The organism is Anaerosporobacter faecicola (genome assembly GCF_012070565.1).
GTDB lineage: Bacteria > Bacillota > Clostridia > Lachnospirales > Lachnospiraceae > Anaerosporobacter > Anaerosporobacter faecicola.
On the sequence record NZ_JAAQRO010000002.1, the window covers coordinates 57,672 to 115,342 of the forward strand.

Consider the following 57,671-nt stretch of genomic DNA (forward strand, 5'->3'; position numbering starts at 1 on the left):
ATTGGTAAGTAATGTCATTCAGAAGTGTTATTCAGGAAACAGGTATGTAATGATTCTTGCATGATACAACGTCAGTAGAAGTGTAAAAGGGAGGATAATAAGTATGAAAAAATGGTATGAGGAAGAGTATGAATGGGAAATTGAGGTGACAGGGTTCCTTCGCAGCGATCACACAGAACGCTATTGTCGAAATGGTGAAGAAATTGGAGACAAATATACCTGTACATATGGCTGCCCGGTTAATGCATCTGGACAAGGCATCTGCTCCAAAACCATGATGATGATGTATCCAATTATGGAAGCAGTAAGAAGCGGTGGGGATTTAGAAAACATCGGAGGCAATAGCAAATATAGCAAAGAGATCGTGTGTCCTGATGGTTGCGTTCAATTCCGATTGACGGCGAAGAAGCTTGGAAATGAAAATTTTTATAAAGGAAAGTTTTTTGATTGATATAAACAGGTACTGTTTATAGGCTGCTTTCAATATAAACTATATGAAACAAATTTACATAATGAAGCATTTACATAAAGGAATATTTACATAAAGAAACATTTACACAAAATGTACAAAGGATAGGAGATAAAAATGCATATAGAGATTATTGACGAAAAAGACTTACAGGATATTGCTGTTGCTTATATGGAATACTTTAATGACGAAGGAGACAGTTGGAGCCAGGAAGGAGCGTATAAGCGCTTACACCAAATGTGGAGTATTGACGATTCCATTTGCCTAAAAGCCATGAAGGAAAACGAATTAATGGGTATAGGAATGGGGTATTTGGAATGGTTCGATGATGGACCATATTTTCATATATTTGAAATCTTAATTCTGAAAAAATATCAAAATTTCGGAATTGGTACGTTATTGCTGAAAGAAGCGGAACGGATAGCAAAAGAAAAAGGGGCAAAAGTAGCTACATTAGAAGCTCTAAACGATGAGCAACATGAACATTTTTATGGAAAACTTGGGTATTCTACGAATCAAAACCTAGTATTTAAGATGAAGAAACTCCAATAAAGGACAATGTCCTGTTCTTAGCTGTTTCCTCCGTTGTACATTTATGCAATACAGAGGGGAAAACACACGAAAATCATAGACAATAGGGAGTTCAACGATCTATAGAAATATGGAGAGATACATATGGCAGAATTATGTGATGTATATGATATAAATCGACAAAAGACTGGTCGGCTGAAAGAAAGAGGAACCTTGTCACCGGATGAATATTTTTTAGGTGTTGAGATCTGTATATTCAACCATCAAGAAGAGATGTTAATTCAACAGAGGCAACCATGGAAAGAACCCTGGGCTGGTTTGTGGGATTTATCTGTTGGTGGATGTGCCATGAGTGGGGAAACAAGTCAACAGGCAGCTACGAGGGAACTACAGGAGGAGATTGGGGTTCGCTATGATTTTTCGATAGGGAATGCCTGTCCTTTTTTCTCATTAACCAGCGAGAATGGATTTTATGATTTTTATATACTACAGAAAGAGATTGCTTTCGAGCAATTAACAGTAAGTTACGAAGAAGTACAGGCTGTTAAATGGGCAAAAAAAGAGGAGATTTTATCCCTCATTGATCAAGGGTTGTTCTTACCGTATAGCAAAGGAATGATTGAGCTGTGTTTTGATCAAATGAATAAATGACGGAATTAGAGGAATAGAAGAGAAAGAAGAAAAAAGAAGGAGGAATTTACATTGAGAGAAAAACGTTTGCTTAAGCTCCATGCGATTCTGTAGGCAAATACGTGTGGAGCGTTAATTTCTGTTTGCCAAATCATTCGTTTGAAGTACAGAATCCGCATTCGAAAGAATAGTAGAATAAGGAGCAGGTACAGAATGAAATATAAGAATGCAAGAACGGTAATTCCGGAGAAGTTACTACTTGAAATACGTCAGTACATCCCAGAGGGACTTCTATATATACCGGGAACAAAGGAACGGAAGAAATGGGGAAGTCAATCAGAACTACAGCTTGAATTAGCAGATAGGAACCGACGAATTTTGATGGACTATCAAAAAGGAAAAACCGTAATTGAATTAGCAAGAAGATATTATTTATCAGAGAGTTCAATCTATCGAATTATTAAGGATACAAAGGCTGAATTAAAAATGAGCAATTTAACCGAATAAAGATATAGGTGAAGTAATTTGAAATAAATAATACGAAAAGAAATCCAATAAAGTAACACAAAATAAGACTTATAAAATCATGGTATTCATACAAGATGTAGTAAGTCTTATTTTATTGCATTTGTATTAAACAATTCTTAGGAACACAAGGACGAAGGTTTATGGTAAACTATAGATACATTTCGATTACAAAAAATGTTATGAATGAGAAGGGAAAAAACGATACATAGGGAGGTCAATTATGGATTTTAGAGGGTATGATACACTTCCACAGGCTGTAAAGGAACAGATTGAACGATTGAAGAAAATCTGGATGAAGCATTTGGGTGATTCGTTGGTGGGAATTTACATACATGGTTCGATAGCACTGGACTGCTTCATAGAAGAAAACAGTGATGTGGATTTATTGATTATAAGTGATCGTAGGATTGAACGAGAGGAACGGTTAGCAATCGCAAAAGATATATTGGAGAACGATCGGAAACCATCGCCACTGGAGATGTCTGCGATTCGGCTAGAGGACATGCACCCATGGAAATACCCAACACCTTGTCAATTTCATTACAGTGATTATTGGACCAAACATTATAAAGAGTTACTGAACGGGACAATACAGGAGAGTTTTATTGTGGATGAAGATTTTGGTGATGAGGATATTGCTTGTCATGTGAAGCTTACGAATCAGAGCGGTATCTGTATCTATGGTAAACCAATAGCGGAGGTCTTTCCCGTTGTACCAGAGGAAGATTTTTGGAAGTCCATTAGTAATGATATAGAGGACTATGATTTTCATGCGTATGATGCCAGATATTTTGCAAGTAATATACTGATCCTTGGACGTATCCTTTCTTATAAAGTGGAAAAGCGGATTCTTTCAAAATATGAAGGTGGCGTATGGATGAGGGAGCATGTAGCAGAGCAATATCGGTATATTGTTGATCATGCATTACGAGAATGGTATAGGGGGGAAAAGGGACTGGAATATAACCAAGAGGATATGGAAGAATTACGAAAAGTATTAATTAAAGAGATTCAAGAATAAATGAAAACACCCATCACGAACAAAGTATCATCGTGTTCGTGATGGGTGTTTAATGTTAAAACTGAAAATGCTTAATGATTGCTTGTTTTGTTTCTTCAATGGAAACACTACCGTCAATAATACGTACGGGGTAATTTTCTTGTTCGCATTGTAAAATGACATCCTTGGCAAATGCAATATCTCGGTTCATCCAATTTGCAAATGCCTTCTCTTGATCCGAGCAATCCTTTAAAACATAAGGAACCCATTCTCTTTGCTTATAATGAAAAATCTGAAAATCTGCTGTTGGTACCAGTGCAATATAATGCGAAAGTGATACCTTGGCTGTTTTCATTAAGTGCGGTAAGAAAGAAGCGCCTTCTGTTATGACCGGCTTATCGTCATTGAATTGTAATAAATCTTCTTGGATAAATGGAAAGATTTCTTTATAAAAAGCGAGTTCCTCCTTCGATTGAGTTGATACATCACGCCTCCAGATTTCTTCTGGAGACAGGGTTTGTTGCTTTAGACAGATGGGCAAATGCTGCTTGGCACCTAACATCGTGTAGCGTTCCAAATGATCATCTACCTTAAAATATGTCATATTATATTCTATAGCGAGTTGCTCTGCTATTGTGCTTTTACCACTACATGGTGAACCACCGATATAGTAAACATTGTTCATGGATTAATCCTCCCTTGAATTATGATTATCTATTGTTGGCGTTTGTCCAAATTTCCATAGGAAACCTCCTGATCGTATATTTTGAAAAGGCTGTCTTAAATTAGTTCCTTCTCATATGTAAAGGGGTATCATGTGATATTTATCCTACTATATGAGGAACTTGACACTTAATCCCTGTATTCATTATAGTACAGAATGAAGAAAAAAGCAGTATAAAAAAGGCATGAAAATTTAGCAACAGAATCGATTGATAGTTGCGGGATATTGACGGAATTAGTCGTAAAAGATATAATGAACACAAAATTAACAAAGGGGAGAAGGCGCTTATATGGAGAAGAAAGAAGTACTACAGTACATCGCACCATGTTCCTTATGCTGTTTTACATGTCCAGCGATGAAAGAAGGTGCAATCGCACAGTGTGCACGGAAACTGTGTACATTATTTGAGGGGTATTACGATTTTAATGATGCGAATATAGCGAAAGAAAATCGTTCTTGGCTAAGTGATTTTGCTGATTTTTATAAGAAGCTGGAACAGTATACACAACCAGGTTGTCCAGGGTGTAGAAACAACCCAACACCAGGTAAAGGGTGTATTGAAGGTTGTATAATACCAAGTTGTGTGAAAGAACATGGTGTGGATGTATGTGCAGAATGTATAGAATTCCCTTGTAAAAAAGCAAAAGAATTCTTCCAAGGGATTAATCAGGTAATTGGCTATGATTGGGAGAAGGGCAATAAGCGAATTCAAGAAATAGGGATACAGGCATATTTTGAAGAAAAGAAGGAAGTATCCCACTATGTTAGTTATAAAAAATCTAGATAGATATATCGGAAGACGGAATTGATAAAAGGGGGAGAATGTTATTAAACAATGTATCAAAAAGATAGGCAAGATTGTTGGAATTTTATTGCTTGTAGCACTCGTGGTAGGTCTTTTCTTTCCTACATGGACTCCTAAAATAAAGAAAGAAAATAGTATAAGTGAATTGAAAAAAGTGAAAGTGAATCATACGTCATTATCTGTAATGATCCGAGGAAATGATAAAGATAATCCAGTTGTTATATTCGTGCATGGTGGACCTTGTAATTCTGAGATTCCATACATTCGTAAGTATCAAGACCTTCTGGAAGAAAAATTTACAATTGTTCATTATGACCAACGTGGCAGTGGTAAGTCATATCAATTTGGCAGAGATTACTCGAAGGTTTCTGCAAAGACCCATGTACAGGATTTAATTGCGTTAACGGAGTATGTAGAGGAATATCTTCATCAAGAGAAAGTAATCTTAATTGGACATTCCTATGGTACATATATAGCGACTATGGCTGCCAGTGAGAGACCCGATCTATATCAAGCTTATGTTGGAATTGGGCAGATGTCAGATACCATAAGTAGTGAGCTGGATAGTTTACATCGCTGCATAGAGGTAGCAAAAGAAAAAGGAGAAGAAAAAGATGCAACGTATCTTGCAAGTTTGGCTGAGGATATACAGAGTGGAGAGAAAATTGTACCACGTCAGTATTTGAGAAAATATGGGTTCGCGGCAAGAAAGATTGATGAGAATAAGGATTATGTAAAAGGCTTTCTTTTTGGAACCGAATATAATCTGCTTGATACAATACGATTTTATGTTGCTTCTATCCAATATCAAGATGGATTAATTAAGGAAGCACTTGAGAATCCTATAACAGAGATTGTACAAGACATTCCTATTCCCGTGTATTTTGTAATGGGAAAATACGATGGTATGACTTCACCTAAGGTTGCAGAAGAGTACCTTAATACCTTAGGCGGCGAGTCAATACGCCAATTTGTATTATTTGAAGAGTCGGCACATTATCCCCAATTAGAAGAGAAAAAGAAGTTTTTTAAATGGATGTGTGCCACATTTTTAGAAGAGTAGAAAGCATAATTGGAGAGAGGGGGATAGTTACTGAAAAAAGGCTGGCTATGGGCGAACAGTAACTAAAATGAAGCATGAGTAATAATGACAATAAGAGTATAGAGCAACAGATCAAAGAACTGGTTTTATCTCTAGGAGCAGACGTTTGTGGAATTAGTAATATTGATCGGTTTCAAGAGACACCTGTTGGATTCTCTCCAGTTGATCTATGGAAAAGTTGCAAATCAGTTATATCATTTGGCGTTGCTCTTCCCCGAGGAATTATGGAAGTAAATCCTCGATTAATCTATGGACATTTTAATAGTATAAGTTGTGTACAGGTAGATCAAATTGCATTTCAAACTGCAAAAGAACTGGAAGAACGATTTGGAAGTAAAGCAGTTCCCCTACCTTGTGATGCACCTAATGAATATTGGGATGCACCAAATCTTACTGCAAGAGGATTGCTTTCCATGAAACATACTGCTATATTATGTGGATTAGGTCAGTTTGGGAAGAGTACTTTGCTATTGAATCCAAAGTACGGAAATCAATTAACGATTGGAGCAGTACTTACTGATCTGGATCTTACATCAGATGATTTCAGCAAGAATATCTGCCTTGAGAAATGTACACGTTGTGTGGATGCATGTCCTGTACATGCAATCCAGGATGGAAGTGTGAAACAAAAACAATGTCGAATTAATACCTATGGAAAAACTGCTAGAGGCTTTGATACAGTGGATTGTAACCAATGTAGAATGGTTTGTCCAATGAAGTTTGGAGAAGGAAAGGAATAGTAGAATGATTGTTCAGGCAACAGAAAGAGAGATACCCGTAATCGAAGAGATATTAGGTGATGTCGTAGATTGGATGGAAAGAGAAGGAATACCAAATCTTTGGAATAGGACAAATATTCGCTGGGAAAAACTTTCAAAGAATTATTGTATCCAAGATTTCTATATCTTATATGAGGAGGAAGAACCAATCGCATGTATGGCAATTACTGATGTGGATCAGACGTATTGGCCAGATGTTTCCAAAGGGGAAGCCTTCTATCTACACAAATTAGCTGTCAAGCGTGCGTATGCCGGGAATGGAGTATCAAAAAAGATGGTTACCTATGCGAAAGAACTTGTACGCATGAAAAACAAAGAAACACTTCGATTGGATTGTAATGCAGATCGGTTAAAATTACGTGCGTTATATGAAAACTACGGCTTTCATCTGGTGAAAGAGATAAAAACGAAGGCTGGCTATCCAATTGCACTTTATAATTGTGATGTTTCCGTCGCATAAAATGCGAAGTTAGCATAACGATTCGAAAGGAATGTAAGAAAACGAAAAGAATATAGATTCGTAAAGAAATAGGCTCCGAACGAATAGCTTCGTTGATTTTACAGATACTACATGTCATATAAACTTTTGTGTGAGTTGTAGATCAAAACGCAAATATTTATGCATTTTGAGAATGTAAAATACGTTACTATTCGGAAGGAGCAATTTTTATGGATCGACATTTTGAAGAACGAATGCAGGAAAAATTAGATGAGCTTAAGAAAGCGGGTCAAGCAGAACCAATTCGTAGTGACGGAGCTGGTTCTTTAGATCTGGGGCCGAGAAATCTGGAGCGAGATGAGCAAAACCCGGACATTCTTGTTCCACCAGCTACAGATTTTGGATTGATGCCTAATTTGCGATTCTCCTTTGCAGATGCCCATATGATTTTGAAACCAGGTGGCTGGTCAAGAGAGATAACGAAACGGGAATTACCAATTGATGATACCTTGGCAATCGTTGATATGAATCTGTCTCCAGGTGTTCGCGAGATGCATACCCATCAGCAATCAGAATGGGGATATGTCTTACAAGGTGGTGCAAGAGTAACAGCAGTCGATGAACGAGGGCGTAATTTTGTGGCGGATTGTAAGCCTGGAGAAGGTTGGATCTTTCCTGCAAATATCCCACATTCCATACAAGGTTTGCAAGAAGGTTGCGAATTTTTAATGCTATTTGATAAAGGAAGTTATTCAGAGAATAATACATTTTCCATTTCAGAGATGTTTTCGCATTTTCCAATGGATGTGTTATCTGCTAATTTTGGTGTAGATGAGGAAGAATTTGAGGTTATACCGAAGAAGGAAGTGTACATTGTTGACGGAGGTGATCCAGGTCCATTAAAGTCACAAGAAGTACCTTCCCCTTATGGGAAAATGCCTTTGAGTTTAAAACATGAGTTAATCAACGTGAAACCAATTGTGTCAGAAGGCGGAAGTGTCCGTATCTTAGATCATGAAAACTTTCCTGCGTGTACTACGATAGCAGCAGCATTAGTTGAAATTGAACCAGGTGCTATGAGAGAAATCCATTGGCATTCTAATAATGATGAACTGCAATACTATATACAGGGAGAAGCGAGAATGACGGTATTCCAACCAGGACCTAAAGCGAGAACCTATAATTATCGAGCTGGGGATGTTGGGTATGTTCCAGTAGGGAATTTCCATTATGTACAGAACATTGGAAAAGAAAAAGTAGTATTTCTGGAAATCTTCAATAGTAAACATTTTGCAGATATATCGCTAGCACAATGGATAGCCATGACACCAAAGGAAGTCGTGAAGTCAGTATTAAATCTTTCTGATGAATTCTTGAAGAATGTGAAAAAAGAAAGGTGCCCAGTGGTGAAATACGAAGGGTATGAAATGCCTTCCCCTAAGAATACACCACAGAATGTTCGTTATTTTAAGAATTTTGATTATAAAGTAAAGAAGCCTTGTAATGCAGCGAAAGAGCATTAGCATCATATAGTATAGTAATCGTGTTTTAAGAATGGAGTTTGTTTGTGGATATAGCAATTGGAATTCTAATCCCATTCGCTGGGACGACACTAGGTGCATTAAGTGTGTTATTTTTAAGAAAAGAAATGCCCGTTGTTGTTAATCGTATTCTATTAGGGTTCGCATCTGGTGTGATGGTAGCGGCATCTGTCTGGTCGTTATTACTTCCAGCAATTACAATGTCAGAACATCTTGGGAAATTGGCATTTTTACCTGCGGTGATGGGATTTGCCGTAGGAATTTTACTACTGCTTGGAATTGACTGTCTGGTAAATCGAATCAGTGAAAAGAATGAGAAAAAGAAAATATCCAAAGGAACATTTATGTTGGTTCTTGCTGTAACGTTGCATAACATCCCTGAGGGGATGGCGGTTGGTGTAGCATTTGCAGGTGTACTGGCAAAGAATTCAGCAGTAACCATAGGAGCCGCAATGATCGTTTCCATGGGTATTGCAATTCAGAATATACCGGAGGGGGCAGTAATCTCCATGCCATTACGGGAAAAAGGGAAGGGAAAAGCTTTTTTCATAGGAACCTTATCCGGTATTGTGGAACCAATTGCATCGGGAATAACCTTACTTATGACCTGTTTGGTGTCCTCGATTTTACCGTATCTATTCGCATTTGCAGCAGGAGCTATGATCTTTGTAGTGATCAAAGAGCTACTTCCAGAAGCAACATCAAAAGAAAATTCTTATGCGGGTACCATTGGCTTTGCAGTGGGCTTTTTAATCATGATGACACTAGATGTGGCATTGTCGTAATACTGTAATCGTAAACCAACAGCAAAGGATTCGTAGAAAACTGTGAATTCTGCAAATAATGTTATAGGCATTATTTGCAGAACCACAGTTTTTTTCGTGAAAAATAGTTGTAAAGATGAAAATTATATATTATTATTAGAATGTTATATAGTAAAGTGATAAAGTGAGTCGAAAGTTTGTAATTGTTCCGAACAAAATTGTGCTTAACGAAATTATGCTTAACAAGAATAGTTCTGAATGTTATAGATCTTTAATATAAAGAAAGTAAGGTTATAAAGATGAGCCAAGACGTATATCAATGTAAAAAACAGAATAAGCCCATATCTGGTGTTGTTGAAGTACCAGGATCGAAGAGTATGACCAATCGTGCATTGCTATTGGCGGCGTTATCGAAAGAGGATTCCTGCTTAGAAGGCGTATTATTTAGTGATGATTCCAGACATTTCCTTCAATGTTTGCAGGAACTAGGATTCGAGTTGTTTATTGAAGAAGAGAATGCCAGAGTGACCATGAAGGGGACAGGAGGTCAGATTCCCAAGAAGTCTGGGACCATTCATGTAGGGAGTGCAGGTACAGCAGCTCGTTTTCTAACAGCGTTATTAGCTCTTTCTGATGGAACCTATACCATTAACTGTTCTGACCAAATGAAGAAGCGTCCTATGAAGCCTCTTTTTGATGCGTTGACGGAGATGGGAGCAGAATTTACTTATATAGAAGAAGAGGGGTTCTTGCCTGCTAAGGTAAAAGGAAATGGAGGAATCTGCAAAGATGTTACAATGGATATTAGTAAGAGTACACAATTCCTTAGTGCGTTACTTATGGTTGCCCCATTAACGAAGAATGGATTGAAGATCACCATTACTAGTGAAAAGAAGGAAGGTTCGTATATTCGAATTACAACGAAGATGATGGAACAATTCGGTGTACATGTGGAATTTGATGGGGCAGTTTACCGGGTAGCAGGAAACCAGAAGCTTACCGTTGGAAATTACTACATTGAGCCAGATGTTTCTGCAGCGTGTTATTTTTATGGAATCGCAGTACTTACAGGTGGTACGATTACCGTGAAGAATGTATTTCGTACATCTATGCAAGGGGATATGAAATTCTTAGATGTATTACAGCAACTTGGGTGTTTGATTACGGAAACAAAATACGGAATACAAGTTACAGGACCAAAAGAAGGACAATATACTGGAATTGATGTGAATATGAATGATTTTTCCGATCAAACAATGACAATGGCAGTTTTGGCAGCCTATGGAACTACACCAACCATCATTCGTAACGTGGGACATATTCGTGTACAGGAATGTAATCGTATGGCAGCTATTGTTAATGAGTTGAATCGTGTTGGCATTCTATGTGAGGAAAAAGGGGATGATCTTTGGATCACTCCAGGAAGGTTAAAATCTGCAACCATTGAGACCTATGAAGACCATCGAATGGCTATGGCGTTTTCGTTGTTAGGAATAAGAACCGATGGAATTCAAATTGCAGATCCTGCTTGCTGCAAGAAGACATTTGAAGGATATTTTTCCGTGTTGGACAAATTATTAGAAGCAAACTAAGATAAGAAATCAAGTAACCTTAATAGAGAGGAAGGAGCCGCTTTATGAGTAAGGAGTATTATGGAAATGATAAAGTAAGCAATCTTGTTTTAGGAAAGGCATCAAAAGAACAATTACGACAGATTATACAAGATTATGGAGCACATGTATGTGGGTTTGCGGGAAGGGAACGTTTTCAGAATCTCCGTAAGGAATCCAATCCGTGTACTCTTTTTGAAGAGACAAAAAGTATCATTTCTTTTGGGATCTCCTTACCGAAGGGGGTGTATCGAATCGAAGATGCAGCAATATATGAGCATTATAACAAAAAGCTAGTGGATAAAGTGGAAGAGGTTACGTATAAGATTGCAATGCTTGTGGAGCAGGAATATGGTGGTATAGCAGTACCTCTTATATCTACAGGGAACTTGCAACTCCTTGCCGTTCAAGCTGGACTTGGAACAATAGAGCAGAATACATATTTCTTAAATTCCAAATATGGAGAGCGATTAATTTTAGGAGCTGTATTAACGAACATGGAGATTGAATCTGATTCTTATACAAGATCAATCTGCATGCCGGATTGCAAGCAATGTATGTCACAGGGAAACGAAGAAAAGAATGCAAAGGAGTTAAAACCTATAGAACAAGTATGTCCCGTACGTTTTGGTGAATTATAGGGTTAAAGAAGGATGGATCATTACAAATTTTTTCAAAATAAAGAATGTGAGTATTTTCCCTGTCATAAGACTGCGAATAAGGAACAGTTTAATTGTATGTTTTGCTACTGTCCCTTATATGCATTAAAAGATAAGTGTGGCGGGAATTTTCGTTACAATGAAAAGGGAATCAAGGACTGTTCAAATTGCCTTGCACCCCATGGTACGAATGGTTATGAACATATTATGGAACATATGAAAGAAGTATTGGAATTAGGGAAAAACAAATGATAGCTGCGCATCATGTCATGTAGAGATGAAAACTATATCTTGCAATATGAATAATTCAGATTTATAATTAGGAATAGGTAGTTTAAGAAAGGTATGGTGGTTGTATGGTTCCATTTGTTTTGTCTTGTTGTTCTACATCAGATATGACGGAGGAGTTTTTTAAAAGAAGAGAGATCGAATATGTATGTTTCCATTATTTGATGGGTGATGAGATCTATGCAGATGATTTAGGAAAATCCATGTCCTTCGAGGATTTCTATAAGAAGATTTCGGAGGGGGCGACTCCAACTACATCACAAGTAAATGTAGAGGAGTTTGTAGAATTCTTTGAACCATTTTTAAAAGCGGGAAAAGATATTTTACATGTAAGTTTATCTTCCGGATTATCAGGTGTATTCAATTCCGCGAATATCGCGAAGAATATGTTACTAGAGCAATATCCAGAGCGTAAGATTCTTATTGTAGATTCTTTAGGTGCATCTTCTGGTTATGGGCTGTTGATGGAGTATCTAGCACAACAAAGAGACAAAGGCTGTTCGATTGAAGAATGTTATGAATGGGCGCAACAGAACAAATTACATGTCCACCATTGGTTTTTCTCTACAGATCTGACAAGTTATTGGAGAGGTGGAAGAATATCAAAAACTTCGGCAGTTGTTGGACAGTTGCTTAGTATCTGTCCTTTAATGAATATGGATCACGAAGGACACTTAATTCCTAGGATTAAGATTCGCACTAAGAGAAAAGCCATTCTAGAAATCGTAAATCGCATGGAGGAACATGCAAAAGACGGATTATCCTATTCAGGGAAATGCTTTATCTCAGAGTCAGCTTGCTATGAGGATGCAAGAGCAGTTGCCGATCTTGTAGAAAAAAAATTCCCTCATTTAGATGGAAAAGTCGTGATCAATAGTATTGGTACGGTAATCGGTTCCCATACAGGTCCTGGTACCATTGCGCTTTTTTTCCTTGGTGATAAGAGAGAAAATTGATGATACTGCCTTTTGATGCTTACACAATACTATACTATAGTACATAGCGTACATAGAATACCTCATAAAATATGACAGTACATGTCAGCTTTTATGAGGTATATTGTTATTTAGATAGCCTGTGCATTTAATATTAGAATGTTTGTGAGGCTATTCATTATTGTTAAGTTATCAAATTGTATAGAAATGATAGAAAGGAACAACATGCACGAGAAAGAAGTGAAAACAATTCTGTCCCCAAGCAATGGTATGAATCTATACCGTGGATGTTTGCATGGGTGTATTTATTGTGATGCAAGAAGCAAATGTTATAATATGCAACATGATTTTGAAGATATTGAGATAAAGTCCAATGCAATATCGTTACTTGAACAGGCACTGATACATAAACGGAACCGTGGTATGATTGGAACGGGAGCTATGTCAGATCCTTATATTCCAATTGAGAAAAACCTCGAACATACAAGAAAATCCCTGGAACTGATTGAACGGTATGGTTATGGAGTGGCGATACAGACGAAATCCGATTTGATTTTACGTGATCTTGATCTCTTAGATCGAATTAACCGAAAGACAAAATGTGTCGTACAGATTACTATGACTACGTATGATGATGAATTGTGTAAGCGCATTGAGCCGAATGTATGCGTAACGAGTAGAAGAGCAGAGGTATTAAGAATTATGCGTGATCATGGAATCCCTACGATTGTTTGGATGACCCCAATTTTGCCTTTTATCAATGATACGGAAGAGAATATTCGTGGTTTGCTTTCCTATTGTGTGGAGGCAAGCGTATATGGAATTCTGCTTTGGAATATGGGGGTAACATTGCGGGAGGGAGACCGAGAATATTTTTACCAACAATTAGATAAACATTTTCCAGGATTGAAAGAACAATACATAAAAACGTATGGAAATCAATATGAGGTGGTCAGTAGCAAGAACCGAGATTTAATGCAAATTGTTCGAGAGACCTGCAAGAAACACCAGATTGTGAATAATGTAGATGCATTATTCCGTTATATGAAAGAATTTGAGGAGAAGGATAAGATGGAACAGATGAGTTTATTCGATTTGTTTCCCTTATAAAAAGTTATGTGCATGAATATAGCAAGACTGTGCTCATCGTGGAGAACAAAGTGTACTTTGAAGTTGTTATTAACGCGAGAGTGCACGAAGTACACCTTGTTCCAATATGTATTACCGTTTTCTTAGTAAGAATAATCGATTCATTCCTTCTTGCCATGGATATGGGAATTCTAGAAAACGTTCAACGGTGTATTCTTGTTCCAAAGCATGATACCAAGTTGGTGTGTCCAGTTCGCGAAGCCTTAGAACACCATCTTCTTCATATAGGTTATCACCAATTGGGGTTAATCCGTGATGTATCAATTCTTCTTTGGTTGCATAGGGATTGAGTTTAAGAAAGAGATAACCATTCTTTTGTAGGATTCGTGTTAATTCATAAAAGATAGAATGCGCCACTTCTTTTGGTGTTACGTCTAGAACATTAGAGAGAATGACACCATCAAAACTTTCATCGTCCATCTGTTTTAAGTCAGTGATATCACCTAATACAAAATCCAAATTCGTATAGTGATTTAATTTCGTCATTTTTTCTGCATACTGGATTCCAATTTCGGAACGATCCATTCCCATTCCATAGGTAAGGTAATGAAAATCAGCACATTGGAATAGAATATCTCCCGTTCCACAACCATAATCAAGAACCCGTTTGGTATTTTGTGCAAATATTTGTAGACAGGCATCGAAGGTTGGTTCGACTTCTAATTTTTCTCCAGTTAGATCAACGAGTTTACATTCAGAATATACTTCATTCCATAATTCTTTAGAAGCATCATATTGCTCCATAAAATCGCCAGCTTTCTCTAGTATAATGCGTTAAGATTACGTTTAATAAAACGAACATATTGATACAAGGTCTATGGCGTTATGGCCCTTGCAATATATAGGAGTTTTTTAAACATTTGTTAACGCTATTATCATAGCACAAAATAGATAAAAAGATTAATTTTTTCTTAAAAAAAATTGAGTTAAAGAAAGATTGTAGCTTTTTGGAAGGGAGGTTGTTATAATGGAAGGGTGCAAAATGGGTGAATACAAAATGAAATGGGAAGGGAGAAGTTTATGAGTAATATGGAAAAAGATTCAGAAGAATATACAGAGGATTACACAAATAGCGAAGCATCTTATTCAGAGTCTACTAGAGAAACGGAAACAAACACAGAGTTAGGGTCAGACCAGGGAGAAGTCGAGAAAGAAGTTGAGAATGACTCTGTTTCAACAAAAGACGAGAAGAAAACTAGTTTTTTTAAAGAACTGATCATATATATATGTATCTTTATGGTGTTATGGAAAGTGGTACCTGCTTATGTAATGCAAAAAACCATTGTAGATGGAACCTCTATGTTGAATACACTTCATGATGAGGAGCAACTGTTGGTAGAGAAGTTGACGTATCATTTTACCGATCCAAATCGGTTTGATATTGTGATTTTAACGCCATATGGAAAAGATGTAGATGAACATTTAGTAAAACGTGTTATCGGGCTTCCAGGAGAGACAATCCAGATTAAGGAAGGCGGAATCTTTATTAATGGAGAGAAATTAGAGGAGTCTTATGGTAGAGAACCAATTGCAGATGGTGGAATTGCTAGTCAACCACTTACGTTAGCGGAGGATGAGTATTTCGTCATGGGAGATAACCGTAATGGAAGTAGTGATAGTAGAGAGGACTATATTGGACCAATTAAGAGAGATCTTATTGAAGGAAAAGCAATATTACGGATATGGCCTTTGAATCGATTTGGTTTACTAGATTGAAAGTAGTAGTAACGAATGAGAAAATCGTGTAAAAAGCTATCTTTCACTGGCTGATTTGCGCCTATTACGAAATCGCCAGACGTATGAGGGGGACAAGATAATTAAGATGAATCGTATATTGATCGTAGAAGATGATAAGGCATTAAGTATGGGAATTGCATTAGCACTTAAGAGCGAAGAGATGACAATTGTTCAGGTGTACTCCATAAAAGAAGCTTGGAAGGCATATAGCGAAGAAACCTTCGCTTTAATTATATTAGATATTAATCTACCAGATGGGAATGGCTTTGATCTGTTACATAAGATCAGGGAACATTCCTTTGTTCCTATTATCCTATTAACTGCCAATGATTTGGAGACAGATATCGTTACAGGGTTGGAAATGGGTGCGGATGATTACATAACGAAACCATTTAGTTTGATGATTTTACGCGCAAGAGTGAATACACAATTGCGAAAGAAACAGGTTAGTCAAGGAGAAGTGGTGAAGATTGATGATTTCACTTTTGATTTTATGAATATGAAATTTGAAAAGCGAGGACAGGAGATTTCACTTAGTAAGACAGAACAGAAATTATTGAAAATTCTGGTTGAAAATAGAGGCAATACGATAAGCAGAGCGGTGTTAGTAGACCGCATCTGGACAGATGGAGCGGAGTATGTTGATGAGAATGCACTATCCGTTACCATTAAGCGTTTAAGGAGTAAGATTGAAGATGAACGAGATCCCATACCGTATATTCGTACGGTTTATGGCATTGGATATATGTGGGCGGTGGAAGTATGAGTTTTGTGGAGCGTATCTTAATTGGGTTGGTGATGCTTACGTTACTTGTTCTCTATATATGGGAACGCAGGAAGACACGAAAAGTCTTAAATCATGTTGGTGAGATGCTTATACAGGCGAAGAATGGAACCTTTACAGAATCCTGCTTTGATGAATCGAAGTTGTCTGCAGTAGAGGTCCAGATGAAGGAATGGATTGGAAGTACCATAGCGACTGCGACACAGCTAATGGAGGAGCGGGATATTATTAAGACAACAATTTCTGATATTTCGCATCAGACCAAAACACCAATTTCTAATATTTCAATCTATACAGAATTGTTAGCAGAGCAAGAACTTCCGAAAGATGCAAGAATATATGTAGAGCAATTAGAAGAGCAGTCACAAAAACTAAAGTTTCTAATTGACGCCCTAGTGAAATCGTCGAGACTAGAGACTAGAATTGTTACGGTGAAGCAGAAAGAACATCGTATCGAGGAGATTCTAGCAGTAGTATGTGAACAAGCGCGAATCGCTGCTGAGAAAAAGCAGATAATCATAGAGAGGAATGTTGAACCCGGCAATGTTTATATCGATAGTAAGTGGACAAAGGAAGCACTTTTTAACATCATCGATAATGCTGTCAAATACGGTGATCGGTCATCGACGGTTGCCATACATGGTGTGAAATATGCAATGTTTTATCGAATTGACATAACCAATCAAGGCATTGGCGTTCGACCAGAAGAAGTAAACGCGATCTTTTCGCGTTTTTATCGTTCGGAGAATGTAAGGGAAGAAGAAGGCGTTGGATTAGGACTGTACTTGGCAAGAGAGATTGTTCAACTACAGGGAGGGTATATAAAAGTAAAACCGGGAAATACTCCTACTTTTTCTGTTTTTTTACCATTCTTTCAAAACTGTTAGAATTGAGAAAGATTGTGGTAAGAAGAGAATGATATCCTGTATGTAGATACGAATATCATAGGAGGTTAAGTATGGATATATTACGAACAGAGAACTTGTACAAATATTATGGAAAAGGAGAAAATGAAGTTCATGCACTTGATGGGGTTACATTTTCTGTGAAGAAAGGGAGCTTTACAGCAGTTGTGGGAACTTCAGGAAGTGGGAAATCAACCCTCTTACATATGCTTGGTGGATTGGATCGCCCTACAAGTGGAGAAGTATTCGTTGACGGGAAATCCATCTTTTCATTAAAAGAGGAGGAACTGACAATTTTTCGCCGAAGAAAAATTGGTTTCATTTTTCAAAACTATAATCTAGTCCCAATTCTAAATGTTTATGAGAATATTGTGTTGCCAATCGAATTAGATGGCAATAAAGTGGATGAATCCTATGTACAGGAAATCCTAACAATTCTGGGACTAGAGAAAAAACTTAATAATCTACCTAATAATCTATCAGGGGGACAACAACAGCGTGTTGCAATTGCCAGGGCACTTGCATCAAAACCAGCAATCATATTAGCGGATGAACCAACAGGAAATCTTGACAGTAAGACAAGTATGGATGTTATGGGGTTGCTAAAAGTGACGTCTGAGAAATTCAAACAGACAATTGTCATGATCACCCATAATGAAGAAATCGCGCAAATGGCGGATCAGATCATTCGTATCGAAGATGGTAAGATTGTTGGAGGTGAGCGTGCATGTATACAGTAAGAAATCAAAAAGTAGTACGTCGTTTATCCTACCGATCTTTTCTTGCGAATCGAATGAGAAATCTTGTGGCAATACTGGCAATTATTCTAACGACGATTTTATTTACGACCTTATTTACGGTTGTGATTTCTTTTAATTACACGTCCCAACAACAGACGATGCGCATGGTGGGAGGCTATGCCCACGGAGGATTTAAGTATATTACAATGGAACAGGTTGAACAATTGGCAAACCATTCTTCCATTGATTCGTACGGATATAGTACGCTTCTAGCAATTCCAGAGGATGCTCCATTTAACAAAAGGCAAGTAGAACTTCGATATGGAACCAAGAAAGCAGCCAAGATGTATTTTTGCGAACCAACAACAGGTCGCATGCCTGAAAAAGTAGAGGAAATTGCAATGGATACGACGGTATTATCGTTGTTAGGAATTCCATGTAAATTGGGGGAGAAGGTAACATTATCCTATCAGCTAGGTGATAAAACCTACGAAGATTCCTTTACTTTAGTAGGATTTTGGGATTGTGATTCTGTAGCACAAGCTAGTGAGGTCTGGTTAGCAAAGGATTATGTACTTGAGAAACTGAACGGATATGAGATTGGGAAATATAGCAATCTATATGGAACATGGAATCTGGATATTCTGTTTTCCAATTCAAACAATATTGAGCAAAAACTTAGAAAAGTAGCAGAAGACAGTGGATATACCATTGATGATGAAAATGCAGATAATTATCTGTCATATGGGGTGAATTGGGCCTATACGTCTACTCATTATGAGAATGGGGAGAAGACAAAGCTGATACTTGGATTGGTTATTGGAATCGTATTCATAGCCTTTGCAGGATATCTAATAATCTATAATATATTTGGCATATCCGTTATGAATGATCTACATTTTTATGGGTTGCTCAAGACGATTGGTACAACAAAACGTCAGATCAAACGAATTATCCGTTATCAGGGAATTCTTCTTTCTGTGATTGGTATCCCTATTGGTTTGTTGTTAGGATTTCTTCTAGGCGGAGTGTTTGTTAAAATTATTGTAGAAAGCATTTCATCAAATACCGCCAGCATTACGTTCAATGCATGGATCTTCATAGGAGCTGCTGTATTTGCACTAATCACTGTGTTATTAAGCTGTAGTAAACCGGGACGATTGGCAGCAAAAGTATCGCCAATAGAAGCAGTACGTTATACAGAAGGAAACAAGGGAAATCGACTGAATAAAGGAATTAAAAAGGGAAGAAGAGGTGCAAGGATTTATCGAATGGCACTGGGAAATGTAGGTAGGAGTAAGGGGAAAACGACTCTTGTTATTCTTTCCATGACATTAAGTATTGTGTTATTCAATACTTTGTATTCTTTTACCCAAAGTTTTAGTATGGATCAATTTTTGAGTAAATTTACAATCAGTGATTATATGCTTGGGAGTGCAAACTATTTTCAGTCCTCATACCGTGGAAATGAGGACAATGTAAGTGAAACATTTATAGAAGCAGCAGAAGCACAGGGAATAACGGAGCAAAGTGGTAGAGTCTATACGTATAATGGAATCGTGGAAGCACCTGTTACGAAGGAACGGCTTAAAGCCTATATGATGCAATGGGAAGCGAATAATATGTTGGAAAGTATAGACGCTGCTTATCCAGACCAAGAAGAATTTACGTATGGAATCAATCTGTTTGGATTAGATGCGTATCCTCTAAGTAAGTTACAATTGATTGAAGGGAAAAAGCCAACAGAAGTGGATAAGAAGGAGCATCCAATCATACAGATTGTCAGCACGAATGATTATGGGCAACCAAACACGGATTCTATGCTTTACGATATAGGGGATAAAGTAAAACTGCATTATGTTGATGAATTTGCATGGGATGAAGAACTGGATGAGATGGAAGAACTGGAATCACATGATGTGGAATATATCGTCGTTGCAACAATGATGATGCCAAATGTTATGAGTACACGTTCTTTCGGCTATCCACAGTTTGCACTGTTAACAGATGCGTATCTTGAAGATACGAAACAAGAGGATACGATGTTGTATATGATGGATGTGACAGACGACCAGTTGGGGAAGATGGATCAGTTTGTAAAGGATTATACGAAAAGAATAGAGTCAAGTATGGATTATGAATCCAGAAAATTAATGGAAGAAGAGTTTTCGGGATTTAAGAATATGTTCTTATTGGTTGGTGGTGGTATTACCATTGTTATCGCTTTAATCGGAATACTGAATTTTATTAATACGATTGTAACCAGCATACAGGCAAGAAAACATGAGTTTGCAGTGCTACAAAGTATTGGTATGACAGGGAAGCAATTGAAAAAGATGGTCATTATGGAAGGATTGCTCTATATCTTGATTGCGGTGATCAGTGCGATTTTGGTTGGAAGTATCATCAACATAAGTATTTTACGGAGTTTGGAAAGTTTATTATGGTTTTATGATTATTCCTATAACATAACAGCGATCCTTATGTCAATGCCAGTACTTCTTTTCGTAGGAGCTGGGATTCCAATACTTGCATATAGAAAATTAGCGGTAAATAGTCTAGTGGAAAGAATGCGAACAGTAGAATAAACTGCGAAGATTGAGTAAATAAAAAAACAATGTTTAATCAGTTTCAAACAAAAGCAATGGATTAAGCTTTTATTTGATAGTTGATGAACATTGTTTTTTTGTTTGCTTACTTTTACGAGTGGTACTATTTTTTATATGCGTTCGTTGTCTTGTTATGATCTGTCTGATTTTTCGTCTGGCTTGCATCAGCGGTTGTTTTCTCGGTTACCATTCCTTTGCTTGGACTTTTTGGAATCTTTTGATCTTCCCGTAAACTATGATTTGGATTGATTGTCATTCCATCTACTCCTTTCTCTAGGGCGAAGTCGAAGTATTTTGACATAATGTAAATACTTGAGGCAAGTTCAAATTGACATCGTCCTATTTGTTTCACTTTTTAGTATGTATCAAATAAGAAAAAATATGTGTATTCGTTTCGATTGTTTTGTATTAGGAAAGCATGTGGTGCGTAGTATAAGTTGTACTCATTTGGGCTTTTTGCTATGTTTTATGGGACACAAGTTATTTTTTGAAGTAGGAATACATGGAGTTTATTCAATGAAAATTAAATATAATATATGAAGAAATTAGATAAATATCTAATTTTCTGTTTACATAGTAAAAATTCTATGATAGAATCAATTTATATTAGATGGACATCTAATTAAATGAAATATAAAATTAGAATATAATAAAATGAATTTATATTTCATTTAAAAAGAGGTTAGATACATATAAAATCATACACGCTTCGATATCAAAGAGAGGAGTCAACACATGAGTGAAATAATTGGTGAAAAAGAAGAGAAGATTGGATATCGTGATATTCTCAAGCAAAAAAACTATCGAAAGAATATGTTAGCAGCGTTAATCAATCGGTTTGGTGATTCGGTGGACAGCATTGCGCTTACGTGGTTGGTCTATCAAGTAACACAAAGTGCGGCTTGGTCCGCAATTATATTTGGAGTAAATCGTATTCCTACGATTTTTCTTCAACCGATCGCTGGTGCCATGATCGAGGGTAAGAATAAGAAACGGATCATGATTCTTACAGATTTGATTCGAGGTCTATGTGTTGCATGTATTGCAACAGCAATGATTATGGGGTTTGTTAATCGTTATCTTATATTAGCAATGACCGTTTTAATCTCATCAGCAGAGGCATTTCGTGGTCCTGCAGCAACAGCGCTCTTGCCGAAAATTCTTGATAAAAAGTATTATGATCATGGTTTGGCGCTCAACTCAAGTCTATGTAGCATTATGGAGTTAGTTGGTCTTGGTCTTGCGAGTATGATCATTGCACAATTTGGCATTTCAACAGCAATTTATACAGATGCTATTACCTTCTTCTTATCTGCATTAATCATTGCCACGATGCGTATACAGGAGGAGCCACAAGAAAAGAGAAAAGTGGAATTTTCAAGTTACATAAACGATTTAAAAGAGGGATTTGGCTATGTCAAACAGAAGAAAGCAATTATGTATTATGTGGTTTTGGCAGTTTTTCTCAATGCAATCCTAGTTCCTTTCAATAGTCTTCAAGCACCATTGATAAGTGAGATTTTGAAGACGTCAGAATATATGCTTTCCGTTCTAGGAATTACGTTAAGTCTTGGAATGATCTGTGGTTCCATTACATATCCAATGCTTTCTCAAAAACTAAGCAAACGAGCGATTGTCTGTTTGGGTGGATATTCCATTGCAATCTATTACATAATATTGGTACTCGCAGGGTATGTGAATGAATGGGTCGTTGGGATGTATGCCATTACATCACTTGGTTCCTTCTTAATGGGAGTTCTTGTAAGCTTGATGCTGACATTAGTTAATGTAGAGTTTATGAAAAAAGTAGAGGAAAGCTATCTAGCAAGAGTTGGTGCCTTGTTTAATTCAGTTTGTGTAGCTGCTATACCTATTGTATCCTTTTTTATAACAGTACTTGCAAAATTCTTATCAACTAAGGTATTATTTATAATAACAGGAGGAGCAGGTATTTTAGTATGCATCTTCCTTTGTACGAAGAAGAAAACAAACCAGTTATAGATAAAGGAGAGCGTAAAAGATGCTTACGATTACAGAACATGTGAACTTAGTCAACGAAATATTCAATATATTTTATTTTATGGTAAATCAAGATGACCTAGAGGACACCATAAAAAATCTCCAGTTAGAATATCAGGATTCTTTGGTGCAATACCAAACGAAGTGTAATGCAATTAGAAAGATTTATCAACATGTTCAAAATAATATGGTAAGTGAAAAAGAGGAGATTACGTATTTTTTCAAAAGTAGAGGAAAAGCATGGCTTACTTATGGATCATTGGCAATGTGCTGGAATCCAATTCATTTGGATTATGGTATGGAAGAGTATGCGGACTTGATCAAGAATCAATCAGAAAGAGATAAGTATAAAGCTTTTATGGATGTGATGGAACCAGAGGAAGAGAATTGCTTAGAAGAGGATGAAGTATATAATCTGGAATCGTTGGTCACCTATCTAGAGAATACTTCTTTGGATAGTGAAATCTGTTTTGAAATCCTTAAGATCTATAAGAATCGTGAATCGTATTTTGAACGTTTACGTCTTTTGATCGATAAAGGAATTCAATTAATGAAGGATTGTCAGCAAGAGATTTTTTATCTGGAGAAGGAATTTGTATCCTATTGGGCAGAAAAAGAAAAAGAGAAGAGCATCATTGCGCGTTTACAAGATGAATTGAATGTTCAGTGGATACATAGTGCCAAGGAAACCATTCTAACAATGACAATCATTAACCTATCCAGGGTTACCATAACGCTAGAGGATACACACGATATGGCAAAGGAAGTGATTACAATGGGTGCGGTTCTTAATACAAATCTAGCAACAACTTTGCCAGTCGTATCAAAGGACAAATTACTTAAGATTGGAAAAGTATTAGCAGATAAGAGTAAGTTAGAGATTCTCGAATTGGTTTCTAAGAAAGCATCTTTTGGGAAAGAAATTGCTGCTGATCTTAAGTTATCAACACCAACAATTTCTTATCATATGAATACACTTGTAGAAGTGGGATTTGTAAAAGTGGAAGTGCTTTCTGGAAGAATCTATTATAGTATGGATCTGAATAAGATCAAAGATAATCTGGATAAAATAAAAGCTTATTTTGAAGAATTAGCAAATAAAGCATAACGTTGTAGTAAATAAGTATTCACATAACCTGAGGTATAAGATGTTTGCTGCATTTATTCCTCAATCGTATTCATACGATAGATTTTTCGTTACAAGGGCCAAAAGGTCGTGAATTTCATGCTTGCATGAAAAGATCAATTTTTTGGCCCTTATATGATTTAATTCTCTTTATCAATAACAATGATCTTGCATTTTACTTTGGTTCCATCCTCTTTGACATAAACATAGGCTGTACCCTTTTTCTTTGCAGTAATCGTTCCATCGGAAGTAAGGTCAATGACGGTGTTGTTGCTACAGGACCAGGTTGGTGTATTACCAGAAGAGACAGTTGCATAGAGTGTTGTCGTTTGCCCGACTTGTAATGTGAGGGAATTTGAACTTAATGTAATCGTCGGGGATAGAACTGTCACTTCACAAGTTTTTGCAACACCGTCTAATGTGGCAGTTATTGTTGCATTACCATGCTTTTTTGCGGTTATCAGACCACTGTCGTCAACGATGGCAATACTTTTTCGATTGGTTTTCCATTTGGGTAAAAGATTAGATGAGATACTTGCTTTAAGTTGAAAGGTTTCTCCACGGTAAAGAGAGATTTTCGTTTCGTTTAACGTGATTTTGGGTTTCTTTACCCTTACTTTGCAAGTTACTTTGGTACCATCTGCAGAGATGGTGATGGTTGCCTCGCCAGGTTTCTTTGCAGTGATGAGCCCCGTTTCGTCAACTGCTGCAATACTTTTTCGATTGGTCTTATAGATAGGCATTGAACCAGTAGAAGTGCTAGTCTTGAGTTGAAATGTTTCTCCATGTTCAAGGGAAATCGTTGATTCATTCAGCGTAATCTTCGTTTTATCCACCGTTATTAAGCAGGTAGCTTCAGCTCCTTTGATCTTAACAGTTATGATAGCGGTACCTGCTTTTTTTGCTAAGATTTTCCCATATGTATTGACAGATGCAACTTTTCCATTACTACTCTTATAAGTGGGTGATTTTCCATTGGAGGTGAAGGCAACGAGATAGAAGGAATCGCCAATAGCAAGTGTCTTCTCATAATTTGTCAGCAAGACAAAAGGATAGGTAGTGAGTTTTCCAATTGAGGCTTTTGCCTCTAGTTGAAGTATGGGATTAAGGCCGATCATAAGAAATAATAAGATACCAACCATACAACGAGTAAAGAAATGCTTGTAGTGATTGGAAACAGTTTTGATATAAGATTTCATAGAACTCCTCCATTCTTTATAGAGGAATAAATGCTGCGTAGGATACGCATTGCAAACATGATTTTATATTACCACAATATGGTAAATAATTCAAGAAATCATCAAGGCATTTGTTGTGATAATCTTGATTATTATGAAAACCCTTATTATAATGATGTTGGGGGCAATGGATCGATTGCCCCTGATACTTAGTTTGGGTATTAAAGCCTATATTAAGTTTTTGGTTTTACTTTGTTAATGAATCAATCTTGAGAATGACTGCAGGGAAGCTAATGAATAAGAAACCAAGGGGTAGGAAGGAAGTACGGCAGGATGAAACGACAGTGGAGCAAACAGACGAAAAGGGGGATAAGTGGGTATACAAAAGCAATTGTCTACATAGGAATCGTTACCATGTTGGGGAACATCGTGATGGTTCCAGTAGCAGAAGCGAAAGAACATACGCAGGTTGTTGGTATTCAGGAAAATGAAAACCAGACAGTAGTTGGTGAAAACTATCTAGTAATAGAAGAAAACCAAACGGACGCAAGCGAAACAACTCCAGGAACAGGAGAAAACCAAACGGACGCAAGCGAAACAACTCCAGGAACAGGAGAAAACCAAACGGACGCAAACGAAACAACTCCAGAAACAGGAGAAAACCAAACGGATGCAAACGAAACAACTCCAGAATCAGGAGAAGACCAAAACAATCCAGATGTGAAAGAACCAGTCTATAAGAACGTGAAGGAGACTGTGTATGTAACAAAAAACTGCACAGTATATGAAGAACCGGATACCAATAGCAACAAGCTAGGAACAGCAATCCCATATAAAAAATACACGAGGATCGGACTTGGAGAAGAAGGATTTGATCAAATCACGTTTGAGGGAGAAACAGGATATATTAAATCAACTGAATTAACAACGAAGAAACCAAGCATTCCTACGGATGTAGTTAGTACAACAGATAAACTATATGATTATAGTAATATGAAAGCAGATTTAAAGCTATTAAGCAGATATTATCCTGATATTCTATCGGTAACAACAATAGGTACAACAAGTGATAAAAGAAATCTATACTGTGCTATATTAGGGAATCCCAACGCAGAGAAGCACATCTTGATTCAAGGCAGTATTCATGCACGAGAATATATTAATACACAGCTATTAATGGCACAATTGGAATATTTCCTTGTGCATTATGAAAAAGGTTCCTATGAGGGAACCACCTATAAAGAACTTTTTGATGAAGTAGCGATTCATATCATTCCAATGGCTAATCCAGATGGGGTGATCATAAGCCAGTATGGACTGAAGAAAATTCGCGATAAGAAACTAGTAATCGCATTACAGGGAATGCAGAAGTCAAGTAATTATACTAGATGGAAGGCGAATGCGAAGGGTGTCGATCTGAATAAGAATTTTTCTTTTGGTTGGACAAAGAAGACAGGTGTAAAAAAACCCGGAAGCATGAACTATCCTGGAACAAAAGCATTGTCTCAAAAAGAATCGAAAGCAATGGTTGCTTATACAGAAAGCATTAGTGGGCTGAAAACAGTACTAAGTTATCATTGCATGGGAAATATTATATATTGGAATTATGGACAAAAAGGAACTTTAATGAAGAAATGTAAGGAACTAGTTAATCTGGTGAAGAAATTGACGGGGTATAGTCTCGTCACACAGAGTTATAAAACAATATCCTATGGAGGTTTTAGTGATTGGGCTGTAAGGGATTTAGGTGTACCAGCAATTACGATTGAGACAGGAATGATCAGTGCGCCAGTTAGCCATTCTCAGTATAAGACTATTTGGAAGCAGACCAAAGATATTATTCCAGCAGTAGCAGCACAGGTACTGGGTAAATAAGAGGAGGAGTAGGCATGCGAAAGTAAATTTCACATGTTGACTCACATCTAGTAAAGGGTACCTGATTTATGAAAGGCAAGAAAGAAATATGAAAATACAATGTATGAAAAAAGAACAGGTAAAAGACCTGTATGAACAGCATATGATTGTAGATTTCCCACAAAGTGAGTTGAAGACACTTGATCAGATCATGTCTTATCTTGATCTGGGAATCTATACGATCTATGGGTTATATGAAAAAGAAGAACTCCTAGCTTATGCAATGTTTATGTTGCAAGAGAAGAAAGAATTTCAACTTTTGGATTACTATGCTTGTAATCGAAAGTATAGAGGAAGAGGATATGGTTCTTATCTATTACAAGAACTATCAAAAGTGGATCAAACATCAAAAGGATATCTGATTGAAGTGGAGTCGGTACGAACAGCTGCAAATGAAGAAGAACGGATGATTAGAGAACGTAGAATCCATTTTTATGAGAAGAATGGATTACGAAGAACTTCATTACGAACGAATGTATATGGTGTGGAATTCGACATTTTATATCTACCGATTCAATGGGATGGAGAGGATACGGTATTACAAGCAGCAATAGAAGAACTCTATCTTCAAATGTTTGGTGAAGTCAATTATGAGAAGTATACGACAATTGAGAAGATAGCAACTAACTACGCTGCTCAAACGGAGTAAGATAATCAGATCCAAGAAAAGAAATATTTAGCACTAAAAAGCAAAGCAAATAATCAAAACAGATCATCAAAAAAGCAGTAAGAATAAAGCAGTTTCCATATTAGAAAGTGTATGGTATAATAGCAAGGATGACGGCATCAATGGAAACATGAAAAGATCTGGCAGGAAATTATGCTGTTGTCCTTATGAATGACATATTGGAGGTGTTGGGATGGGTAAGTACAGAATTATCGTAAAAGGAATCGTAAAGAATCTAGATAAGTATCTGATTGTTGAAAAATGGTTTGATGATCGAATTCAAGATCCTTATCAATGGGGATTTGTTGATGGCGAAGTTAATTTTGGTGAAGCACCAGACCGTGCTGTTGTACGTGTTATAACAGAGAATACAGGCTTATGTACACAGATTGATCGGATCTTATATACCTGGTCCTTTATGGCTGGAGATACCTATACGATTGGTATCACATATCTATGCCTAACAGGAATGGAAGATGTGGTTCTGTCAGAGGAATTACATAACTATAAATGGATTACAAAAGAAGAATTTGCGGACTATATCAACAATCAGGATATCCTTAAAGATTTGGATAATGCAGATGTAGAATAAGCAATTCCGATTTTGATTGATACAAAGTAACATTGATACAAGGTAACATTGGTACAAAACCTAGGACAGTTTCATAGGAGAAAGGTGGTTTCTTTTGAAGCGAATGATCAAGAATGGGAATGTGATTGATCCCGCAACGAATAAAGAAGGTATATATGACATTCTGATTGAAGGAGATCGGATTGTAAAGGTGGCAAAGAATATTACAGAAGAGGTAGACCAGATTATCGATGCCACAAATTGTGATGTAATGCCCGGATTTATTGATCTACATGTACATCTAAGGGAGCCAGGTTTTACGTATAAAGAGACCATTCAATCGGGTTCTAGGGCTGCAGCACATGGAGGGTTTACGACAATCTGTCCTATGCCAAATACAAATCCAGTAATCGATAGTGGCAAGATGGTAGCTGATCTAATGAAAAAAGCTGAGACGGATTCGGTTGTTCATATCTTACCAGTTGGTGCAGTTACAAAAGGGCAGGAAGGGTTGGAACTTTCTGAGATTCATTCCATGGTAGAACAGGGAATCGTAGCAATCAGTGAAGATGGAAAATCTGTTATGAATACTGCAATCTATAAAAAAGGAATGGAAACTGCAAAGAAAGAAAATATCGTTGTCTTAGCCCATTGTGAAGATAAGAGTTTGGTACAAGGCGGCGTTATGAATGCAGGAACAAAAGCACAACAACTTGGGATGCCAGGAATCACCAACGCTGTAGAAGATGTGATCGCTGCAAGGGACATTCTGTTAGCAAAGGAAACAGGAGTGAAATTACATCTATGTCATTGTTCAACCAAAGATAGTGCGTGGATGGTGAAGGAAGCAAAGGCACAGCATTTACCAGTAACTGCAGAGGTTTGTCCACATCATTTTGCTATGTCAGAAGAAGATATCCTTCTAGACGATGGTAACTATAAGATGAATCCGCCGTTGCGAAGCAAAGAAGATGTACAAGCGTTAAAAGAAGCTTTACGAGACAATATAATCGATGTGATTGCTACGGATCATGCCCCTCATAGTGAAGAGGAAAAGAAAAAATCCATGAAGGAAGCACCATTTGGAATTGTTGGATTAGAAACAGCATATTCTCTTGCGATGACGGAACTTGTTAATGGAGGATATCTTACCAAGAAACAATTGGTGGAGAAGATGAGTAGGAATCCTGCTCATGTACTTGGAATTTCCAAAGGGACATTAGCAGAAGGTGCAGTAGCGGATATCGTAATCGCAGATCCGAAGGAAGAATATGTAATTGATAAGAATACATTTGTCTCAAAAGGAAAGAACACACCATTCCATGGGAAAAAAGTAACAGGCAGAATTCACTGTACCATCGTAGCAGGAGAAGTTGCTTATCAACTTTAGTTTACAATATATAAACAATCATCAGATAAGAATATGACAGATGGGAGAGTATACTCCGATTTGTCGAAACAATAAAGGGAGGAAGTTATGATTAACAAGCTTATTCGTAGAATTGAAACATTAGGAGCACCAATCGTTGTAGGACTTGACCCTATGCTTTCTTATATACCAGAAAGCGTAAAGAACAAAGCATTTGAAGAAAAGGGTGAGACATTAGAAGGTGCTGCGGAAGCAGTATGGCAATTCAACAAAGGGATCATTGATGCAACATATGATTTAATCCCTGCAGTAAAACCACAGATTGCTATGTATGAACAATTTGGCATCGAGGGACTTAAAGTTTTTAAGAAAACAGTTGAGTACTGTAAGGAAAAAGGGCTTGTAGTTATTGGAGATATTAAACGAGGAGACATTGGTTCTACTTCAGAAGCTTATGCAGTAGGACATATAGGGAAAGTTTCCGTTGGTCAGAATTCCTTCTATGGTTTTGATGAGGATTTTGTTACCGTAAATCCATACCTTGGATCAGACGGAGTTGAACCATTTATTAAGGTGTGTAAAGAAGAGAAAAAAGGAATCTTTGTGCTCGTTAAGACTTCTAATAAGTCAAGTGGCGAGTTCCAAGACCAATTAGTAAATGGAAGACCATTGTATGAATTAGTTGGTGAAAAAGTAGCAAGCTGGGGTGAAAACCATATGGGTGATTCCTATAGTTATGTAGGAGCAGTTGTAGGTGCAACATATCCTGAGATGGGGAAAGTTTTACGTAAGATCATGCCTAAGACATATATATTAGTACCAGGTTATGGTGCACAAGGAGGAAAAGCTTCCGATTTAGCACCTTACTTTAATAAAGATGGATTAGGAGCGATTGTAAATTCTTCTAGAGGAATCATTGCTGCTTATAAACAGGATAAATACGCAAAGTTCGGAGAAACAGCATTCGCAGATGCATCAAGACAGGCTGTAATTGATATGATAACAGATATTAAATCTGCACTGTAGATGTTTTTGTTTGTCTGGTCAACACGCATAGTATAGAAAGAGCAAAAAGAGGTTGTAGCACAATCAGGATATGGAATGAATCCGTTAGTGATTGTGCTACAACCTTTTCATTTAAATTATATAGAATGGATCAGGGATAAATAATTTAATCGACATTCTGATCATCTAATAGACTTTCTAATTGTTCTGGTGTCAAACTATCTGAGTCATCGAAAGCCGTATCCGATTCTTCAAGTTCTGGCATTGGCTGAACAGTTTCCCTAAGTATCTGAAAACGCTTCTCATCTTGTTTTATTATGTAAGGCTCTTTTTCACTTACACGGTACGATTTCAGTAAATTCCCACTTTCTAAACAAACCGTATTGGAATTGCATAAGTCATAATTGCTTTTATATGGCATTTTATCGTACATACTTAAATCATCCATTAAGGTATTATCAAATGGTTTGAGTTTCGTACTTTTTATTTGTTGTTCCAATCGTGTTGCCTCCTTAATCTGTTACAATCTCACATGACCAATAAGATACGAATCAAGTCATATTTTACTAACAGTATACAACCTTTATGACCTGAATTCAATGATTATTATTTACCCTTTTTTGAATCTCTACAATAAGAATTGGTACAAAGGAAAGAACACCAACACTTACCCATTGCTTTGCATTAAGAGGAAGGACTTTGAATATCATCGCAAGTGGCTCGAAGGTAATTACTGTTGTTAATAAAATGGTACATACAATAAAAGATAAAAGATGTTTTATATTGCTGAATATTCCAATTGTTAAGATCGATTTGTCGCTGCGCATGTTAAAGGAATGAAATAGTTGGGAGAGACTCAATACGGCAAATGCCATTGTTCTTCCTAACGTTAAGGAATCAGTTGAACCACCAATATTGTAACGGTAACCTAGTATAAATGCAGTTAAGGCAAGTGAACCAATTAAGAGACCTTCAAAGAGAATCTTAAATACCAGACCATTGGCGAACATTCCTGTGGAAGGTGGAATTGGTTTGTTTTTCATAATGTCTTTGTCAGCAGCTTCCACACCGAGGGAGATTGCTGGCAAAGAATCCGTAACGAGATTGACCCATAAGAGTTGCACAGCAAGGAGAGGGGAGGGTAAGCCAAGTAAAATTGCTGCAAAAATTGTTAGGATTTCACCAATGTTGCTGGAAAGAAGGAAATGAATTGCTTTGCGAATATTCTGATAGATTCCGCGACCTTCCTGAACCGCTGATACAATCGTTGCAAAATTATCGTCAGTAAGGATCATGTCAGACGCATTTTTTGCAACATCTGTTCCACTAAGTCCCATAGCACAACCAATATCTGCTGTCTTTAAAGCAGGTGCATCATTCACACCATCTCCAGTCATAGCAACGACATTGCCTTTTTTCTGGAATGCTTTGACGATTCGTACCTTATGTTCGGGTGTAACGCGGGCAAATACACGATAGGAATCAATCGTGTTATTCAAAGTCTCTTCTGACATAACAGATAGTTCCGTTCCTGTTAGAGATTTGTCGCCATCTTCTAGAATCCCCAATTCCTTTGCTATGGCGCATGCTGTTGTAATATGGTCTCCCGTGATCATAATAGGTGTGATTCCAGCTTGTTTGCAGATTCGTACTGCATCTTTCGCTTCTGGACGTGGTGGATCAATCATACCAATTAGTCCGGTGAATATAAGTGTACTTTCTGCTAATGCAGTTCCCTGTATAATCTTAGAGGTCTCTTTATAAGCAACTGCAAGTACGCGCAGTGCTCGTTTCGCCATATCTGTATTGTATTTTTGAATAATTGCCCGTTTGGCATTGGTTAACGGAGAAATCTTACCATTATCGTAATAGTGTGTACACCGAGAAAGAAGGACATCAGGCGCTCCTTTGGTGATGCATAGAAGCTGTTCATTTTCCATTTTATTAATGGTTGTCATTAATTTTCTGGAAGAATCAAATGGAATCTCTGAGACTCGCTTATTGCTCAGATCGAGTTTGGCTTTGTTAATTCCGACTTTACATGCTGCAAGAATGATTGCATTTTCAGTGGGTTCTCCTGTTGCAGTTATATCATTTTTTGTTACCTTAAGCGTCGAATCATTACATAGTGAGCCAAGAGTAAGTATGTGGCTGGCTTCTTTGGAATCAAAATTTACTTTCCCATGAATGGAATAGAGATCTGTTACGGTCATCTGGTTTTGCGTTAACGTTCCTGTCTTATCAGAGCAGATAACGGTAGCGCTACCTAAGGTTTCTACAGCAGGGAGTTTACGTATCACAGCATTTTTCTTTGCCATGCGAGATACCCCTAGGGACAACATGATTGTTACGATTGCGGGAAGACCTTCTGGGATTGCAGCTACAGCCAGAGAAACACTGGTCATGAACATATCAAATGGTGGACGTCCTTGAATGGTTCCAAGCAGGAAGATGAGCAAACAAATTAATAGTGCAGCAATTCCGAGAACTTTTCCTGTTACAGCTAATCTCTTTTGTAATGGGGTATCAGGGGTATCATCAGCCATAATCAATTTGGCTATATGACCCACTTCTGTATGCATTCCAGTGCTGGTTACAATAGCACAGCCACGACCATAGGATACAATACTGGTAGCGTAGACAAGATTCTTTCGATCTGCCAAAGGGGTGTTGATATCGTAGATCTTATCTGCATTTTTTTCAATGGGATGAGATTCACCAGTCAGGGCAGACTCATCGATTCGGAGGTTGATTGCAGTTAGCAATCGTGCATCAGCAGGTACATAGTGTCCGGTTTCTAGTTGTATAAGATCTCCAGGAACAAGTTCTTTGGAAGAAATAACACTATGGCAGCCATTACGAATTACGGTTGCAGTTGGAGCAGTCATATTCTTTAATGCTTCTAGGGAACGCTCTGCTTTTGTCTCCTGTAAAACACCTAATACAGCATTCAAGATGATAATAGCAAATATAATAATTGGATCCACAAAATCGGCATGCCCTTCAAGTACGGATATGGCAAAGGAGATAATGGCAGCGACGATGAGGATTGCAATCATAAAATCTTTGAATTGCGAAAAGAATTTACTTACAATACTTTTATTTTTTTTCGTTTCTAGAACATTCTCTCCATACTCATGGATACGCTTTGCTGCTTCCTTACTTGTCAGTCCTGATTCTGCATCAGAATGAAGAAGTTTGGCTGTATCCTGTGCGGATAGATTGTGATAATTCATGTAGAAACTCCTTGTAATCATAGTTACTCTAATATATGCATGGACACGGAAATTATAACAGATACAAGTAGCCATTCTTTTCACTTTGCATACTTTATTATAGAGAGGCGTGTCTTTTGAGATGTGAATCTTCCTCTCGAAAGGAGAAGAATGTATTGCTATTACAGATCATTGTGATATCAATCTCATTAAGTATAGATGCCTTGGGAATTGGAATTGCGTATCCTTTACGTGGGGTGGTGATTGGCACAATGGCAAAAGGAGTCATTGGATTAATATCTGGGGGTGTAATGTTCTTATCCATTGTAGTTGGAAAACAAATCACAAAGTATGTGCCACCCGATGTTATGATGCTACTTGGGACTGCAATCCTAGTGTTAATGGGGGTAATCTATATTCGAAATAGCCTGTTTAGTGATGAAGAGGCATATTATGACTTGGACCAATCAAAGAAGATTGAATGGTTTGAAGCAATTATCTTAGGAGTTGCATTATCAGCAGATTCAATCAGTGCTGGAATCGCTATTGTTGCAATTGGACTAGAGAGTACATTTGTACCAATCCTTGTAGGATTTACACAAGTGGGATTTTTATCAATAGGAAATTATCTGATTAAGAAATTTGCAAAAGTTAAGACGATTAATAGTAAGGTGTGCGGTGTGTTTTCTGGTGCACTTCTGATCTTCATTGCTATAATAAGGTGTTTATGATATAATGATTTAGCTTAAAATACGGAATAAGTAGGAGAAAAACATGAGAAATATACAATTGGTATTGGAATATGATGGATCACGTTACGATGGCTGGCAAAAACAACCGAAGTATCCCAATCGTGTTATGATTCAGGATAAGGTTGAAGCAGTATTAAGTCAGATGGAAGGGGAAGAGATTCAACTAGTTGGAGCGGCAAAAACGGAAGCTGGTGTGCATGCGTATGCACAAGTAGCCAATTTTCAGACGAATTCTACAATGAAGGTATATGAAATCAAACATTATCTGAATCGCTATCTTCCGAGAGATATAGCTGTAAAAGAAGCATTGGAAGTGCCGGAGCGTTTTCATAGTAGTTATAATGCCAAATCGTTTGTTTATGAATATAAGATCGGAATTGGGGAAGTTCCCAATGTCTTTGCAAGAAAATATAGTTATTACTGTTTTGACTCCTTAGATTTACTCAAGATGCGTCAAGCAGCAGAGTATCTGAAGGGAAAACATGATTTTAAAGCATTTTCGGATAATAAGAAACAGAAGAAATCTACAGAAAGAGAATTATTCGATATTGATATCTATGGAGACAAAGAAGAAGTGCTGATTACCTTACATGGGGATGACTTTTGGCCATTTATGGTGCGAATCATTGTTGCAACATTGCTTGAAGTTGGAACGGGAAAGATGGAACCTCAATATGTAGAACAGATTATTGAGAAGAAAGATCGAAATCTTGCTCCAGCGGCAGCAGATGCCAAAGGTCTTTTTCTTACAGATGTAAAATACTAATTCGAGTTTTTACTTGTCATAAAAATGTATTTGAGGTAAGATTATAGTATATTAATGTACAGCACAGACCTTTGCAAGGGGATTGTGATGATGTACAGAGGAAAAAAGAGAAGGGGGGGATTCCGTGGCTAATTTCTGCTCAAGATGTGGAAAACCACTAGAAAAAGATGGATTCTGCATGAATTGTATGGATTTCGCTAGAAAGAGTGAAACGGAACAAGGAGTGTCTGAAAAAGATTCGAATATGGTTCATACAGCACCTTATGCAGACCCATTTATTCAGCCATCAAACCAGATACCGAATGAGATACATGTGCAAGGTGAACAAAAACAAAAGACATCTGCCGGACAAATGTTACTTGCATTACTCTTGATCGTACTTGTTTGTGGAGCGGGTATCTTTGTGATTGCAAAGTTTTCTGATACAGAGAACACAAAGGATGAAGAAGCAACAGAAGTATCCTATGACGATCTTTTGCTAGATACAGATGATTCAAAAGAGGAAGATGTATTGTTAGAGGATTCAGACGAAAGTATAGTGGATGAGCAAGATGCTTATGCTTATGATGAATCTGACTTAAGAGACGATATGGCTGAAGTATACGAGGCGGATTACGATGAGATCATGGCAGCTGGAGAACCATCTAATGGGTATGCATTATTTGCTACCACAAAAGATGATATTATTCCTGTTATGGACCAGTATTTTTCAGACCAAGATATCGAGATGAATTATGAATCAAGTATGGATAATTCATATGAAATGGTTGATGATGAAAAGATTACGTATTATGAAACCTATTCGTTATGGTCGGAAGCAGATAATGCTTCCAATATGTACTTTGTTACATCGGATACGGTTACAGGTAAATTGCTTTATGTTGGTGTATATGAAGAAGACAATGAAAAAGCAATTGAATTAGTACGTAAGAGTTTGGAAATCATTGATCCAAGCATAGAAGAAGATACACTAGAGGAGACATGTGATGGTATAAGAGAAGCAAGTGGATATGTGGAGCTTACTTGTGGAGAATATGGAATATATGGAGAATTTTCGGAAGAAAGTAACCAATTCTACTATTACATTATGAGTTTAGAAGACCATTAAGATTGATCCAAAAAAGGAGCTATTGACCATTAAAATGGTAAAATAGCTCCCTTTGTGTCGTTATAGGGAATCTTTGTTTGTTTGCTTTCCTTTTCGATGGAATACTTTTTTGTACAACAGAAGGAAAAGAAGTAGTAGGATAACAGGGATTAAGATGTGTTTGTATTGATCATAATACGAGTATGCTTCTTTCCAATTGTCTTGTAAGAAATATCCGGTTCCAATTAGTAGGGTATTCCAAATTGTAATACCAATGAAAGATGATAAAAGAAAAACGGAATAATTTTGTTTCATTGTTCCGCTTATAAATGCAATATAGGTTCTACAAAGAGGAATTACCCGGGCAAAACACACCGCAGAGGCTCCGTACTTTTCAAAGTTCTGGTAGGAAGAATCAATTCCGTGCTGTGATTTGGGAAATTTTTTTACAAGTTTTTGAAGGATTGCAGAACCACCATATAAACCAATTACATAGCAAATCGTTGTTCCAATAAGACCAGCAATAACACTTGCCGTTAAGATTACGAAAAAGTGAATATGGGTTGCACAGGCAATCGCACCTGAGAAAGGAAGAACGATTTCACTAGATACAGGAAAACAAGCATATTCCAGTAATATGATGAGAAACATTGCTAATAAACCATATTCTGAAATGAGGTTTGTAAAAAAATCCATAATTAACTCCGAGCATTCTTTTTTCAAAGTATATTAGCACATAGAAAAAATAATGCATATTCACAGAAATAACGTCTAAGTTGGACAAGTAAAACATATAAATGATGGTAGAGTCAAAAAGTCATACACTGAATTTTGCCTCTGTACCATTTATATGAGTTGCTTGGCAAAAGTGAGAAAGGAACTAGACATTTGCCGGACCGCTCAAATATTTAGTTAATATCTTGTAATAGTATTGTTACATGATTGACACAAATATACCACAAAACACTTATACAGTATACGAGGAAAAGTATACCAAACGTAATAGTAAATGCTGGTAGCGATTCCAATCAAGGATAAGTGTAACAACAGCATGACACTTGGAGGTTGAGATGAAAGAGATAGTACAACAATTACAAAAGAGAAGCAAATATCTGCTGGCACTTTCTATTGTGTTATTCACACTTTGGGGCTTACATAATAATGCATCATCAGATGCAGCAAGTTCATATCCATATTTAATTAAAGTGAATAAACAACAGAATTGTGTTACCATCTATGAAAAAAACAAGAAAGGAAAGTATACGGTTCCAGTGAAGGCAATGATATGTTCCACAGGTGCAGACACACCAATAGGTACATTTAAAACGCCAGCACGTTATCGTTGGAAAGTATTATTAGATAATGTATGGGGACAATACTGTACAAGAATTAATGGGGGAATCCTGTTCCATTCTGTTTGGTATTACAAACAAGATCCATCAACTTTATCTGCTGTTCAATATAATAAACTTGGTACCATGTGTTCGCATGGTTGTATTCGATTGACAGTAGCGGATGCCAAATGGATCTATGATAATTGTCCAGTAGGAACAACGGTTACAATCTATAATAGCAAGGATCCAGGTCCACTTGGAAAACCAACTGCCATTAAGTTAAAACCGAATACAGGTTGGGATCCAACGGATATCTATTATAAGAATAATCCATTTAACAATAAGAAACCTTCGATAAGTGGAGCAAAAAACAAGACAATCAATGTTGGAGACAAGGTAAACTTATTAAAGGGAATCACGGCGAAGAATACAACTGGATTTAGTATCACTTCTAGGATTACTGTTTCTGGAAAAGTGAATACGAAGAAAGCTGGTAAATATAAGATTACATATAAAGTAACAGATGAAATCGGTAGGACAGCTAAGAAGACAATCACGTATACAGTTGTGGGTGAAGAAGTAGTAGAAGAAGTTGGAACGCCAAAGATCACTGGTGTGAAAGACCAAGTGGTGAAAGGTGGTACAGAAATTACAGAAGAACTTGTGTTAAAAGGTGTAACGGCAACCATTGGAGATAAGAAAGTTGATGCAAGCAATATTCAAGTAACGATCGTAGATAATAAAGATAAGACATATAGCGTTACGTATAAGTTAGTAGCATCCAATGGAGAAACGGAGAAAGTAGCAACAGAAAAGGCAACCTTTACCGTAGATGATGAAGCACCAGTAATCAAGGGCGCAGAAAATAAAGAAATCCCATGGGATACCAAAGTAGATGAGAAAACAGTATTAGAAGGCATTACGGTCTCAGACAATACGAGTAAATTAACAGTGGATGACATAAAAGTAACGATTAAGGAAAAAGAAGATCGTTATATCGTAATCTATACAGTGGAAGATTCCGTTGGCAACAAAACTACAAAAACGATCAATCTTATTAAGAAAGACTACCTTGTTTTAGAAGGGGTAACGGATCGTAAGGTTGAGAGCGATGTGATAGTTGATCGAGAATATCTATTAGAGGGTGTTACGGCATACTACAACGGTAAAGATGTTACGGATGACATTGAATTACGCATAGTAACTAAATACAATGAGGATAATCTAATTACTAGCTATATTGTAACTTATATCATCTATGATAATATGAATAATGATGTTCGAAAAGATGCAATTATTACAGTTTTAATTGATGAGTAAGTAAGCGAAAAAATTGCGAAAAATACCAACATGTAAAAAGTGTTGGTATTTTTTTGTTAAATTGTATGGTATGAATTCTTATCATTATAGTGTATAGTAATAATGGGATTACAAATTAGAAACGAAGGGGAATGTATATTCCTGTTTTTAAAACAATGTATATGTAAATGAATGGAGTTAAATGTTAAATAAATAGGAATAAAACCTAAGCGTATCAAATTATACGGTACATAGAGGATAAAGATTGAATGAAATGCAATTATGACGACAAGGAAAACACAAAAAATGATTTCCTGTATCAGATAGTATGAAATCATTAAATAGCAGAAAGTAGGTAATATGCATGAGTAAGGATAATATCAGTATTTATACGATTGCAAAAGAAGCGGGTGTATCGCCATCTACTGTATCAAGAGTAATGACGAATAGCACTAGAGTTAGTGAAGAAAAAACACAAAAGGTAAAAGAAATAATTGAAAAATATGATTTTCGCCCCAATGCGTTAGCTCGATCACTAAGTAATACAAAAACAAAGATGATCGGTGCATTAGTTGGCGATATTCGAAATCCATTCTTTGCTGCATTAGCAACAGAATGTGAAAAAGCTGCGACAAAAGAAGGGTATATGCTTCTATTAAGTAATTTTAATTTGGATGGAAAAAGCGACGAAGCTGACAAGTTATTCAAGTTATATGAACAACGGGTGGATGCAATAATTCAGATAGGTGGTGCGGTGGATGATGTCGTTTCAAATCCAGAATACGTGGATGCAATCAACCGAATTGCCAATGATATACCTGTAATCATCAGTGGTAAACTAGATGGAGCAGACTGCTGTCAGGTAAATCTAGATGAAGGTAAATCGTTAGAGGTCATGTTTGATTATCTAGTTAGCATTGGACACAAAGAAATTGCATTAATTGGTGGAGAGAGTACGGCTAAATCAACGTATGATAAGCGAACTAGATACAAACAATTGATCGCAAGATATGGTCTAACTTATCGAGAAGAATATATAGCCAATTGTTCTTATGACATTAACGGTGGATATCATGCCATGAAAAAATTCTTGAAAGAAGTTAAAAAATTGCCTTCGGCTATTATTGGAATCAATGATTTCGCTTCCATTGGAATAATGCAAGCATTACAGGAAACAGGGTACCGTATACCAGAAGATATATCGGTATGTGGATTTGATAATACCATTGGAACAGAAGCTTGTATGCCAAAGTTGACAACAGTTGGATATGATTATGAAGATTTTGCAAATAAATTAGTAATGGCAGCAATTAAGAGAATTCAGGGAGAAGATGTTCCACGATTACAAATGGTAAAATCAGAGTTAGTAATTAAGAATTCCTGTGAAAAAATATAAAAAAGAGAATAGAAGTAAGAATTAACTAGAGAAAATTGCCAAAAGTGGTTGACAAATTATGGCTAATGGATTTAAAATAGACTGTGAAATCGATTTCATAGTCTATTTTTTTGGTTAATTCTACATAGTACGACGATGGTTATCCCGATTAGCGATATGTATCGTTAGTAGAATTCATGCCTTGCTATTCTTGGCTTTGTACAAACTATAGTATGACTTAAAGGTAAAGTCGATTTCATGTATGTGGTATAACTTGATTCGGATGCCAAATCCCTTTCGAAAGAATCAAGCTTAACCAAGGTTTAACCACCCAAAGGAACTTCTATAGGTGTAAATACAAGGTACATCGTGTGATTAGGAGGTGGAAGAATGGATTCGAAAAGAGTAGTTACAATTTATGATGTAGCGAAAGAAGCGAATGTTTCTGTTGCTACCGTTTCAAGAGTGTTAACCCATAATGCCAGAGTAAGTGCAGAGAAAAAGAAGAGAGTAGAACAAGCAATTGACAAATACAACTATCATCCCAATGCCTTAGCGAGAGGGCTTAGTGAAACAAAAAGCAAAACCATTGGGATCATTATATCAGATGTTCGAAATCCCTTCTATGCATCTCTATTCGTGGAATGCGAAAGCAAAGCTTATGAAATGGGTTACATGCTATTACTGTGCAATTCTTTGGGAAATAATCAATTGGAAGATATGCATCTGGAGAAATTAGTGAGCCAGAGAGTGGATGCGATTATTCAGATTGGTGGTCGGGTGGATGAATTGGTTGCCTGTCCGGAATATGTGGATCATATAAATCGTATCGCCAATACTACACCAGTTGTGATAACAGGAAGACTAGAAGGTGCAGATTGCTATCAAGTTAATATTGATGAAGCCAGTGCAATGGAATGTATTATGGAATATTTGATTGAATTAGGCCATACAAAGATTGCTTTCCTTGGAGGAAGAATGGACGTAAAAGGTACAGTAGATAAACGATCAAAATATAGGCAGATGCTGATGCGTTATGGCTTACCATACCGAAGCGAATATGTCCTAGATTCAGAATTTTATGATAATGCGGACGGATATCTGTGTATGCAAAAGATCTTACAATTATCAGAAAGACCTACTGCAATCATCGCAATTAACGATTTTACAGCAAGCGGAATTATGAAATCGATTGCTGAAAATAACATGAATGTACCAGAGGATTTTTCTTTAGCCAGCTTCGATAATACATTTCTGACAGATGTGATGATTCCTCAACTTACCTCAGTTGGTTATGACTATCAAAAATTTGGTGATGAGATTATGAACGTAGCAATACAGGCAATTAATTCTGAACCTGTACCTCAAATTACAATTGTTAATCCAAAACTAGTGGTAAGGAATTCCTGTAGAAGAATAAAGTGAGCAACTTTTTATACAATACATAGTAGAATGTTACTATAAAAAATAAAATAACGAACAAAAAATAGATAAAATATATAAAAACATGTTGACATTATTCTACAGAGTGTTATAATGACAGTATGAAAAGGGTTTCATTAATACAAAAGTGTACAAATAGTACAAAACAAATTAAAAAATTATAAAAAATTACAATGTTTTGATCATGTAACAGTGGTAAGTAACTTGCATATTCAAATGGTACACCATTACTTTACTTAATTAAAGGCAAACAATGGATATATAGAGAAAAAATACCGTAGAAAACAAGAACAGATTTGACACCACAAAATGATGCATATTAAAAAATGCACAAAACATTTTTTTATCGTATTATGTGAAAACGGTTTCAAATATTATGAATGGGGGATGAAAGATGAGCAAAAATAAAAGTCATGTTGTCACAGCTAGACCAAGAAAAATGAGTTTTTTGCAAAAAGTAGTTAAGTACCGGGTTTTACTTCTAATGTGTCTTCCAGCGATTGTATTTTTCTTCGCTTTTAGTTATTTACCAATGCCGGGTGCTTATGTTGCATTTACTTCCTACAATTACAGGAAAGGAATATTTGGTAGTGAATTTGTAGGGTGGGATAATTTCAAATTCTTATTCGAGTCCGGAAAGATTTGGTTGTTAACAAAGAATACAATTCTTTACAATATTGCATTTATTCTATTGGGAAACTTGCTAGCAATCTTCATGGCAATTTTATTCAATGAGATAAAGAAGAAAATCTTTAAGAAGACAGCACAAACAATCATGTTCCTTCCATATTTTATTTCAGATGTTTTGGTTGGATTATTGATTTACAATTTATTGAATTCTGATTTTGGTTTCGTCAATAGCATTATTACTAGTTTAGGTGGCAAGAAGATCAGCTTCTACGATAACCCGAATATATGGCCGGGATTGATCGTTTTGATTAATTTGTGGAAGTCAACGGGATATAATACAGTAGTTTATTTTGCAGCAATTTGCGGAATTGATCAGGAAATTATTGAAGCAGCAAGAGTGGATGGAGCGAATGGATTCCAAAAGATTCGTCATATCATATTACCATCTTTGAAGCCAACATTTGTAATCTTATTATTGTTTGCTATGGGAGGTATCATTCGAGGTAACTTTGGATTGTTCTACAATATCATTGGATCAAACTCCATGTTATTCAAGACGACAGATATTATTGAAACATTCGTTTATCGAGCCACAGTCAATGACTTTAACTTCCAGACAGCCAGTGCAGTTGGTTTGTACCAGTCAGTATTTGGATTTATCTTGGTTGTAGTATGTAACAAGATTGTAAGTAAGATCGATCCGGACTATTCATTATTCTAAGGGGGGAAAACGATGGCAAATACTCAAAAAGCTGTAAAGAATAAGATTAAGCTAGATAAGTCAGACAAGATAATCCGCGGTTTTTCCTACGTATTTATATCAATATTTGCACTTGCCTGCTTGTTACCATTCCTTTTGATCATTGCAACATCATTTAGTACAGAAGGATTAATAAGAAAAACTGGTTTTACGATTATTCCAAAAGGATTTACAACATACGCTTACAACCTGATTTTTGAAAATCCAATGAACATGTTAGGTTCTTATGCAGTAACTGTTTCAATGGCAGTTGTCGGAACAGGAGTTGGACTATTCGTAATCGCTATGACTGGCTATGCACTACAAAGAAAGGATTTCCCTTTCCGAAATGCAATTTCATTTTACATATATTTTACGTCCTTATTCTCAGCAGGATTGGCACCTTTTTATCTGATTATGACAAAATTCTATCATTTAAAAGACAGCTATCTTGCCGTATTCTTACCATTATTAATGACTCCATGGCTGATCATATTGATGAAGAACTTCATCAAATCCATTCCACATGAAATTACAGAGTCAGGTAAGATCGATGGTGCAGGTGATATGAAGATCTTTACCGCTTTGATTCTTCCGATGGTGAAACCTGCATTGGCAACAATTGGGTTATTCCTTGCATTAGGATATTGGAATGAATGGTATTACTCCTCTCTATTCCTAAGTGCACAGGTTGACTATAAACCATTACAGTATAATTTATACGAAGTGGTTAACAAGATTCAAGCATTAAAGAATTCTGTAGCAGGTAGTTATGTATCATTTGATAACTTGCCACAGGAAACACTAAAGATGGCGACTGCAATCGTAGCTACCGGTCCAATTATTTTATTGTACCCATTTGTACAGAAATATTTTATTGGAGGTATTACAGTAGGAGCAGTTAAAGGTTAATTGTATGGGGTAACTAGTACGTATCCTGTTTGAATGAGGTGATCCCATGATTACAAGCAATTCAAATGAGATAAACCAATTAAAAGGAGGAAGTTTATGAGAAAAAAATTTTTGGCAGTACTTATGGTAGCATGTATGGTAGCAAGTATGACAGCTTGTGGTAAAAAAGAAAAAAACAACAATACGACAAATGCAGACACAAAAACTTCAGAAGAAACAACAAGTACCGATGCAAGCGGTGATACAAGCAGCGACGATACTGCAGAGACTCCAAGTATTGATACGTCAAAACATGTCGTAATCAATTACATGATCACAGGAGATAAACCAACCAATGGTAAGACAGAAGAAATGATGGAAAAGTTAAATGCAATTCTTACTGAAAAAGTTAATGCAGAACTTAACATTTACTGGATTGGCTGGACAGATTATTTAACAAATTATAACTTAACATTAGCTCAAAATGATGGTTCTGTTGACTTAGTTGGTACAGCTACTGACTGGTTGGATGCTTGGCCAAATGCGAAAAAAGGTGCATTCCTTGAACTTAGCGAAGATATGTTAAAGACTTATGCACCACAAACATATGCTTCTGTTTCAGCAGATCATTGGGAAATGTGTAAATTGAATGGAGAAATCTATTTAATCCCAGAAGATAACTATGCACAATGGACAAATCATGGATTTATGTATCGTGGTGATTGGGCAAAAGAAGCTGGATTAACAAATGGTGTACATAGCTGGGAAGATTTAGGAACTTACTTCCAATATATCAAAGATAATAAAACAGATGTTATTCCTTGGGATGCTTCTGGTAGTGGTACAACAATCATGAACTCATTATCAGGTGGTTGGATTTCATCTAAGACAGATGATATCTTCATTGAAGGTCTTGAAGTACCTCTATTCTATGGTGCAAGCAAAGATGATCTTTACACATTAACTTCTGCATTCTATGAAGGCAATGAATTAGTTGATTTCGCTAATACAATGAAACAATGGGCTGAAGCAGGATACTGGAGAAGCGATGTTTTAAATTATAATGGTGATACTCGTGAAGAACTTTATGCTGGACAGACAGGAGCAGATCAACATCATACACAAACTTGGTATACAACAGTTCGTCCAAAAATGGATGAGAAACAACCAGGATCTGATGTAGGATTCTTCTACTTTGGTGAAGAAACAAAGAACCTTACAGCATTATCAATCACTCATGGTGCAACTGCAATCTCTTCTGGATCTGCAAATCCTGAAAGAGCACTTATGGTTTATGATTTATTAAGAAATGACGAAGAATGTTATCGTTTATTCAACTATGGTATTGAAGGCAAACAATATACAGTTAATGCAGAAGGTCAATTAGAAAGACCAGACGGATATGACGATACAGCTGATGCAATCCAAACCAATTACTGGTGGGGTCGTAACGATGCTTTAGAATTACCTAACTCAACTTGGTATAACGAAGGAAAAGATCAAAAATTCCAAGAATATTCACAATTCGCTATCGACTATCCATATGGACAAATCGTATTCAATACAGATGATATCAAGTCACAAATGTCAAACTTATCCGATGTATTCAATACCTATATGCCAATCATTGCATTTGGTAAATCAGATAATCCAGAAGGTACTGTTAAAGAGTTCAGAAGTGCCTTGAAGTCAGCTGGTATAGAAGATGTAATGGCAGAATTACAAAAACAATTAGATTCACTTAAAAATTAATGAAAAAGTCTCTTAGGTAATGAAACGTTCCCATAGACTATAGACACCTGATTTTAGTGAACTGAGTGTGACAGATCGTAATTATTCAGTTTCAATCTGTTACACTCAGTTTTTTTATATACTAGGAAAGTCCTCCGACGTTCCTGGTATATAAACCCTCCGGGGGATGCGCACTCGCACATAAGGTAAATGTCAGCTGAAGCTGACTGTGCTCGGCGCAATATTACTGTGGATTGCTCCAATAGATACAAATGGAAAAGATAGAATATAGATTACCGTATTAGAAAGATCAGTATTACAGGTAAAGGTATATATGATTACAATCACTTGTAGCATGATTGAAAATATTGAGATTTATAATGGCAATGACAGTGTGGGTAGTATGTTCAATAGTTCAACAACGAGGAAAGTAATGAGATGGAAAACAGGAGTTTGAAGGCGTTTTCTGCATTTACAAAATAGATAATACAATAGGAGGAAGACAAGTGAGTGTATTTGAGATCAAAGATAATTTTTATTTAGACAATAAAAAAATACAGATCATATCTGGGGGAATACATTATTTCCGAATTGTTCCTGAATACTGGAGAGACCGTCTTGAGAAATTGAAGGCACTTGGCTGCAATACAGTGGAAACCTATATACCATGGAATTTGCATGAGCCAGTAAAAGGAGAATTCTGTTTTGAAGGTATATTAGATGTGGAGAGATTTATACAAATTGCGACGGAGTTAGGATTGTATATCATCTTACGTCCATCTCCCTACATTTGTGGAGAATGGGAATTTGGTGGCTTACCTGCATGGCTACTAAAAGAAGATGGTATGAGACTTCGATGCAGCGATCAGCCATATATTAATCATGTAAAAGATTATTATCAGGTGCTTATACCAAAACTTGCAAAATATCAAGTCACAAATGGTGGCAATGTAATCATGATGCAAGTTGAAAATGAATATGGCTACTATGGCGACGACAAAAAGTATTTGGAAACATTACGTGATCTATTGATTGCTTTTGGGGTGAATGTTCCACTTGTAACATCAGATGGACCGATGGATGAGGCTTTTGCTTGTGGTAAAGTGGAAGGCGTTTACCAAACGGGTAATTTTGGTTCTGATACAATAGGAAGATTTGAGTTTATGAAGAAAAAAGTTACAGGACCATTAATGTGTATGGAATTCTGGGTTGGCTGGTTTGATGATTGGGGTAGTGAAGGACATCATACCGCATCTGTAGAAAAAAATGCTTCTGATTTTGAAGATATGATCAAATACGGAAATGTGAATATCTATATGTTTGTTGGTGGAACAAATTTTGGCTTTATGAATGGCGCAAACTATTACGATTACTTAACACCCGATGTAACATCTTATGATTACGATGCATTGTTAACGGAAGATGGACAGATTACAGAAAAATACAAAGCATTTCAACATGTTCTAAGCAAATATATAGAGTTGCCAGAGGTTCCTTTTTCAACAAAGATTGAACGAAAAGCTTATGGTACATACAAACCAAGAAACAAAGTTGGATTATTTGAATCTTTGCCGTATATAGGAAGAAAGTCGGAATCTTTATATCCTGTTTCCATGGAAAAGCTAGATCAATCCTATGGTTATATTCTCTATCGAACGGTGCTATCAGCTCAAACAAAATTGAAACAATTACATTTGCTAGAAGCAAATGACCGAGCAAAAATATATTTGAACCAGAATGAGATTGCCACAATGTATGATCTGGAGTTACAGAAAGGATATACATGTAATCTAGAGGTTCAACCACAGGATTCGTTAGATATTCTTATGGAGAATATGGGACGAGTGAACTTTGGTGTACGAATGGAAAGACAAAGAAAGGGGATTAATGGTGCGGTTTTAATCAATGGTCATCAGCATTATAATTGGGAAATCTATAATTTACCAATGGATAATCTTGACCAATTGCAGTATAACGCTGGATACACAGAGAATCGACCTGCATTTTACCAATTTGAAGTGGATGTTGATGTAGTGGGAGATACATTTCTTGAATTAGAAGGTTGGGGAAAAGGTTTTGTTACAGTAAATGGATTTAACATTGGCAGGTTTTATGAAGTTGGTCCACAGAAAAATCTTTATATTCCAGGGCCTTTACTAAAGCAAGGAAAGAACGAACTAATCATTTTTGAGTCAGAAGGAAAGGCAGGAGAACAGATCAAGTTAGTTAATACGCCTGACTTAGGACCAGAATTACCTCCTGTTGTGTAGCGGTTCCTTTTTTATTATATTTACCTACTTCAAATGCAAGTCATGTTGTAAATGAAAGAGAAGGTATGATTATGAAGATGAATCGAATGAAGGAAAAACAAACAAAGGAAAAACAAACAAAGGAGAGGTATACAAAAGAAAAAAGAATAAAAATATTTGGAATTCGAGCCAAGTTAATGCTTGGCTTTATTATCCCAATATGTTTCATAATTGCTCTTGGAGGAATATCGTATTATATAGCTTCTAAGGCAATCATATCACTTTATGAGAATTCCGCAGTGAGTAATATTAATATGGCTGAAAAATATTTGACACAAGGTTTTTCACAAGCGGAGAGTACATCCTTTCAATACATTAATGATGATATGATCATGCGTAATTTTTCGAAGTATCAGGATGCAAAAGAAACGGAAATGGTAGTAAATGCAAAAACGATAAAGAAGAACATATTGGCAAAAATTAAAGCAGATGAATTCATTGAAGCAATCCATTTGATTGGAGAGGATTCCCTTGTTAGTACGATTGTTGGCAGTAAGAGTGGAATGCTCAGTCAGATTATTGATACGGAAACAGGAAAGAAACTGATTGAAGCAAAAGCAGGTTTCCTTTGGAGTACATCTGATGAGATTGATACCATATTAGACAATCTTTCGGAAAACTACTATATGAGAATCATTCGAAGAACAGAGGATAATAATGGATTGGTAATGATCGATATGAAGGAATCGACAATCTTAGATACCATTCAAGAAATTGATTATGGAAAAGATAGTTATGTTGCTGTTATTTCAGAAGATGGTAAAGAGCTATTGAATAAACCGGAGCTGAAAGATTCTGATCAACCAATGTTTTATAACCAGGATTTTTATGAGAAGGCAATAAATAGCGAGGAAGATGGAGCATCGTCGTATGTAGAATGCAAAGGCAAGAAGTATTTGTTCATATATAAGAAGATTGGAGATACTGGGGCAACTCTTTGTGCAATGATTGACAAAGAGCATATTGTTTCACAACCTCAGAATATTAAGCAGGCTACCTATATAATTGTTGCAATTGCAGTACTGGTCTCAATTATCATTAGTATTGGTATCGCTACGGATTTTGCTAGGATCATTCACAAATTGATTCATGGTATGAAGAAAGCTTCCGATGGAGATTTGACAACGAAGATTACCACGAAGCGAAAAGATGAGTTTGGTGAATTATCTGGTAGCATGAATCGTATGTTCCAAAATATGAAGGAATTAGTGTTACAGGTGGAATACTTAAGTGGTGTAGTTATGAATTCTGTTAAGAATGTAACGGAATCAACAGAAGTATTCGTAGAAGCAAGTAACAATATTATTCATGCACAGGAAAAGATTGAAGATGGAGTAGGAAGGCAATCCGGGGAGACGCAAAGTTGTACATCACAGATGCAAATCCTTTCGGAACATGTGGAAGTTGTCAATAAGAATGCACAGGAAATAGAAAGTATTGTTTGTACGACAACGGACGCGATACATAGTGGAATGTCCAAGATGGAAGATCTTCAAAGAAGAACATCTAAAACAAGTAAGATTTCTTCTCAGATTATTCAGAACATATATGAATTATCAGAAGAGGCAAATTCCATTAATAAAGTCATTCAAGTTATCAATGGAATTGCAGAACAAACCGAACTTCTTTCATTAAATGCGTCCATCGAGGCAGCGAGAGCGGGAGAGGCAGGAAAAGGTTTCGCGGTTGTAGCAAGCGAAATTAATAAACTTGCAGCACAGTCAATGGAAGCTGCGAAACAAACCAACATTCTCATTGATGGGATTCATATGCGAACTAATGGAACCGTAGATACAGCTAAGGAAGTTGAACAGGTTGTTGAATCACAGGAATATGTAGTTAATGAAACGATGGAGGCATTTGATCATATTAGCGATCAGGTTGGAACATTGGTGGACAAAATGAATGATATTATTAATAACATCAATGATATCGAACAGATCAAGAAGCAAACGGAGAATTCCATGGTCGCAATTCAAATCGTTTCAACAGAGAATGAGCAATCTGTGAATGAAGTAAATACGGTTGTACAGATGCAAAAGCTAGCGGTAGAACAATTGCAGGAGACAGCAGAGGAACTTGATCAGAATTCGAGAGAACTTGTAGAAGCAATACATGTATTTCAATGTGAACAGGATGAAAAAGCAGAAACAGTGAAAACAAGGAAAAAACATAAGAAAATATAGAAGCAACATAATACAATGCATGATCATGTAAAAGAAGAAGACAACCTGACACGATGCATGATCATGCAAAAAATAAGGCAACATGACACAATGTATAATCATGCAAAGAACCTGACTAAAAAAGACATACAAGAACAGACAGAATAAAATTGGGTGCTGATAGGAAAGGATTAAAAGGAAAAGGAGTATGGAAATGAAACGAAAACGAATCAAAAATCTTATTGCAGTACTAGTTTGTATTTGTATGATAGCGCAGTCACTATTCATAGGAAACAACCCTACGAAAGTAAATGCAGCTACGACGCCAAGTGAAGCTGATTTAAGTGCCAATGATTATATCGTCTACTACGTAAATTGTGGTGCAACAATTGTGGATTCGGTAGCAGATGGGGATAAAATGGGATTGTATCAATCCGTAACAGACCAAATGTATGGAGAAGATGCAAACACGGGTTACTCCTGGGGATATCGGGCAGACGATGTAAATTCTGTAAAAGTATCCAGTGGAGATGCAACAAGTGTGAATAAAACAGATACAAGATGGCACACAGGTGACATCACATATGTATCGGGGACAAGCGGATTTTACTATGATTTTGAAGTACCAGCTGCAACATACGAAGTAACGGTTGGATTTTATAATCCTTGGTCTTGGCGACCTATTGATGTTGTTTTGGAAGATACAACCGTTTCGGATGCCTTAGACTTAACGCAGAATAAGTTAGTAGAAAGCGTTAATGAGATAACGGTATCCGATGGACAACTTAATGTATTTGTACATAATCCAGATCGGACAGATTCCTATAAAGATCCAATACTTAATTATATTATCGTGAAAGTTGTTCCAGATATGACTACAGAGGTTTTAAGACAAAAGATTAATATAATCAAGGAAGAGATTAATAATCGACAGGCAGAAGGCGTTCAATTTGCTGAAAATGCGTTGGATTCTTCCCTATATCTAGATGGAGCTTCTACAATTAGTTCATTACAACAATTGAATGCGTTGATTAATGAAATCAATACGTATCTGGAGGGGACAACAGAGGCAACGAAACTACAAGATTACTATGATCAATTAGAGGAGGGGTATGATAGTTTGCGTACGGTTGAGACCTATACATCCTTCTCGGGCGTAGATGGAGCTGTCTGGAAAGATACCAATGGGGTTCCCATTCAAGCACATGGTGGTCAGGTACAGAAACTGACATACAACGGAGAAACAAAGTGGTGGTGGTATGGTGAGGACAAAACGAAAGGATATCGGAGTAATGGTATCAGTGCATATTCCTCAACAGACTTATATAACTGGACATTTGAAGGGTATGTTATGCGAGATATAAATTCAAGAGACCAGTTAGATAGCGATCCTTATTTTACTGCGCTTTATGGAAGTTTAACGGATACACAAAAGGATAATGTTTATCTGTGTATTAATAACTCTACGTCAGTTATTGAACGACCAAAAGTAATCTATAATAAAAAAACAAACAAATACGTGATGTGGTTTCATGATGATGGTCCAACTTTGGAAGCACCGGATTCAAATTATGCAGCTGCAGCAGTTGGTGTAGCAGTAAGTGATACGCCGAATGGACCGTTTACCTTTATTGATCGTTATCGATTAAATGTATGTCCAGAAGATCAAAAACTAGGAGAATGGTATGAAGATAGTGCAGGGTTTGCACGGGATATGAATCTATTTGTGGATGATGATGAAACCGGATACATTATCTATTCCAGTGAAGAAAATCGGACGATGTTCATATCAAAATTGAATGAAGACTATACATATCTGTCCAACGATGTGGATACTGCAGTTTACGGAGAAGATTTTGTTCGACTATATCCAGGTGCACAAAGAGAGGCACCGGCAGTATTTAAATACAACGGAAAGTATTACATGATCAATTCGGGAGCAACTGGTTGGGATCCAAATGCATCACAATGGTGGGTTGCAGATGAAATCCTTGGTACTTGGACGAATATGGGAGACCCTTGTGTGAATGATTCTACAGGACAATCCTTTAAAACACAAAGTACCAATGTGATCGAAGTTGACCGAGAATCTGGTAAATTCATCTATATGGGAGACCGTTGGAATTCTTCAACTTTGGAAGATTCCAGATATGTGTGGCTTCCAGTTAAGTTGGATCCAACAGGAAAACTCTCTTTGGAAAGTTATTCGAACTGGTCTTTAGAGACATTGGATGATCTGAATACCATTCAACTAAAGACAACACTTCAGCCTGAATATTATGATGTAAGTGAATTACCTGAAACGGTGAATCTTCGGGTATATAGAGAAGGTACTTGGTCTGAAGTAGCAGTGGAGGTTACCTGGAATACATCGGGATTGATTGCAGGTGACAGCAATACGGTGATTGGAACACTAAAGGAATATGATACAACAATCTCTGCAAACGTTATATATATACCTTCAACCCTACAATACTACATTGATTGTGGTGCTACAGTAAGTTCTGATATGTACAATAAAGTTTTGGAAAAGGTGGAAGACCTTAAGAATAAAAATGCATTTGATCAAGCATTTGTAGAAGGAAGTTGGGGATATACTGGTACGATTGGTACAGATATAGATTATAAAAATAATACAAGCGCGGATACCTACTATAATGGTTGGTGGGCATATTCGGATAAAACAATTGATTACAAGGTTCCGTTGGAGGCAGGAAGTTATTCCTTATCCGCTGGTTTTAATGAATGGTGGGGTGTTAACCGTTCCATGTCTATAACAATGAAATATACCAATGAGAAAGGGGAAGAAGTTTCAACGGTCATTGGTACACTTAGTAATTCGGGTAAGGCAGCATATACCTATGATTTCAACATTTCGACAGCAGCAGAGGTAACAATCAGTATTGCTAAGACGGGATCATCAGATCCAATCCTCAGTTGGTTGGCAATTGACTCAATTGGAGATAAGATTGAGAAGTATCGTTTGGAAAAATTAGCGGATTTTAATACGTATGTTGCAGATATAGCCGATAATGCCAATTATACAACTTGTATCAGTGAAGGAAAAGCTTGGATTAATGCAGCACTTACAATTACAGAAATTGATTTTGCATTTCAACAAGCAAAAGCACATGTAGATGAACGGAGAATTGAACTAGGTGAGATGACCATACAACCTATTTTGTCCTATTCCTTCAATGAAACCCTATCAGGAACAAGTATTCAAGACGATTCTGGTAATGGAAATGATGGTACAAGATATGGCAATGCAACCTATGTGGAAGATGTGGAAAAAGGCCAGGTACTATATCTTGATGGAGAAGAGTCATTTGCACAATTACCAACAGGGCTACTTGATGGAAAGAATGACTTAACGATTATAATGGATGTTAAGTCGAAATCGACAGGGAATTTCTTTACGTTGGGAATTGGAAAAGATACGAATAAATATCTTTTGTACAAACAGGGAGGAACTTCAGGACGACTTGCTATTACCACAGGCAGTTATTCAAATGAAACTTCAATGAGTACGAATGCGATTCTTGAACAAGACTGGAATCATGTCATCATCGTACTGACAGAAAATACAATGAAATTATATGTGAATGGAGTTCTTGTAAATCAGAATACAAGTGTTCCAACTTCTATATCTGATTTCGGTCCTGACGTTATAACGTATTTGGGAAAGTCTTTCTTTAATGATCCATATTTTATTGGATACTATGATAATATTAAGATTTATGATAAAGCATTAACCCCAAAAACACTTGGGGATGAGCTAGGTACGGAAATTGCTACCGATGTGCCTTCTAAAGTTCGTCAAGGGTATTCGGCTTCAGAATTACCAACAACAGCCAAAGTATTGCAATATGGAGAATATACCGACGACACGATTGTATGGGATGCAGTCGAGGACAATGCATTTAACCAGATAGGAAATCAAGTTATTGTTACTGGTACATTACAAAGTACGGGATTACCAATTAGTAAAACAATCTTAGTGTATTCTCCAAAACTAGTCTATTACGTAGATGCGGCTACAATAAATTCCAAGAGTTATGAAGCAATCAAGAATACTTCAAACTATCTAATCAATAAGGTGTCTGACCAGGCATTTGATGGTACGTGGGGTTATTCAGGTGTATTGGGTACGGATTTTGCTCAACATGCTGCGGATTCAGAAGATCGCTTTGAGTCTGGGTATTATGCGAAAGCTGGTAAAGATATTACCTACCAGTTCAAACTTGATGAAGGAACCTATCAATTATCAACTGGACTGAATGAATGGTGGAATCAGCCAAGACATATGGACGTTACAGTGGAGTATACAGATGCTTCCCATACCATTGTAAAGCAGACAATTGCTTCCAATGTTGGCTGGAACCAAGTTAGTGGAAATGTTCCAACAAGTGAGAAGAAGAAGGTCGCTACAGGAAGTTTTACTATTCCGGAAGCTTCCGTAATAACGGTACGAATTGCAAAGAATGGAACTTCTCAGGATCCAGTTCTTAGCTGGCTTGCAATCGAACTAGTTAAGACAAATACGGTGAATACCGTAACCATATCCAATGGAGATCTATGGGTTGACGAAGATGATAACTTAATTCAAGCACATGGTGGCGGATTCCTATTTGAAGATGGAAAATACTATTGGTTCGGAGAGAATAAGTCCCACAATAGTGCAGTACTAAAAGGCATAAGTGCATATTCATCAACCGATCTTTTGAACTGGACATATGAGAATGATATTGTAACCACAAGTACACACGAAGAACTGGCAGATTGCAAGATTGAAAGACCAAAAGTAGTATACAATGAAAAAACAGATACCTATGTTATGTGGGGACATTGGGAAGAAGCTGGTAATTATAATAAGGGTCATGTTGTGGTAGCAACTTGTGATACCATTACAGGAGATTATACATATCTTGGACATTTTGATCCAGGAGATCAATCACGTGACTTCACTATTTTTGTAGATGAAGATAAACAGGCATATCTGATCTCATCTGCACATAGCAATGCAAATCTGGATGTTTATCTGTTAAATGATACATATACAGGAATCGATAAAAAATTATATACCATTCAAGAAGGACAGTATAGAGAAGCACCGGCAGTGGTGAAGAAAGATGGTTATTACTATATGCTCACTTCGGGACAATCTGGCTGGTATCCAAATCAAGGACAGTATTATTATACGCAGAATATCACCGATGGTAGTGGTTGGTCAGAGGCTACAACTTTTGGTAATACCTCAACGTATTATACACAACCTGCTAATATTCTAACGATTAAGGGAACAGAAGCAACTTCCTATATCTATATTGGTGACCGCTGGAATCCGAATAAGTTAGGGGAGTCCAAATATATCTGGCTACCTATGACATTACAAGATGGTACGATCTCCATGGAATATCAAAGCAAATGGCAGATTAATGCAAAGACAGGCATTGCTACAGAGACTAGTAGCACTAATGTCGCAAAAGGGAAAACAGCAACGGCAAGTAGCTATGAGATTGGATACGAACCAGAAAAAGCAATCGATGGAATCGATAACGATGTGAATGCTTATTTTGATACGGATACAGGTACAATGCCATATTGGTGGAAAGTTGACCTTGGGCAGCAATACGATTTAACCGATCTCGATATTTGCTGGAGAGCTTGGAAAGGATCAGAGGTATACTATCAATATATTGTAGAAGGTTCTAAGGATGATGAAACGTATACGAAATTAATTGATGCAACATCGAATACGACAACTTCTTTTACAGAACATGAATTAACGGGTGAATATCGTTATATTCGTATAACGGTAACTAACCAGATTAACAGCAATAATGGAAGTGTTGCTACTTGGTACCGTGGAATTCATGAAGTACGTGTCTTTGGTACAGTTGCAACACAATCACCAGAACCAACACCAGAACCAACACAAGAGCCAACACAAGAGCCAACACAAGAACCAACGCAAGAGCCAACGAAAGAACCAACCACAGATACAAACAAAGGTCCAACTAGTAAAGATCCAATTCCACAAAGCGGTAATGGCTCTGCCTTTGGTTGGAATGAAATTCGTGAAGAAATTGTAGGTATTGGTCAAGATAAAACCAATGAGAGTAAGATCGTTACAATTGACATGAATGGTGCAACAACGATTCCGAAGGATATTCTACTTGAATTAGTCAAGCAAGAGGTAAAAGCAGTAATCCATTATACGGCGAATTTTTCTTGGATTATTGATGGAGCTTCTGTTACAAAAGAATATAAGAAAGAAAATGTGGTTGATTTGGATTTAAGTATTCAAACGAATACACAGATTACAGAAGAGGAAAAAGATTCCTTCAAAGAGACTGATACAATGGAGATTTCTATCAAATATGACGGAAGTTTCGTAATACCAGCAGTATTGCAAATTTCACAGTTACAGGATAAGAAAGAGCAATATGCGTATCTGTATTATCATAATCCAGAGCAAAAGAAGTTTGAATTAGCGGGCATATCCAAAGTGTCAAAAACAGGAGAACTTGGTTTTGTTATGCGTCATGCTTCAGAGTATATCATTGTCTTCTCAAATGATTTAATGATTGATTCCTTAGCAAGTAAGAGTATTGTAACACCAAGAAACAAAACGTTATACACAGGTGGAACAGTAGGCAATCAAGTTGGCGTAAAAGTGACAATGGATTCAATTCTAGAGGAAGCAAGACAGAATGGTGCTTTAGAAATTCAAACAACGTATCAATCGAATAACAAGAAAGTTGCAACAGTTAGCAAAAATGGAACGATTACTGCAAAACGTGCAGGAACTGCAACAATTACAACAAAAGTACAAATTGGTAATTATGTTAAATCAGTAACTACAAAAATTACGGTTAAGAAAGCGTCTCTTACTTTTAAGACCTATGCGAAAACAATGAAAGTTGGAGAAAGAAAAACATTTACGGTAAAAGGGTATGGAGTAGATTGTAAGAAAGTTACCTTTACAAGCTCGAATACAAAAATACTTACTGTTACGAAGAACGGAAAAGTTACAGCTAAGAAAGCAGGAACGGCTTATATTACAGTAACAGTAGGGAAGATTAGTAAGAAGATTAAGGTAACCGTTAAGAACGTAAAATAAGTTTCGTGGTGAAAACAATTTTCATGAATGGAAGGTCTGAATCATTTTGTTTCTGACATTTCATTCATTGAAAATTGTTTTTCTTTATTTATTGAAGGGGGGTATTAACCAATTTTGGTTACTTTTTTACTGTAGTACTATTGTTAATTGTTTTGCTTATGTTATAATGTATCATAACGATATAGCGAAACGATATAATTAGACTGATAGTTGAGGACGCGTATTTATATCA

The 57,671-nt window shown here is 36.7% G+C and carries 47 protein-coding genes; 40 read left to right on the top strand and 7 right to left on the bottom strand.

What is annotated here, in order from left to right; genetic code table 11:
* The first annotated feature begins 103 nt into the window (after positions 1-103).
* The 5 genes from HBB17_RS00810 to HBB17_RS00830 all read left to right on the top strand — a co-directional run bounded on the left by HBB17_RS00810 (position 104) and on the right by HBB17_RS00830 (position 3,179).
* Positions 104-451: a TIGR04076 family protein gene (locus tag HBB17_RS00810; protein ID WP_167954865.1), complete on the top strand. Its 348-nt coding sequence runs from the start codon at positions 104-106 to the stop codon at positions 449-451.
* 135 nt (positions 452-586) lie between these two features.
* Positions 587-1,021: a GNAT family N-acetyltransferase gene (locus HBB17_RS00815; RefSeq protein WP_167954867.1), complete on the top strand. Its 435-nt coding sequence runs from the start codon at positions 587-589 to the stop codon at positions 1,019-1,021.
* A 123-nt stretch (positions 1,022-1,144) separates the two neighbouring features.
* Positions 1,145-1,651 (top strand): NUDIX hydrolase, encoded by a 507-nt coding sequence (locus HBB17_RS00820; RefSeq protein ID WP_167954869.1) that lies wholly within the window; start codon positions 1,145-1,147, stop codon positions 1,649-1,651.
* Positions 1,652-1,843: 192 nt separating this feature from the next.
* Positions 1,844-2,137 carry a CD3324 family protein gene (locus HBB17_RS00825; protein WP_167954871.1) on the top strand — a complete coding sequence of 98 codons (294 nt, stop codon included), beginning with the start codon at positions 1,844-1,846 and terminating at the stop codon, positions 2,135-2,137.
* 241 nt (positions 2,138-2,378) lie between these two features.
* Positions 2,379-3,179: an aminoglycoside adenylyltransferase domain-containing protein gene (locus HBB17_RS00830; RefSeq protein WP_167954873.1), complete on the top strand. Its 801-nt coding sequence runs from the start codon at positions 2,379-2,381 to the stop codon at positions 3,177-3,179.
* Positions 3,180-3,234: 55 nt separating this feature from the next.
* Here HBB17_RS00830 and HBB17_RS00835 read toward each other — a convergent pair whose 3' ends face one another.
* Positions 3,235-3,843, bottom strand: a complete 609-nt coding sequence (locus HBB17_RS00835) for a hypothetical protein (RefSeq protein WP_167954875.1) — start codon at positions 3,841-3,843, stop codon at positions 3,235-3,237.
* 328 nt (positions 3,844-4,171) lie between these two features.
* On the opposite strand from HBB17_RS00835, the gene HBB17_RS00840 reads away from it, so the two are divergent.
* The 11 genes from HBB17_RS00840 to HBB17_RS00890 all read left to right on the top strand — a co-directional run bounded on the left by HBB17_RS00840 (position 4,172) and on the right by HBB17_RS00890 (position 13,914).
* Entirely contained in the window at positions 4,172-4,669 is a 498-nt protein-coding gene (locus HBB17_RS00840; protein ID WP_167954876.1) for a DUF3795 domain-containing protein, read from the top strand.
* 172 nt (positions 4,670-4,841) lie between these two features.
* Positions 4,842-5,750 (top strand): alpha/beta fold hydrolase, encoded by a 909-nt coding sequence (locus HBB17_RS00845; protein ID WP_238483645.1) that lies wholly within the window; start codon positions 4,842-4,844, stop codon positions 5,748-5,750.
* A 74-nt stretch (positions 5,751-5,824) separates the two neighbouring features.
* The gene (locus tag HBB17_RS00850; RefSeq protein ID WP_238483646.1) at positions 5,825-6,529 is read left to right on the top strand and encodes an epoxyqueuosine reductase; all 705 of its coding nucleotides are present in this window, start codon (positions 5,825-5,827) and stop codon (positions 6,527-6,529) included.
* 4 nt (positions 6,530-6,533) lie between these two features.
* A complete protein-coding gene (locus HBB17_RS00855; protein ID WP_167954878.1) occupies positions 6,534-7,028 on the top strand; it encodes a GNAT family N-acetyltransferase in 495 nt (164 codons plus the stop codon).
* Between the two features lie 209 nt (positions 7,029-7,237).
* Complete coding sequence (locus HBB17_RS00860) at positions 7,238-8,530, top strand: cupin domain-containing protein (RefSeq protein WP_274380740.1); 1,293 nt, start codon at positions 7,238-7,240, stop codon at positions 8,528-8,530.
* Positions 8,531-8,574: 44 nt separating this feature from the next.
* Positions 8,575-9,333 carry a ZIP family metal transporter gene (locus HBB17_RS00865; protein WP_167954880.1) on the top strand — a complete coding sequence of 253 codons (759 nt, stop codon included), beginning with the start codon at positions 8,575-8,577 and terminating at the stop codon, positions 9,331-9,333.
* 278 nt (positions 9,334-9,611) lie between these two features.
* Positions 9,612-10,904 carry a 3-phosphoshikimate 1-carboxyvinyltransferase gene (aroA, locus tag HBB17_RS00870; RefSeq protein ID WP_167954882.1) on the top strand — a complete coding sequence of 431 codons (1,293 nt, stop codon included), beginning with the start codon at positions 9,612-9,614 and terminating at the stop codon, positions 10,902-10,904.
* 44 nt (positions 10,905-10,948) lie between these two features.
* Entirely contained in the window at positions 10,949-11,563 is a 615-nt protein-coding gene (locus HBB17_RS00875; protein WP_167954884.1) for a hypothetical protein, read from the top strand.
* A gap of 12 nt (positions 11,564-11,575) precedes the next feature.
* Positions 11,576-11,833, top strand: a complete 258-nt coding sequence (locus HBB17_RS00880) for a cysteine-rich small domain-containing protein (RefSeq protein ID WP_167954886.1) — start codon at positions 11,576-11,578, stop codon at positions 11,831-11,833.
* Positions 11,834-11,937: 104 nt separating this feature from the next.
* Positions 11,938-12,825 (top strand): DegV family protein, encoded by an 888-nt coding sequence (locus HBB17_RS00885; RefSeq protein ID WP_167954888.1) that lies wholly within the window; start codon positions 11,938-11,940, stop codon positions 12,823-12,825.
* Positions 12,826-13,029: 204 nt separating this feature from the next.
* Positions 13,030-13,914 (top strand): SPL family radical SAM protein, encoded by an 885-nt coding sequence (locus HBB17_RS00890; protein ID WP_167954890.1) that lies wholly within the window; start codon positions 13,030-13,032, stop codon positions 13,912-13,914.
* Positions 13,915-14,025: 111 nt separating this feature from the next.
* Here the strand turns inward: HBB17_RS00890 and HBB17_RS00895 are convergent, their stop codons facing one another.
* Positions 14,026-14,697 (bottom strand): class I SAM-dependent methyltransferase, encoded by a 672-nt coding sequence (locus HBB17_RS00895; protein WP_167954892.1) that lies wholly within the window; start codon positions 14,695-14,697, stop codon positions 14,026-14,028.
* A gap of 276 nt (positions 14,698-14,973) precedes the next feature.
* Between HBB17_RS00895 and lepB the strand changes: the two genes are divergently transcribed.
* The 5 genes from lepB to HBB17_RS00920 all read left to right on the top strand — a co-directional run bounded on the left by lepB (position 14,974) and on the right by HBB17_RS00920 (position 20,707).
* Positions 14,974-15,669, top strand: a complete 696-nt coding sequence (gene lepB / locus HBB17_RS00900; protein ID WP_238483647.1) for a signal peptidase I — start codon at positions 14,974-14,976, stop codon at positions 15,667-15,669.
* A 106-nt stretch (positions 15,670-15,775) separates the two neighbouring features.
* Entirely contained in the window at positions 15,776-16,456 is a 681-nt protein-coding gene (locus HBB17_RS00905; RefSeq protein WP_167954894.1) for a response regulator transcription factor, read from the top strand.
* A complete protein-coding gene (locus HBB17_RS00910; protein ID WP_167954896.1) occupies positions 16,453-17,361 on the top strand; it encodes a sensor histidine kinase in 909 nt (302 codons plus the stop codon). Before HBB17_RS00905 ends, HBB17_RS00910 begins: the two co-directional genes overlap by 4 nt.
* Positions 17,362-17,432: 71 nt before the next feature.
* Positions 17,433-18,119, top strand: a complete 687-nt coding sequence (locus HBB17_RS00915; protein ID WP_167954898.1) for an ABC transporter ATP-binding protein — start codon at positions 17,433-17,435, stop codon at positions 18,117-18,119.
* A complete protein-coding gene (locus tag HBB17_RS00920; protein ID WP_167954900.1) occupies positions 18,107-20,707 on the top strand; it encodes an ABC transporter permease in 2,601 nt (866 codons plus the stop codon). Before HBB17_RS00915 ends, HBB17_RS00920 begins: the two co-directional genes overlap by 13 nt.
* A gap of 124 nt (positions 20,708-20,831) precedes the next feature.
* Here HBB17_RS00920 and HBB17_RS00925 read toward each other — a convergent pair whose 3' ends face one another.
* The gene (locus HBB17_RS00925; RefSeq protein ID WP_167954902.1) at positions 20,832-21,029 is read right to left on the bottom strand and encodes a hypothetical protein; all 198 of its coding nucleotides are present in this window, start codon (positions 21,027-21,029) and stop codon (positions 20,832-20,834) included.
* Between the two features lie 434 nt (positions 21,030-21,463).
* Between HBB17_RS00925 and HBB17_RS00930 the strand changes: the two genes are divergently transcribed.
* Positions 21,464-22,729 (top strand): MFS transporter, encoded by a 1,266-nt coding sequence (locus HBB17_RS00930; protein WP_167954904.1) that lies wholly within the window; start codon positions 21,464-21,466, stop codon positions 22,727-22,729.
* A gap of 19 nt (positions 22,730-22,748) precedes the next feature.
* Positions 22,749-23,855, top strand: a complete 1,107-nt coding sequence (locus tag HBB17_RS00935) for a winged helix-turn-helix domain-containing protein (RefSeq protein WP_167954906.1) — start codon at positions 22,749-22,751, stop codon at positions 23,853-23,855.
* Between the two features lie 158 nt (positions 23,856-24,013).
* Here HBB17_RS00935 and HBB17_RS00940 read toward each other — a convergent pair whose 3' ends face one another.
* The gene (locus HBB17_RS00940) at positions 24,014-25,072 is read right to left on the bottom strand and encodes an Ig-like domain-containing protein (protein WP_167954908.1); all 1,059 of its coding nucleotides are present in this window, start codon (positions 25,070-25,072) and stop codon (positions 24,014-24,016) included.
* Between the two features lie 312 nt (positions 25,073-25,384).
* On the opposite strand from HBB17_RS00940, the gene HBB17_RS00945 reads away from it, so the two are divergent.
* The 5 genes from HBB17_RS00945 (at position 25,385) to pyrF (ending at position 30,598) form a co-directional block, all read left to right on the top strand.
* Positions 25,385-26,926, top strand: coding sequence for a M14 family metallopeptidase (locus tag HBB17_RS00945; RefSeq protein WP_167954910.1), 1,542 nt, complete (start codon positions 25,385-25,387; stop codon positions 26,924-26,926).
* A 103-nt stretch (positions 26,927-27,029) separates the two neighbouring features.
* Positions 27,030-27,614 carry a GNAT family N-acetyltransferase gene (locus tag HBB17_RS00950; RefSeq protein WP_167954912.1) on the top strand — a complete coding sequence of 195 codons (585 nt, stop codon included), beginning with the start codon at positions 27,030-27,032 and terminating at the stop codon, positions 27,612-27,614.
* A gap of 211 nt (positions 27,615-27,825) precedes the next feature.
* Entirely contained in the window at positions 27,826-28,224 is a 399-nt protein-coding gene (locus tag HBB17_RS00955; protein WP_167954914.1) for an NUDIX domain-containing protein, read from the top strand.
* A gap of 94 nt (positions 28,225-28,318) precedes the next feature.
* The gene (locus HBB17_RS00960; protein ID WP_167954916.1) at positions 28,319-29,593 is read left to right on the top strand and encodes a dihydroorotase; all 1,275 of its coding nucleotides are present in this window, start codon (positions 28,319-28,321) and stop codon (positions 29,591-29,593) included.
* Positions 29,594-29,680: 87 nt separating this feature from the next.
* The gene (gene pyrF / locus HBB17_RS00965) at positions 29,681-30,598 is read left to right on the top strand and encodes an orotidine-5'-phosphate decarboxylase (protein WP_167954918.1); all 918 of its coding nucleotides are present in this window, start codon (positions 29,681-29,683) and stop codon (positions 30,596-30,598) included.
* Between the two features lie 145 nt (positions 30,599-30,743).
* On the opposite strand, the gene HBB17_RS00970 is transcribed toward pyrF, so the two are convergent.
* Together HBB17_RS00970 and HBB17_RS00975 are read right to left on the bottom strand one after the other, a co-directional pair.
* A complete protein-coding gene (locus HBB17_RS00970) occupies positions 30,744-31,076 on the bottom strand; it encodes a hypothetical protein (protein ID WP_167954920.1) in 333 nt (110 codons plus the stop codon).
* Positions 31,077-31,173: 97 nt separating this feature from the next.
* On the bottom strand, positions 31,174-33,813 hold the full coding sequence (locus tag HBB17_RS00975) for a calcium-translocating P-type ATPase, SERCA-type (protein ID WP_167954922.1): 2,640 nt from the start codon (positions 33,811-33,813) through the stop codon (positions 31,174-31,176).
* A 116-nt stretch (positions 33,814-33,929) separates the two neighbouring features.
* Between HBB17_RS00975 and HBB17_RS00980 the strand changes: the two genes are divergently transcribed.
* From HBB17_RS00980 to HBB17_RS00990, 3 genes are all read left to right on the top strand, one after another.
* A complete protein-coding gene (locus HBB17_RS00980) occupies positions 33,930-34,523 on the top strand; it encodes a manganese efflux pump (protein WP_274380741.1) in 594 nt (197 codons plus the stop codon).
* 43 nt (positions 34,524-34,566) lie between these two features.
* Positions 34,567-35,310: a tRNA pseudouridine(38-40) synthase TruA gene (gene truA, locus HBB17_RS00985; RefSeq protein ID WP_167954925.1), complete on the top strand. Its 744-nt coding sequence runs from the start codon at positions 34,567-34,569 to the stop codon at positions 35,308-35,310.
* 124 nt (positions 35,311-35,434) lie between these two features.
* Positions 35,435-36,418, top strand: a complete 984-nt coding sequence (locus HBB17_RS00990; protein ID WP_167954927.1) for a hypothetical protein — start codon at positions 35,435-35,437, stop codon at positions 36,416-36,418.
* Positions 36,419-36,478: 60 nt separating this feature from the next.
* Here HBB17_RS00990 and HBB17_RS00995 read toward each other — a convergent pair whose 3' ends face one another.
* The gene (locus HBB17_RS00995) at positions 36,479-37,093 is read right to left on the bottom strand and encodes a DedA family protein (protein WP_167954929.1); all 615 of its coding nucleotides are present in this window, start codon (positions 37,091-37,093) and stop codon (positions 36,479-36,481) included.
* 374 nt (positions 37,094-37,467) lie between these two features.
* On the opposite strand from HBB17_RS00995, the gene HBB17_RS01000 reads away from it, so the two are divergent.
* The 9 genes from HBB17_RS01000 to HBB17_RS01040 all read left to right on the top strand — a co-directional run bounded on the left by HBB17_RS01000 (position 37,468) and on the right by HBB17_RS01040 (position 57,439).
* The gene (locus tag HBB17_RS01000; RefSeq protein WP_167954931.1) at positions 37,468-39,051 is read left to right on the top strand and encodes a L,D-transpeptidase family protein; all 1,584 of its coding nucleotides are present in this window, start codon (positions 37,468-37,470) and stop codon (positions 39,049-39,051) included.
* 343 nt (positions 39,052-39,394) lie between these two features.
* Complete coding sequence (locus HBB17_RS01005) at positions 39,395-40,426, top strand: LacI family DNA-binding transcriptional regulator (protein ID WP_167954933.1); 1,032 nt, start codon at positions 39,395-39,397, stop codon at positions 40,424-40,426.
* Positions 40,427-40,795: 369 nt separating this feature from the next.
* Positions 40,796-41,830, top strand: coding sequence for a LacI family DNA-binding transcriptional regulator (locus tag HBB17_RS01010; RefSeq protein ID WP_167954934.1), 1,035 nt, complete (start codon positions 40,796-40,798; stop codon positions 41,828-41,830).
* A gap of 412 nt (positions 41,831-42,242) precedes the next feature.
* A complete protein-coding gene (locus tag HBB17_RS01015; RefSeq protein WP_167954936.1) occupies positions 42,243-43,199 on the top strand; it encodes an ABC transporter permease in 957 nt (318 codons plus the stop codon).
* A gap of 12 nt (positions 43,200-43,211) precedes the next feature.
* Entirely contained in the window at positions 43,212-44,129 is a 918-nt protein-coding gene (locus tag HBB17_RS01020; protein WP_167954938.1) for a carbohydrate ABC transporter permease, read from the top strand.
* Between the two features lie 96 nt (positions 44,130-44,225).
* A complete protein-coding gene (locus HBB17_RS01025; protein WP_167954940.1) occupies positions 44,226-45,860 on the top strand; it encodes an ABC transporter substrate-binding protein in 1,635 nt (544 codons plus the stop codon).
* Positions 45,861-46,345: 485 nt separating this feature from the next.
* Positions 46,346-48,109 (top strand): glycoside hydrolase family 35 protein, encoded by a 1,764-nt coding sequence (locus HBB17_RS01030; protein WP_167954941.1) that lies wholly within the window; start codon positions 46,346-46,348, stop codon positions 48,107-48,109.
* A gap of 71 nt (positions 48,110-48,180) precedes the next feature.
* On the top strand, positions 48,181-50,334 hold the full coding sequence (locus HBB17_RS01035; protein WP_167954943.1) for a methyl-accepting chemotaxis protein: 2,154 nt from the start codon (positions 48,181-48,183) through the stop codon (positions 50,332-50,334).
* Positions 50,335-50,527: 193 nt separating this feature from the next.
* The gene (locus tag HBB17_RS01040; RefSeq protein WP_167954945.1) at positions 50,528-57,439 is read left to right on the top strand and encodes a family 43 glycosylhydrolase; all 6,912 of its coding nucleotides are present in this window, start codon (positions 50,528-50,530) and stop codon (positions 57,437-57,439) included.
* Positions 57,440-57,671: the final 232 nt, after the last annotated feature.

Coding starts and splice junctions, on each gene's coding strand:
- HBB17_RS00810 (WP_167954865.1), top strand. CDS start 104: ATGAAAAAATGGTATGAGGAAGAGTATGAATGGGAAATTGAGGTGACA.
- HBB17_RS00815 (WP_167954867.1), top strand. CDS start 587: ATGCATATAGAGATTATTGACGAAAAAGACTTACAGGATATTGCTGTT.
- HBB17_RS00820 (WP_167954869.1), top strand. CDS start 1,145: ATGGCAGAATTATGTGATGTATATGATATAAATCGACAAAAGACTGGT.
- HBB17_RS00825 (WP_167954871.1), top strand. CDS start 1,844: ATGAAATATAAGAATGCAAGAACGGTAATTCCGGAGAAGTTACTACTT.
- HBB17_RS00830 (WP_167954873.1), top strand. CDS start 2,379: ATGGATTTTAGAGGGTATGATACACTTCCACAGGCTGTAAAGGAACAG.
- HBB17_RS00835 (WP_167954875.1), bottom strand. CDS start 3,843: ATGAACAATGTTTACTATATCGGTGGTTCACCATGTAGTGGTAAAAGC.
- HBB17_RS00840 (WP_167954876.1), top strand. CDS start 4,172: ATGGAGAAGAAAGAAGTACTACAGTACATCGCACCATGTTCCTTATGC.
- HBB17_RS00850 (WP_238483646.1), top strand. CDS start 5,825: ATGAGTAATAATGACAATAAGAGTATAGAGCAACAGATCAAAGAACTG.
- HBB17_RS00855 (WP_167954878.1), top strand. CDS start 6,534: ATGATTGTTCAGGCAACAGAAAGAGAGATACCCGTAATCGAAGAGATA.
- HBB17_RS00860 (WP_274380740.1), top strand. CDS start 7,238: ATGGATCGACATTTTGAAGAACGAATGCAGGAAAAATTAGATGAGCTT.
- aroA (WP_167954882.1), top strand. CDS start 9,612: ATGAGCCAAGACGTATATCAATGTAAAAAACAGAATAAGCCCATATCT.
- HBB17_RS00875 (WP_167954884.1), top strand. CDS start 10,949: ATGAGTAAGGAGTATTATGGAAATGATAAAGTAAGCAATCTTGTTTTA.
- HBB17_RS00880 (WP_167954886.1), top strand. CDS start 11,576: ATGGATCATTACAAATTTTTTCAAAATAAAGAATGTGAGTATTTTCCC.
- HBB17_RS00885 (WP_167954888.1), top strand. CDS start 11,938: ATGGTTCCATTTGTTTTGTCTTGTTGTTCTACATCAGATATGACGGAG.
- HBB17_RS00890 (WP_167954890.1), top strand. CDS start 13,030: ATGCACGAGAAAGAAGTGAAAACAATTCTGTCCCCAAGCAATGGTATG.
- HBB17_RS00895 (WP_167954892.1), bottom strand. CDS start 14,697: ATGGAGCAATATGATGCTTCTAAAGAATTATGGAATGAAGTATATTCT.
- lepB (WP_238483647.1), top strand. CDS start 14,974: ATGAGTAATATGGAAAAAGATTCAGAAGAATATACAGAGGATTACACA.
- HBB17_RS00905 (WP_167954894.1), top strand. CDS start 15,776: ATGAATCGTATATTGATCGTAGAAGATGATAAGGCATTAAGTATGGGA.
- HBB17_RS00910 (WP_167954896.1), top strand. CDS start 16,453: ATGAGTTTTGTGGAGCGTATCTTAATTGGGTTGGTGATGCTTACGTTA.
- HBB17_RS00915 (WP_167954898.1), top strand. CDS start 17,433: ATGGATATATTACGAACAGAGAACTTGTACAAATATTATGGAAAAGGA.
- HBB17_RS00920 (WP_167954900.1), top strand. CDS start 18,107: ATGTATACAGTAAGAAATCAAAAAGTAGTACGTCGTTTATCCTACCGA.
- HBB17_RS00925 (WP_167954902.1), bottom strand. CDS start 21,029: ATGTCAAAATACTTCGACTTCGCCCTAGAGAAAGGAGTAGATGGAATG.
- HBB17_RS00930 (WP_167954904.1), top strand. CDS start 21,464: ATGAGTGAAATAATTGGTGAAAAAGAAGAGAAGATTGGATATCGTGAT.
- HBB17_RS00935 (WP_167954906.1), top strand. CDS start 22,749: ATGCTTACGATTACAGAACATGTGAACTTAGTCAACGAAATATTCAAT.
- HBB17_RS00940 (WP_167954908.1), bottom strand. CDS start 25,072: ATGAAATCTTATATCAAAACTGTTTCCAATCACTACAAGCATTTCTTT.
- HBB17_RS00945 (WP_167954910.1), top strand. CDS start 25,385: ATGAAACGACAGTGGAGCAAACAGACGAAAAGGGGGATAAGTGGGTAT.
- HBB17_RS00950 (WP_167954912.1), top strand. CDS start 27,030: ATGAAAAAAGAACAGGTAAAAGACCTGTATGAACAGCATATGATTGTA.
- HBB17_RS00955 (WP_167954914.1), top strand. CDS start 27,826: ATGGGTAAGTACAGAATTATCGTAAAAGGAATCGTAAAGAATCTAGAT.
- pyrF (WP_167954918.1), top strand. CDS start 29,681: ATGATTAACAAGCTTATTCGTAGAATTGAAACATTAGGAGCACCAATC.
- HBB17_RS00975 (WP_167954922.1), bottom strand. CDS start 33,813: ATGAATTATCACAATCTATCCGCACAGGATACAGCCAAACTTCTTCAT.
- truA (WP_167954925.1), top strand. CDS start 34,567: ATGAGAAATATACAATTGGTATTGGAATATGATGGATCACGTTACGAT.
- HBB17_RS00995 (WP_167954929.1), bottom strand. CDS start 37,093: ATGGATTTTTTTACAAACCTCATTTCAGAATATGGTTTATTAGCAATG.
- HBB17_RS01000 (WP_167954931.1), top strand. CDS start 37,468: ATGAAAGAGATAGTACAACAATTACAAAAGAGAAGCAAATATCTGCTG.
- HBB17_RS01005 (WP_167954933.1), top strand. CDS start 39,395: ATGAGTAAGGATAATATCAGTATTTATACGATTGCAAAAGAAGCGGGT.
- HBB17_RS01010 (WP_167954934.1), top strand. CDS start 40,796: ATGGATTCGAAAAGAGTAGTTACAATTTATGATGTAGCGAAAGAAGCG.
- HBB17_RS01015 (WP_167954936.1), top strand. CDS start 42,243: ATGAGCAAAAATAAAAGTCATGTTGTCACAGCTAGACCAAGAAAAATG.
- HBB17_RS01020 (WP_167954938.1), top strand. CDS start 43,212: ATGGCAAATACTCAAAAAGCTGTAAAGAATAAGATTAAGCTAGATAAG.
- HBB17_RS01025 (WP_167954940.1), top strand. CDS start 44,226: ATGAGAAAAAAATTTTTGGCAGTACTTATGGTAGCATGTATGGTAGCA.
- HBB17_RS01035 (WP_167954943.1), top strand. CDS start 48,181: ATGAAGATGAATCGAATGAAGGAAAAACAAACAAAGGAAAAACAAACA.
- HBB17_RS01040 (WP_167954945.1), top strand. CDS start 50,528: ATGAAACGAAAACGAATCAAAAATCTTATTGCAGTACTAGTTTGTATT.